We start from the raw sequence: 57023 nt of genomic DNA, 5'->3' as shown, positions 1-57023 counted from the left end.
ATGCACCATGAGTAAAACGTTCAAGCCGGGCCAAGAGGCCCCGCGCTCTGGTCAATATGAAATCATTGGGCCACGCGGTGGGCACACTGGTTCAGAACGCACGGTCACGCGGGGCGAACCAATGCCGCCCACGCCGAAATCGGGCATGAGCTACAAGCTGGTCGATCCAACCAAGCACAAGTGATTTGAAAACGCTGCGGTGCGACACGACCCGGTTAGTTCCTAACTACGGCCAGCTGGCGGTGCTTTCAGCATAAATCCAGACGCTGGAACCAGTTCATATCTGCCGGTATCAAAGATCAAGCCAAAGCTAGGGAAAAGGCGGCACGGAAGTGTCGCCTTTTTTGTGTTCCCCACCGAAAATAGGAGGGGCATGAAGTGCATTTACGACAAGCTTTTGTTTTGCCATGAGGAAGGGGCAGTCCGGTGAGTCCCGGCTGTGGGGCGTCGTAACCCCTATGTCACAAGTCCGGTCGAGTTTCTCGGCCGGGTGGCTGTCGCACATGTCCAAGGCTTTGCCCAAAAGCGGCAGCGCCTTGTGCTTGTGCAGGGTTACGAACGCCCGGCTTTTGCCGGGTATGCCTCCGAACTAAAATGGGGGCATCAATGGATCAGGCTACTACACCTGCTAACAAACCTTCCAAGCTTCTCTATTGGGGCGCTGGCGCTGCCCTTTGGGCCGTAGCAGCGGTGATGATTGTAGGCTCTTACAAGGCCGATAACAGGCCTGCACCCGCCGACCTAGCAGCAGTCGATCAAGCTTTTGCAGAAAAGGCCATGGCTAGCGCGCGGGACGCCATGAAAGACCCGACATCGGTTAAGTTTAAGGACGTTACCGCCAGCGCGAGGGCCAACTGCATGTATGGCCAAATCCTTGGGCGCAACAGCTTTGGGGCATATACCGGTTATACCGGGTTTGTATGGGCCAACGGGAAAACGCTGATCGATCCGGGAAAGGTCCAATCGAATGTCATTATCGATAATGTCGGGGACTTCATCAGCTATTCCAAGGCTCGCAGTGAGTGCATGGCGACGATGCCAATAGGTGATGGATACGCTCCATTGACGATCCCGGCAGCATGAAAATTCGGCGATATATCCTTGCGTCTATCGCGACCATTTGTCTGGCAGTTCCGACTTTCGCTAACGGGCCTTTAGCTGTTCTGGCAGACGGGAAAAAGCATAAGCTTTCCTACCAAGGGGATACCTTCAAAATCCGATGGAAAGGCGACCAGATATCGGTCGATCGGATGGAAAAGTTCGGAAAGAACAACACCAGCCCGCAGGTTCGTGAATCGATGCGCGAGGTTGCCCGGCGGGTGACAGGTTGTGCGCTTAAGGAGGAGTTCTACACATTTATGACCTTCCGATTGGAAGCGACATTGGTGTGCAGCCCCGCCGATCAGCGCACGGATTAACTGATGAATATTCCTATGTTTAGAGATATTTAGGTATATTTAGTCCTGACGTTAATATCCGGGTTAAAATCTGATTGCGCAACGTTAACTGTTATACTCAATTAACACACAAGCTATGCCGGATGCCCGATTTCCCTGCGCTGGTATAGCAAATCAGCAGGTTGGTCGGACTGTTGGATGGGAAAAGCTGCCTCCAAAACTAAATCCTCACCCCGATCGACCATAGAGATTGCATTTTCCTGAGTTATTTGATACAATTTACTCAAATGACGACAATTAACTTGGCTAGATCGTCTAAACTTCCAAGCCAAATGCCACCTGCAAGGCTCATTAGTTGCAGAGCTTCACAGATTGTTAGCAACCTCTCTTGCGAAGGTTAGTAGCGATAATGCTATTAGCTGATGTGCAGTAGGCCTACTGTCTTTGATCCTATTACCCGTAATTCTTGTAGCGGGTAACAAGTTACATTCTTTGGGGAACTTAGAGGCCGTAAGGCTGACCTCCTACCCTCCTGCGAGTAGATATAGCTCAACGGAACAACTCAAACAGTTATGGGCTGATGCTATCGTCCTAGTGCATTCACTAGGGTATCATACACGGTGTGGCTACCGTCCTCTCCTTTCAAGGGAACAGGCAAAAGGCATTTGAGCTATATAGGAATGTGTAAAAGAGATATCGGGTGCAAGAATCCGCGTAACATACTAGCTTATGGTAGATTGGTTATAATTAACCCATAAACCTTTAACTAGTATCACCCTAGCGGAGGATGAGTTGTATCCGCAATTATTATCGGATAGTATGACACGGTAAGATACCATGCCATACCAAGACACCTCTATTTTACGTCAGCAAGCCCTCTCTCAAGCCGCTTCATGGTCCTTCTCATGGTATCCCTTATCTCCATATAATCAAGATCACCCATAAGGTAATCTTTAATAGTGTCTACCGCGTCATCGACGAGGGATATAAGGTGCTCTATCTTCTCGCTACTGTCCATGTGTTCAATTCCTTAAATTCGTTTCGATAATGAGGTCAGTTCCCGGGTGCGCTAACCTCATTCCTGTGTAAGGCTCACCGCTCATTGCATCTATGGGTTGGGTGTCGCCGATATACATGCCGGGGCGGTGAAGCTGTTGAAGGCAATGGAATATTTGCGATCTTGAGCTTCGGGTTGCCGGTCGGAATGCTGTTGCGGGCATGGCATGGCAGAACATGCTCTAATTTGCCCGGAGAGGGGTCGTAGAGTGCGAACGTGACGGTCAGGCTGCTACGTGGCGCGATGGAGTAGAATCGCTTCTGTGGGCTTCTCTATCCAGTAAAAATCTCCCCTTCGTCTTAGGGTCATGCCGGCCAGCATTGCGGCAGTCGTCAACGCCTTTTCGGATGATATGTGTAATACGCTCGAAATCGTTCGTCTTACCGCTCCACCGGGGCGCATAAGCGTAGCAGATTCAAATATCTTGCGCAGAAACGTTGCTTCGGACTGCGGAATTGGTGGGCCGGCATAGGACGACGGCACCATTTTCGGCTTTCTGCTCACTGGCATGTCTCCCCGCGAACGAACGCCTGTAGATCGGCGAGATAATAGAAGCGGCGGCCTGCAACTTTGACGCTGCGCGGGCCTTTGCCGCTCAATCCGTAGTTGGCTAAGGTCTTCGGTGAAATTCCAATGTAAGCGGCAGCATCCAGTCTGGTTAGACGGAAGTCCGGCGTCATCTTTATATCGATATTTTCCAATTTTGACTCCATTTGTGTAGACAGGGAATCGAATCGATGCCCGTCAATGGAGTTGATATGTCGAAAGCATTAGCGGAAAAACCGTTACTGGCGGAGTTTGTTGCATATATTATTAGGAAGCGACTTAATTATGTCTCTTAAATTCTTTATTCTGAACCGTAATGCTATCAAGTCTCTTGGTATAGGTTCTAAGTTGACTGAGCATGGTATTGTTGTTGAGCGGACGCGGGCAGGGGATATCGTGTATCGCATTAACGTGATGGTCGATGGTCAGCGCATTCACCGCGTCATCGGTAGGGAGAGCGATGGAGTCACGCGGACAGATGCGGACGAAGCTATTGCGGCGCTGCGGACTCGCGCAAGGGAAGGGCGGCTGGACCTGCCTAAAGGCAGGAAGACCCATCGTATGTTTAGGGAGGCCGCGCGGGAGTATCTCGCCCTCTTGGAAGAGACAGGCGGCAAGAATCTTGTTCCGAAGCGGAGGCATCTGGCGACCGGCCTTGCAGAGCATTTCGGTAATGTTCGGCTGGATCAGATAACCGAGCTTATGGTCCGCCAATATCAATCGAAGCGGACAAAAGAAGGGGCGGCGGTTGGAACCGTCAACCGTGAGCTTGCGACATTGCGCCACCTTCTAAATTCTTCTGCGCGTTGGGGCTGGATGCCGAAGGGTAGCGTGGCCCAATTTAAGCTCGCGGTGGAGCCGCAACAGCAAATGTTTGTGCTGACCGATGAACAGGCCGCTGCCCTAATGAAAGCTGCTCATGGGGATCAGGATGAGCGTTGCTGGCTCTTTGTCGCATTCGGCCTAGGCACTGCCATGCGTCACCGTGAGATATTGAAGGTTCGATACGATCAGATCGATTTTGATAATCGGCGGATATTCGTTCCAGATGCGAAGGCCGGAGAGAGGGAGCAGCCTATCACAGAGGCGTTGGTTGCGGCGCTCCGTGCGCAGCAGCGAAAAGAGTTGGACCCGGCTGGTTGGGTCTTTCCTACTATGATCCCCAAGCAGGCAAATGCAGGCCATAGAACCAATATGGCAAGGCAGTTCGCTCGTAGCGTAACGCGGGCTGGCCTCGACGTTGACCGCGTTACGCCCCACACGATGAGGCGCACCGCTATCACGAAGTTGGTCAAGGCTGGGGTGGACCTGCCGACCATCCAACGAATCAGTGGGCATAAGACGCTCGCGATGGTGCTGCGATATGTGAATGTCCATGGAGGCCACATAGACCGGGCTATGAGTGTCTTGGATGATGCTGGCGGCATCGCTACACTAAAACTACACAAAGCTCAGATTGCCGCTTAGCATCGATGGCTGACTATTTGTGATTTTATCTAGTAAAATCAACAACTTGTAGTTGGAGGCCCGAGCCGGAATCGAACCGGCGTGCAAGGATTTGCAGTCCTCTGCGTCACCACTCCGCCATCGGGCCTTCCGTGCGGTGGAGGCGGCAAATGTCCGCCTTTGATCGCAAAGTCAAGCGCGGGAAGGCGAACAATCCCAAGAATCTCGCTCTCCATCGTGGAAAGCCGCTTGGCGCGGGGGAAATGCTGATTTAGAGGTCCGGTAATCCCCTAAGTGTATTGCATTGCCAATACAGTTGTGCCAAGCGAGGAACTATCGTGACCGAGCAGAACTTTTCTTCGATGCGGACCGCCATGGTCGAGAGCCAGCTGCGCACCAGCGCCGTGGACGATCAGCGCGTGATCGCCGTGATGGCGAAGGTGCCGCGCGAGGACTATGTCCCCGCCGAGCGCCGGGCCATGACCTATGTCGATCGCCCGATCCCGCTGGACGGCGACCGTGCGCTGAACCCGCCGCTGGTCACTGGCCGTCTGCTCAAGGAAGCCGATGTCCAGGCCGGCGAGAAGGTGCTGCTGATCGGCGCCGCGACCGGCTACAGCGCGGCGCTGCTCGCCGAGCTGGGTGCGCAGGTGACGGCAGTCGAGGTCGAGGGTGGCGCGGAGATCGCGGTGCCCGGCGTGACCGTGGTGCGTGGCCCGCTGGCCGCCGGCGCATCGGCCGGTGCGCCCTATGATGTTCTTTTCATTGACGGCGCGGTGGAGGAAGTCCCCGCTGCGCTCGTCCAGCAGCTAGTCGATGGGGGACGGGTGGTGACGGGCGTCGTCGAACGCGGTGTCGCTCGCCTGTGCAGCGGCCGCGCGGTGGCGGGCGTGCTGGGTCTCGCCAGCCTTACCGACATGGAAATGGTCGTGCTTCCCGGTTTCGCCGCGCCGGAGCAGTTCGTTTTTTGAGACAGGATAGATGACAGCAAAGCGTATGACCCTTCGGCGCCAAGCCGCTACAGCCTTGCTGTTGCTATCCTCCTCCATGGCAGGGGTGGCGCATGCCGAAACCCTGCAGGGCGCGCTGGCCAAGGCCTATCGCACCAACCCGACCCTGACCGGCGCACGCGCCGGTCAGCGGGCGACGGACGAGAATGTCCCGATCCAGAAGGCAGCGGGGCGGCCCACGGCCAATTCGCAGCTCCAGTTCCAGGAACTGGTCATCCGCCCGTCGAACAGCTTCCTGGCGCCGCATCGGTCCGCCAGCGCCAGCGGCAGCATCGATGTGCCCATCTATTCCGGCGGCACCGTGCGCAACAGCGTGAAGGCGGCGGAAACGCGCGTCGAATCGGGCCAGGCGAATCTGCGCGGGACCGAGGCGAGCGTGTTCTCGCAGACGGTCGCCGCCTATATGGATGTGATCCGCGATATCGCGCTGGTGTCGCTCAATGCCGCGAATGTGAAGGTGCTGGAGGTCAATCTCCAGGCGACCAACGACCGGTTCGAGGTCGGCGATGTCACTCGCACCGACGTCGCCCAGTCCGAATCGCGTCTGGAACTGGCCCGCTCCGACCTGCAGCGCGCCGAATCCAACCTGATCACCAGCCGCGAAAATTATATCGCGATGGTGGGCGAGGCGCCGGTCGATCTGGAATCGCCGCCCGCTCTGCCGGGTCTGCCGGCCGATCCCGACAGCGCCGTGCGCGTCGCGCTGGCCGATAATCCCGATATCCTGGCTGCGCAGAAGTCGCGTGAGGCCGCGCGTTATGACGTGAAAGCGGCCAAGGGTGCGACGCTGCCGACCCTGAGCGGTTTCAGCCAGGGCAGCTATACCGACTATATGGACAAGGACATTGCGGCCAACAAGCAGGCGGCCGTCGGTGCGACCCTGACCATTCCCTTCTACCAGGGCGGTCGCCCGGCCGCACAGGTGCGCCAGAACCAGGCGCTCGAGTCGCAGGCGATCGAACGGCAGATCGAGGTCGAGCGCGGCGTGATCTCGCAGGCGCGCGCCGCCTATGCCGCGTTGCAGGCGTCGCTGCGCACGATCCAGTCGAGCCAGAAGGCGGTCGATGCCGCCGAACTGTCGCTGGAAGGCGTGCGGGCGGAAAATTCGGTCGGCAGCCGCACCATCCTCGACATCCTCAATGCCGAGCAGGAATCGCTCAACGCCAAGGTCGAACTGGTGACCGCGCGCCGCAATGCCTATGTCGCCGGCTTCACCCTGCTGGCCGCGATGGGCCATGCCGAGGCCGATGATCTGGGCCTGGAGAGCGGCACCCTCTATGACCCGATGGTCAATTATGACCGGGTCGAGGGCAAGTGGTTCGACTGGGACTATGACGGCAAGCCGCAGGCGGTTTCGACGCGTACCGTTGACACGCCGGCTCAAAACGCCAAAGTCGATGCCGCGCAGCCTTAACCGCTTGTTAACCTGAACAGGTAATCTTGGCGGAATAGGTGCGGAATGAAATTTGGACGGGAATTATCCATGGGTGACATGACCAAGGAACCCTCGATGGAAGAGATACTCTCGTCCATCAAGCGGATCATCGCCGAAGAGGGCGAGGATGCCGTTCAGGCCGCGCCGCAGCGCCGCCAGAAGACCCCGATCGACCTGAGTGCCGCGTCCCATGCGGTGATGTCGGCCGAGGTCGAGGAAGTGCTGGAACTGACCGACGAGATTCCGGTGGAGGAAGTGATGCCCGCGCCCAAGTCGACCCGCGCCGTGAAGGCTGTGGCCCCGTCCGAATCGGACGGCGACTCGATCCTGTCGGTGGAAAGCGAAGTGGCCGCGCGTCATTCGCTCTCGGCCCTGTCCACCATGCTGGTCAGCCCGCGCGAGGGCGAGGACAATACGCTGGAGGCGCTGGTCCGCTCGATGCTGCGGCCGATGCTCAAGGAATGGCTCGACGCGCGCCTGCCCGCGCTGGTCGAGGACATGGTCGCCAAGGAAATCTCCCGCATCACCGGCCGCTGAGGCCGACAGGCCGGCGATCGCGCGCCGGCCTCTTGCCGGGGGCGTAAGGCGCGCCTAGACCACGGATCATCTCATCGACGCGCCCGGCCGTGCATCGCATGCGCCGGCACGCCGTGTTTTCGATCCGAAGGTGATTTTTCCATGAAACATATCCTGCTTGCCGGCCTTGGCGCACTGGCCCTGTCGCCGATGCTGTCGTCTGCGCTGGTGGCGCCGGCGGCTGCCCGTCCCTTCACGCCCAATGACATGGTGTCGCTGGACCGGGTGTCGTCGCCGACCGTGTCGCCGGACGGCAAGTGGATAGCCTATCAGCTGCGCAGCACGGATCTCGCCAATAATCGCGGCCGCACCGACCTGTATCTGCTGGCGATCGACAAGACGGGGCAGGCGCCCCGGTTGATCGCGTCGGTGCCCGACAAGAATGAGGCGTCGCCGGTCTTTTCGGCCGACGGCAGCGCGCTTTATTATGTCTCCAACGCCAGCGGTGACGACCAGTTGTGGCGCGCGCCGATCGCGGGCGGTCAGCCGGTGCAGATCAGCAAGGCGCCCGGCGGCATTTCCGGCTTCCTGCTGAACCCCCAGGGCGACAAGGTGGCGCTGTGGGCCGACCGCCCGGTCGGTGCGCGCACGATCGACGATGTGCAGGCGCCGACCCCGCCGAGCGCGGGCAGCGGCCGGGTCTATGACCAGCTGTTCGTGCGCCACTGGGATACGTGGAGCGACGGCCAGCGTTCGCAGATCTTCGTCATGCCGGTCGCGGGCGGCAAGGCGGTGTCGGTGATGGGCGGCCTGGTCGGCGACAGCCCGTCCAAGCCGTTCGGCGGAGCGGAGGAACTGGCCTGGAGCGCGGATGGCAAGACGCTGTTCTTCACCCTGCGCGAGGCGGGGCGGATCGAGCCGCTGTCGACCAACCTCGACATCTTCAGCGTGCCGGCCGACGGCAGCGCAAAGCCGGTCAACCTGACCGACGCCAATGACGCGACCGACACGATGCCGGTGGTGTCGCCCGACGGCAAATGGCTGGCCTATGCCGCGATGAAGCGGCCGGGCTATGAAGCCGATCGGCTGGTCCTGATGCTGCGCAACATCGCCACCGGCGAGACGCGCGCGCTGACCGAGGGCTGGGATCGATCGGTCGGATCGATCGCCTGGGAAGCGCATGGCAAGGGGCTGCTGGTCACCGCCAATGACGTGCTCGACAATCCGGTGTTCCGGGTCGATGCCGCATCGGGCAAGGTGACGCGCCTCACCGAAAAGGGCCATGCCGGTAGCGTCGTGCCGCTGCCCGATGGCGGTTTCGTCTATGCGCTGGACAGCATCCAGTCGCCGGCCGATTTCTGGAAGATGCCGGCGAAAGGCAAGCCGATGCGCCTGACCAACGTCAACGCGCAGAAGCTGGCCGGGGTGGACGATGTCTCGGTCCAGCGCTTCAGCTTCAAGGGCGCCAATGGCGACACGGTGTGGGGGCAGATCGTGAAGCCCATGGCTGCCAAGGGCAAGCTGCCGGTCGCCTTCCTGGTGCATGGCGGGCCGCAGGGCAGCTTCAACGACAGCTGGTCCTATCGCTGGAACCCCAAGGCCTTTGCCGCCCATGGCTATGCTGCGGTGATCGTCGATTTCCATGGCTCGACCGGCTATGGCCAGGCCTTCACCGACGCGATCAACCAGGATTGGGGTGGCAAGCCACTCGAAGACCTGAAGCTTGGCCTGGCCGCGGCGGCGGCGAAGGACGCCAATGTCGACGCGGGCAATGCTTGCGCGCTCGGCGCCAGCTATGGCGGCTATATGATGAACTGGATCGAGGGGCAGTGGGCCGACGGCTTCAAGTGCATCGTCCAGCATGACGGCGTGTTCGACGCCCGCGCCATGGCCTATGAGACCGAGGAACTGTGGTTCGACGAATGGGAGCATGGCGGCCCTTATTATGAGAAGCCGGAGGAGTTCGAGAAATGGAACCCGGTCAATCATGTCGCCCAGTGGAAGACGCCGATGCTGGTCGTGACCGGCGAGAAGGATTTCCGCATTCCCTATACCCAGGGGCTGGCCGCCTTCACCGCGTTGCAGCGGCGCGAAATTCCGTCGCGCCTGGTCGTCTTCCCGGACGAGAATCACTGGGTGCTGAAACCCAAGAATTCGCTGCAATGGTATGATGAGGCGCTGGGCTGGCTGGACCAGTGGACCGGCGCGGCGAAGGGGAAATGATGGGCTGAACCACGAGGCTCTTTCACTATAGCAGGTCAATTGTTATATCTTGGATATGGCGACGCAGCTGATCGAACTGGTTGATGGCCCTCTGGATACAGGGAAGCCCAGCAAGCCCAAATTTCGGACCGTTCGGAAGGATGGTCAGATCGTGAAGCTGCGTATCGTCGATGCCGATGGCCCAAATTTCAGTGCCGACCTCACCGCGTCGTTCCAGGCGAATATTCGTCGTGCCCGTAAGGAAAATCGCGAGATAGAGAACGATAGTTGATCAACAAGGGAACAGCGCGTCCACGATTATGGATTGTCGCTGGTCCCAACGGGTCAGGCAAGAGTACCGCTTACGGTCGCAATGACCTTGTCGGATTTGACGGCTCGGTATGGATCATCAATCCAGACCTGCTGACTGCCAGGTTGCAGAAAACTGAAAAGCTGCCTTTGCTTGATGCCAATCTCGCAGCGGTTCAGCGCATTGAAACATGGCTGGATGCCTCGATCAGGGTGCATCAGACCATTGGCGTTGAAACCGTATTGTCCAGCGGAAAGTATCGGCGATTGGTCGAACTGGCACGCAGCCATGATTTCGAAATCCACCTGATCTATGTTTTTCTGGATAGCGCCGAGAAGCAATTGAAGCGCATCAAGCAGCGCGTCGCTAAAGGCGGGCATGACGTCCCGGCCGACAAGGTCCGATCGCGACGAGAGCGGTCGTTTGAACAGCTTTCCTGGTTTTTCTACCAGGCAGACAGGGCGTGGGTATATGATAACAGCGGTGCAGAACTCGAATTGGTTGCGCAAAAGGGGGATGGCAAAGTTCGCGTCAAAGCCGATGCCATTCCCGAACTCTTGAAAGCGTTATTGCCGCCCGCAATGTTGGATGACGCCACATAGTTTGGCTCTGACTTCTGGGCGCTCTCTTGCGTGTCGTGCGGCAGGCGTTAAAGCGCGATCATGACCGAACTGCCCAAAACCTTTGACCCCGCCGCCATCGAGACCCGCTGGTACCAGCATTGGGAGGCCAATGGCCTGTTCCGCCCGGACCGTCCGGGCGCCGAACCCTTCACCATCGTCAATCCGCCGCCGAACGTGACCGGCAGCCTGCATGTCGGCCATGCGCTCGACAATACGCTGCAGGACATCGTCGTGCGTTACGAGCGGCTGCGCGGCAAGGATGCGCTGTGGGTGGTCGGCACCGACCATGCCGGCATCGCGACCCAGATGGTGGTCGAGCGGCAGCTGAACGCGGCCGGGCAGAAGCGCACCGATTTCAGCCGTGACGATTTCGTCGCCAAGGTGTGGGAATGGAAGGCGGAAAGCGGCGGCGCGATCACCAGCCAGCTGCGCCGTCTGGGCTGTTCGATGGACTGGGCCAATGAGCGCTTCACCATGGACGAGGGCTTTTCCAAGGCCGTCATCAAGGTGTTCGTGGAGCTGCACCAGCGCGGCCTGCTCTATCGCGACAAGCGTCTGGTCAATTGGGACCCGCATTTCCGCTCGGCCATTTCCGACCTGGAGGTCGAGACCAAGGAAACACAGGGTGGCTTCTGGCGCTTCCGCTATCCGCTGGCGGACGGCGTGACCCTGGCCGATGGCAGCGACCATATCGTCGTCGCCACCACTCGCCCGGAAACCATGCTGGCGGACATGGCGATCGCCGTGCATCCCGACGATGCCCGCTATCAGGCGGTTATCGGCAAGGAGATTCTCCAGCCGATCACCGGCCGCCGTTTCAAGGTGGTCGCCGACGAACATGCCGATCCGGAACTGGGTTCGGGCGCGGTCAAGATCACGCCAGGTCATGACTTCAACGATTTCGAGGTTGGCAAGCGCGCGGGCATGAAGGCCGCGGACATGCTCAACATGTTCGATGCCGACGCCAATGTCGTGCAAACCGCCGACGGCCTGATCCCCGATCGCTTCCTGGGGCTGCATCGCTTCAAGAAGGACGGCGTGGACGGCGCGCGCGAGATCGTCGTCGCCGAAATGAAGACGCTGGGCCTGCTGGTGCCACATGTCACCAAGAACAAGGAAGATGAGGAGGTCGCCGCCGATTTCGAGCCGCGCACGATCCAGACGCCGTTCGGCGACCGGTCTGGCGTGGTGATCGAGCCCTGGCTGACCGACCAGTGGTATGTCGACGCCGGCAAGCTGGCGGTGGCGCCGATGCAGGCGGTGCGCGACGGCCGGATCGAGATCGTCCCCAAGAGCTGGGAAAAGACCTTCTTCAACTGGATGGAGAATATCCAGCCCTGGTGCGTGTCGCGCCAGCTCTGGTGGGGCCACCAGATCCCGGCCTGGTTCGATGACGAAGGCAATGCCTATGTCGCCGAGACCGAGGAAGAGGCGCAGCTGCAGGCCGGCAACAAGAGGCTGGTCCGCGACCCTGACGTTCTCGATACCTGGTTCTCGTCCGCCTTGTGGCCGTTCGGCACGCTGGGCTGGCCGGAACAGAGCGAGACGCTCAGCCGCCATTATCCCAATGACCTGCTGATCTCCGGCTTCGACATCCTGTTCTTCTGGGATGCGCGCATGGCGATGCAGGGCATGGAGTTCATGGGCGATGTACCGTGGAAGAAGCTCTATCTCCATGGTCTGGTGCGCGCAGCCGACGGCCAGAAAATGTCCAAGTCCAAGGGCAATGTGGTCGATCCGCTGGGCCTGATCGACAAGTTCGGCGCGGACGCGTTGCGCTTCTTCATGGCGGCGATGGAAAGCCAGGGCCGTGATGTGAAGATGGATGAGAAGCGGGTCGAGGGCTATCGCAACTTCGCGACCAAGCTGTGGAACGCGGCGCGCTTCCTGCAGGCCAATGGCGTCACCGCCTCGACCAGCCGCGAAGCGCCGCATGCGACACTGCCGGTCAATCGCTGGATCATCGCCGAAACGGTGGCGACGGTGCAGGCGATCGACACCGCCATGGCCGAACTGCGCTTCGACGCGGGCGCCAACGCCATCTATCACTTCGTCTGGGACCAGTATTGCGACTGGTATATCGAACTGACCAAGGGTTCGATGGATGACGAGACGAAGGCGGTCGCCGGCTGGGCGTTCGACCAGATCCTGGTCATGCTGCACCCCTTCATGCCCTTCATCACCGAAGAGCTGTGGCAGCTGACCGGGCAGCGCGCGCAGGAACTGATCGTAGCCGAGTGGCCGGTCGCCCTCTATGAGGTCGACACCGATGCACAGGGCGAGATTGACTGGCTGATCCGTCTGGTGAGCGCGATCCGCACCGCGCGGACCGAACTCAACGTGCCGCCGGGCGCCAAGCTGCGCATGGTCGTGCGCGATGCGTCGGAATTGACGCGCGGTCGGCTGGATCGCCAGGGTGCGGCGCTGGCGCGCCTTGGCCGGATCGAGAGTCTGGCCTTTGGCGAGGATGTCGCTGGCGGTGCGGCGCAGATCGTCGTCGACGAGGCGACCTTCATCCTGCCGCTGGAAGGCGTGATCGACATTGCGGCGGAAAAGACCCGCCTCGAAAAGGCGCTGGCAGCGGCGGCCAAGGAACGGGATTCGCTGGGCGGTCGCCTGTCGAACCCGGCCTTTGTCGAGAAGGCCAAGCCCGAGGCCGTGGCCAAGGCGCGCGAGGACCATGCCGAAAAGACCGCCGAGGCGGAAAGGCTGAAGGCGGCACTGGACCGGCTGGGCTGAGCCGCCTAGCCTGCGCCGCAATCGGGGATAAGGGGTAAGGGCGAATGGCAGCAGGGGCACAAGGGGCGCGGGACCTGACACAGGGGCCGATCGCCTCCACCTTGCTGACATTCGCCATCCCGACGCTGGCGTCCAATATCCTCCAGTCGCTGAACGGATCGATCAACGCGATCTGGGTCGGTCGCTTCCTGGGGCCGCAGGCGCTCGCCGCGACGGCGAACGCCAATATCATCATGTTCCTGATGTTCTCCGTCGTGTTCGGCTTCGGCATGGCGTCGACGGTGATGATCGCGCAGGCGGTCGGCGCGCGCGACATGGATGCGGCGCGGCGGGCCTTCGGCTCGGCGGTCGGCTTCTGCTTCCTGCTGGCCATGGGCGTCGCGGTGGCGGGCTGGTTCGGCGGGCCGGCGCTGCTCCATCTGCTGGCGACGCCGCCCGAGGCGTTCGACATGGCGCTGACCTATCTGCGCGTCATCTTCGTCGCGATGCCGGCCTCGCTGCTGAGCGTCATGATGATGATGGGGCTGCGCGGCACCGGCGACGCGCGCACGCCGTTGATCTTCATGATCCTGTCGGTGGCGATCGACCTGGTGCTCAATCCGGTGCTGATCCTGGGGCTGGGGCCGATCCCGGCGATGGGGATCGGCGGTTCGGCGGCGGCAACGGCGGCGGCGGGTTTCGTCAGCCTGATCGCGCTCGTCATCTATACCTATGCCAAGGATCTGCCGTTGCGGCTTCGCGGCGCGGAGCTTGGCTATCTCAAGCCCGCGATGGACGAGATGCGGGTGCTGTCCACCAAGGGCCTGCCGATGGGCCTGCAGATGATCGTCATGTCGACGTCCGGCCTGGTGATGATTGGCCTGGTCAATCGCGAAGGGTTCCTGGTGACGGCGGCCTATGGCGCGGCGCAGCAGATCTGGACCTATCTGCAGATGCCGGCGATGGCGATGGGCGCGGCGGTCAGCGCCATGGCAGCGCAGAATATCGGGGCGGGTCGATGGGACCGGATCAGCCGGATCACCGGCTATGGCATATCCTATCTGCTGGCCATCACCGGCGCGATGGTGGTCGTCATCCTGATCTTTCATGAAGCGCTGCTGGCGCTGTTCCTGAGCCATAACCAGGCGGTGATCGATGCGGCCTGGAACATGCAGTTGCTGGCGAGCTGGAGCTTCATGCTGTTCGGCTGCACCATGATCCTGTTCGGGGTGATGCGTGCCAATGGCGTGGTGGTGGCGCCACTGCTCATCCTGGTCTTCACCCTCTTCGCGGTGCGGCTGGGCTTCTATTATCTCGCCTATCCCCGGATCGGGGCGGATGCGCTGTGGCTGAGCTTCCCGGTGGGGTCGGCGGTGTCACTGACGCTCGCGGCTCTGGTCTATTGGCAGGGCGGCTGGCGCAAGGCGAAGCTGATGGTGCCGATGCACGAAGAGGAATGCCGCGAGGCGGTGCATAGCGAGACTGAACCTGCCGGTCGGATCGCGCCGACCGGCTGAGGCCGAGGCGTCGATCAGCGCCCCTGGTTGCGCCAGCGGGTGATGGTGCGGGTAAGGATATCGTCCTCGCCGCCGGCCTGGCGCCAGAGCTGGGTGAAGCTGGGATCGCCGGAAGCCGGGCGCCGCGCTTCTTCCAGATTGTCGAGCGCGACGCGGATCGGCACTGCGACACCTTCGCCGCAGATGATCGCCTCGCGGTTGCGCAGGGCAGGGATCGAATCGAGGAAGCCGCGCGCGCCTTCGGGCATCGCCGCCTTCACGAAGGCCTGGTCGCGGTCGTTGTTGAGGCGCATCGAGATGATGGTGCCGCACTGCGACAGCACGCCTTCGGCCAGGTCGGACGGACGCTGGGTGATGAGGCCCAGCGATACGCCATATTTACGGCCTTCCTTGGCGATCCGCTCTAGGATGCGGCGCACCGCCTGACCGCCGCCGGCGGTGCTGGCGGGGATGTAGCGATGGGCTTCCTCGCACACGAGCAGGATAGGGCGCTGCGGTTCGTCGCGCGCCCATAGCGCATAGTCGAACACCAGTCGGGACAGCACCGAGACGACCACCGAGGTGATGTCGGAAGGCATGGAGGACACGTCGATGATCGAGATCGGCTTGCCGCCAGAAGGCAGGCGGAAGACCTTCGCGAGGAAGGCCTGCATCGAATCGGCCACCAGCATGCCGGAGAACATGAAGGAATAGCGCGGGTCGCCCTTGATCTCGTCGACCTTGGACTTGAGGCGCAGATAGGGGAGCGACCCGGTGCCCTTGTCGAGCTTGCCCATCTCGTTCTGCAGGATCGCGGTGAGATCGGACAGGAGATAGGGGACGGGCGAATCCACGGTCAGGCGGCCGATGCTTTCGGCCAGCCGGTTCTTCATCCGCGCGGCGAGCAGGCATTTCGCGAGGATGTCGCAATCCTGGGTGCGCTCGGCGCCTTCGGAGGTGACGAACACCTCGCAATGTTCCTCGAAATTCATCAGCCAATAGGGCAGGGCGAGATTGTTCACGTCGAACACCGCGCCATTCTGCTGGAAGGCCGCGCCATATTCGCCATGCGGGTCGATCATGACGATATGGCCCTGGGGCGACAGGTCGCAGATGCGGTGCAGGATCAGCGCCGCGCTGGTCGACTTGCCGGTGCCGGTCGAGCCGAGCAGTGCAAAATGCTTGCCCAGCATCGAATCGACATAGAGCGCCGCGCGTGTGTCCATCGTCGGATAGACAGTGCCGATCTGGACATGCGGCCGGTCGTCGGCGGCATAGATTTGCTGCATGTCGTAGCTGGACACCGGGTAGATATCGGTGCCGGGCGTGGGATAGCGGGTGACGCCGCGCCGGAATCCGTAGATCCGGCCAGTCAGCTTTTCCTCATCGCCTTCGCCCAGAAAATCGATATCGGCGATGATCGCCCCGCCATCGCGCCGGTCGAGCATCAGCGACCGGATATTGGCGATCAGCCAGCGATCGCCGACCCGCATCTTCACCTGGCTGCCGACCTGGCCGGCCATGGCAAGGCAGGTGTCGGGATCATGGGCCAGCGCCGCGAGGCTGTTGGGATCGACCAGGATCTTCGAACTCGACCCGGCGATCTGGAACACCATGCCCAGCGCCTGGTGCAGGCCGGCAGACGATGCGGCAGCGCCCGTGTCGTGCGAAAATTGATGTGCGCCCGGCATCTGGGTCATGAGCCTCTATTGTCCCCCGCAGCCGGCACGCGTCCGGCAATCGACCAGATTGCTATCGGGGGGAGGTAAATATTGGATTACCCACGGGCCGAAATGCCCCTTGCGGAACGGCCCATGGAGCGCGGAAATCCGCGCTGATGCGTCCCATGATCCCGCTTCCGGCTCGCTCCGTCGCGCGGGAGGGGGAACAGGAGCGGGTTTCGGGCATTGGAAACCTGCCACAATCAGGATTTTTGCTTGCCCGATATCGTCTTGGCCAATGCGACGCGCCGTTCCGACGCGATCGCGATTGCGCGTGTGATCTGCATTCTGGGTGTCGTCTATGTCCATGCCTGGACCGGACGGAATGGCCAGGATCTGGAATTGCTGCGTGGCTCCCCGCAGGAAGGGCTGCGCTGGGTGCTGATGGAGATTTTCGGCCGCAGCGCGGTGCCGCTGCTGGGCCTGATCTCCGGCTGGCTGGTCGGCGGGTCGGCGCGCACGCGCAACTGGTTCGATCATGTCGGACGCAAGGCGCGGACCATCCTGCTGCCGATGCTGTTGTGGAATGCGGTGGCGATCCTGCTGGTGTCGGGCGCGGCCTGGCTGCTGGGTCTGTCGGCGCCGGTGCCGCAGTCGGGCGGCTGGATCGCCGAGGAATTGTTCATCATCAACCGCAATCCGGACATCAATGTCCAGATGCCGTTCCTGCGCGACCTGTTCCTGTGCATGGTCGCGGCGCCCTTGCTGGTGCGGTTGCCCAACTGGATGCTGATGGCGGTCGCGCTGGTGGCGCTGTCATGCCAGATTGCGGGGCTCGGGCCGCCGGTGCTGATGCGCCCGTCGATCCTCTTCTTCTTCACTATCGGCATATTGGCCCGGCGGGAGGGCTGGGCGGACCGGGCCGCGGCTGTGCCGATGCTGGCAGCTTCCCTGCCCTTCGGCCTGCTGATGGGCGCGCAGCTCTATGTCTCGCTCAAGGGCGGGGCGGGGCTGGCGCCGCTGGCCCTGGCGTGCCTCGACATGGCGGTGCGCATGGCGGCATCGCTCTGCTTCTGGCGGCTGGCCTGGGCACTGGCCGAAAGCCCGGCGCGCGGCCTGCTGATGCGGGTCGAGCCCTATGCCTTCTTCCTCTTCTGCGCCCATCTGATCCTGATCTGGCTGGGCGGGCCGCTACTGGGGCAATTGTTCGGTCCGCTCGGATCGCCGCTCTATCCGCTCTATCTGATCGCCCAGCCCATCCTCGTGCTGGCGGTGGTCATCCTGATCGGCAACCTGATGCAGCGCCTGTCGCCGACCATGGCCGGGCTGATGAGTGGCGGCCGGCTGGCCGCCACCTGAGGCATTAGGCCAGTTCGCGGGCGCCGATCGCCTGCGCCGCTGCCATGGCGATTTCATAGCTGCGCTTGCGCGCCGCCGGATCGAAGATCTGGGCGGCAATGATCACCTCGTCCACGCCGGTGCGATCGATGAAGGCGGCCAGGTCGCGCTCGACATCCGCCTGAGTGCCGATGCTGGAGGCGCTCAGGACGTCGGACAGCATCGCCCGCGCCTGCATCGGCAGGCTGTCATAATAGCCCGCCAGCGGCGGTTGCAGCTTGCCGGGCTGGCCGGTGCGCAGCCGCACGAAGGCCTGTTGCATCGAACTGGCGACCAGTTCTGCCTCCACCGCACTGTCGGCGGCGAAGATATTATAGCCGGCCATGGCATAGGGGCGGTCAAGCTGGGCCGAAGGGCGGAAGTCGCGGCGATAGATGGCCAGCGCCTCGTCCAGCGCGGCCGGCGCGAAATGGGAGGCAAAGGCGTAGGGCAGGCCGAGCGCGGCCGCCAGTTGCGCGCCGTAGAGGCTGGAGCCGAGAATCCAGAGCGGGACATTGGCGCCTTCGCCCGGCGTGGCCTGAATGCCCAGTCGATCGTCGCCGGCGAAATAGGCCTGGAGTTCGATCACGTCACGGGGGAACTGGTCGGCCCCGCCGCTGAGGCTGCGGCGGATGGCCTGCGACACTTTCTGGTCGGAACCGGGGGCGCGGCCCAGGCCTAGGTCGATGCGGCCGGGGAACAGCGCATCGAGCGTGCCGAACTGTTCGGCGATCAGCAGCGGCGCGTGGTTGGGCAACATGATGCCGCCCGCGCCGATGCGGATGGATGAAGTCGCTTGGCCGATATGGGCGAGCACGACGGCGGTGGCGGCCGACGCGATGCCGGGCATGCCATGATGTTCGGCCACCCAGAGGCGGTGATAGCCCAATGCTTCGGCATGGGCGGCCAGATCGGCAGCGTCGGCAAGGGCGGCGGATACGTCGCTGCCTTCGCGGACAGGGACGAGATCAAGGACGGAGAAGCGGGTCATGGCCGCCATATGGGGCCATGGTCAGTTTTATTTCAATACCGAATATCAGCCGGCGCGACCAAAGCCCTGCGGTTCGACGCGGCGGCCGAAGGTGGGACGGCGCGCGACCAGCGGATTGGCGTCGCGATCGAGCAGGGCCATGGTCTCGGTAAAGCAGGGGCGCAGCGCCACCACGGTCTCGATCAGTTCGTCCGGGCTCTCGCGAAATTCGACGCAGCGGCGTGCGACCATCTCGATCTCTTCGGCCATGGCACTGAGCCGATGGGCGCCGAACTGAGCCGATTCGCCCTTTAGCGTATGGGCCGGACGGACGAGGGACACGGCATCGCGATCGCGAAAGGCCTGCTCGATGCTGCCGATCGCCTTTTCACCATCTTCGCGGAAATAGCCCAGAATGCGCATGAAAGCCGTACCCAGCTCCGTGCGGGTCCGGGCAAAATCGTTCCAGTCCACCAGTTCGGTAGCGTGTTCGGGCACCTGCGCACTCCTTTCCTGACGCTCGCGAGATTAGCCGGCGGGCGTAAACAGCCGGTTAAGCCGGCACCTTGCTGAGTGCGAAACGCTGCGGGGAAAGAGCGGAAAATTGCCATCCATGCTGCTGCGCCAGCGCTGCCAGTTCACGCGGCGCGATAGCGTCGTCGGCATCGATCGTCACATGATCTGCGTCACGCATCGCTCGGGCGGCGCGCAGGACGGGCCAGGGACATTTCATGCCCCTGGCGTCGACATGAAAGGGGGCGGCATCGGGGCCGCCCGCCTCATTTGGCATAGGGATTCTTGGCGCTACGCAGCGTCAGGCGCACCGGCACGGCGCCAAAGCCCAGTTCCTTGCGGATGCCGTTCACCAGATAGCGGCGATAGCTTTCGGGCAATTCGTCGAGCCGCGTGCCGAACAGCACGAACGTCGGCGGGCGCGTCTTGTTCTGGGTGATGTAGCGCAGCTTGATCCGCTTGCCACCCGGTGCCGGCGGCGGATTGGCCTCCAGCGCGGCTTCGAACCAGCGGTTGAGCACACCGGTCGAAATGCGCTGCGACCAGGCGGTGCGGGTTTCGAACGCGACCTTGATCAGGTCATCGAGGCCCTTTCCGGTGGCCGCCGACACAGTCATGATCGGCACGCCGCGCACCTGCGCCAGGCCGTCGAACAGCGCCTGCTTGATACCCTGATACAGGGCCGAGCCATGTTCCACCGTATCCCATTTGTTGAGGGCGACGATAAGGGCGCGGCCTTCCTCCAGCACCTTGTCGGCGATGCGCAGATCCTGCGCCTCCAGCCCGCGGGTGGCGTCGAGCAGCAGCACCACGACTTCGGCGAAGTTCACGGCATTGAGGCCATCGGACACGGCCAGCTTTTCCAGCTTGTCCTGCACCTTGGCGCGCTTGCGCATGCCGGCGGTGTCGATCAGGCGGACGGGGCGTTCCTCGCCCTCATAGCTGGTCCACATCCAGTCGACGGCGATGCTGTCGCGGGTGATGCCGGCTTCCGGGCCGGTCAGCAGGCGGTTTTCGCCGAGCAGCCGGTTGATAAGGGTCGACTTGCCGGCATTGGGACGGCCAACGATGGCGAGCTTGAGCGGCGCGCTCTCTTCGTCCTCGTAAAATTCCTTCTCATGCTCCTCGCCATCCTCGCGCTCGAGATAGGGGAGCAGCGCCTGGAACAGGTCGGCCAGGCCCTGGCCATGTTCGGCGGAGAAGGGGATGGGTTCGCCCAGGCCCAGTATGAAGGCTTCCATGACGCCGGCTTCGGTCGCCTTGCCCTCGGCCTTGTTGGCGACCAGGATCACCGGGGCATCGCCCTCGCGCAGCCAGCGGGCGATTTCCTCGTCCAGCGGGGTGATGCCGGCGCGGGCATCGACCATGAACAGGGCGACGTCGCAATTCTCGACCGCGGCCTGGGTCTGCATGCGCATGCGGCCGGGCAGGCTGTGGGGATCTTCATCCTCATAGCCGGCGGTGTCGATGATGGTGAAGTCGAGGCCCAGAAGATGAGCCTCGCCCTCGCGCCGGTCGCGGGTGACGCCGGGCTGGTCATCGACCAGCGCCAGCTTCTTGCCGACCAGGCGGTTGAAAAGGGTGGACTTGCCCACATTGGGCCGCCCGACAATGGCAACTGTGGGCAGCATGATGTGGGCCCGTTTCCTTTCTATCGCTGCCCTTAACGCAGCGCCGTCAGCTTGCCGTCATCGGCAAGGATGTAGAGCATGTTGTTGGCGACCACCGGCGAGAGCGACATGGACTTGTTCATGTCCACTGCCTGCTGGATGGTGCCGGTTGCCGGATCGACATAGTTGAGATCACCATGTGTCGATACCAGAATCAGGCGGCCACCGGCAAGGACCGGGCCGGTCCAGCGGATCGCCTTGTCCTTCTTCTTTTCCTTCTGCCAGCGGCGCAGCTGGCTGATCCAGCGGATCTTGCCGGTCGCGCGGGCGACGCAGAGCAGCTTGGCATCGCTGGTGACGGCAAACACCCACTCACCTGCGATCCAGGGGGTGGAGATGCCGGCGATGTTGATTTCCCACAGGCGCTGGCCGCTGGTGAGTTCATAGGAGGCCATGCGGCCGCCCTGGCCGATCGCGAAGACGCGGCCACGGTCGATCACCGGATCGGCGTCGATGTCGGTCAGCGAGGCGACGGCGGTGGAGATGCTGGTGCGCGATAGCGCATCACCCCACAGGGTGCGGCCATTTTCATAGCGATAGGCGTTGATCTCGCCCGAGCTGTAGCCTGCGATCACCGTACCCTGCGCGGCGGCCGGAGCGGCCACGCCGAAAATGCCGGTCACCTGCAGCGTGCCGCTGTCGGTCCACTGGGTCGCGCCGTCGCTCTGGTTGAGGGCGAAGATCTGGTTGTCCTGGCCCATCACATAGACATGGCCATTTTCCAGCGTCGGGGCGCCGCGCAGCGGGCCGCCGGGATGGACCTTCCACCCGATCGAGCCATCGGCGACATTCATCGACACGACGTCGCCGACGCCGGTGCTGGCGAACAGCTTGTCGCCCAGGACGCTGACGCCGCCGCCGAACAGGGCACGACCATTGCCTTCGGCCGGAAGGCTGGTCTGCCACAGCTTTTGGCCGGTGTTGGCATCCATCGCGATGACATGGGCGCCGGCGTCGATCACGAACAGCTTGCCGCCGGACACGACGGGTGCGGAGGCCAGGCGCGCCTGGGGCGTGCTGCCTTCGATCGATGCGGTCCAGGCCTGCTGCGGCGCTGCGCCCAGCGCCAGATGGCCCATCGCCTTGGACGGATCGCCGCCCGGCTGCGACCATTGGTCATTGGCGTAGGATTCGGGCAGGGTGACGGGCACGTCAGCCAGGGTCGGATCGACTTCGATCCCCTGTTCGTTCGACAGGATCGAGGTGCGGTTGCCGACCACCGGGGTCTTGGGGCCGCCCTTCTTGCCGCCGACCACGCCGCAGCCCGCCAGCATCGCAACCAGGGCGACGGTGGTCAGGGTACGGCCCATCGGGCCGAATTTCGTGATGCTGTGCTTAGCCATGCGCTTGCTTATCCCTGTACCGGTTCGGCGGGCGTTTCGACCGCATCAATTCCCAATAGACCCGCCATCTGTCGCGCACGTGAACGGATCGACTGGGGCACATTCTCATCCTTGGCCATGGCCGCGAACATCGGGCCGGCAAGCTCGGGCTTGCGCATCTTCATATAGGCGATAGCAACCAGTTCGCCGGCGCTGCCGAACCAGGGCGCACCCTCGACGGCGAGGGGCTTGAGGCGATCGACTACCTGCTGCGGCTTGAGCGCATCGAATTCGATCGTGGTCTGACGGATCAGGGCCAGGTCGCGATAGGGCTGGTCGAGCGAGCTGTCCGCCGCCATCGCTTTATAGGCTTCGATCGCGGCCTTGTTATCGCCCTTGCGCGCGGCGAGGCCGGCCTTCACCAGCAGGGCGGAGGCACGATAGCCGGGCTGGCTGGCCTTGGCCAGGGCATCGACATCCTTGGCATCGGGTGTGCCGCCGCCGACCGCGGTCGCCAGCATCTTGTCCATCTGTTCGGACACGGCTTCCGACTGGGTCTTGCTGTAATGCTGCCAGTAGAGCCAGCCGCCAAAGGCGGCGAGGCCGACGATCAGCAGGACGGCCAGGGCGCGGCCATAACGCTGCCAGAAGGTCAGGAGCTGGTCCTGGCGGACGGCGTCATCGACCTCCCGCATGAAGGCTTCGCTGTTTTGCGGCGTCAGGGCCACGGGAATCTCCGAAAAATGGTCAGTAGGGGCAGCCGGAAGGCGGGATCATTAGCGGCGTGGCAGAGACACGCAAATCACTTTTTCGGCCGATAGACCTGATCATCGCCCGGAAAGCTGCGATTGCGCACCTCCGCGGCATAGCTTTCTGCCGCCTGGCTGATCGTTTCGGCAAGGTTGGCGTAGCGTTTCACGAAGCGGGCGGTGCGTTCGAACATGCCCAGCATGTCCTCCGCCACCAGCACCTGGCCATCGCAACGGGCCGATGCGCCGATGCCGATCACGGGTATGTCGACGCTGGTCGTGATGATGTCGGCCAGTTCCTCCATCACCCCTTCGACCACCATGCCAAAGGCGCCGGCGGCGGCCACGGCCTTGGCGTCGCCCAGGATCTTGGCATGTTCCTCCTGGCTCTTGCCGCGCGCGCCATAGCCGCCCAGCGCGTTCACCGCCTGCGGCGTCAGGCCGATATGGGCCATCACCGGGATGCCGCGCTGGGTGAGGAAGCGGATCGTTTCCGCCATCGCCTCGCCGCCTTCCAGCTTGACGCCGGCGCAGCCGGTTTCGGCCATGACGCGGCTGGCGCTGGCAAAGGCCTGCTGGGGCGATGCCTCATAGGAGCCGAAGGGCATGTCGACCAGCACGACGCTGTGATAGCTGCCGCGCACCACGGCGGCGCCATGGGCGATCATCATGTCGAGCGTGACCGGCAGGGTGGAGGGCAGGCCATAGATGACCTGGGCCAGCGAATCGCCGACCAGCAGCATGTCGCAATGCGGATCGAGCAGTTGCGCCTGGCGCGCGGTATAGGCGGTCAGCATCACCAGCGGCTCGTCGGTCTTGCCCTCGAACTTGCGGCGCTGGATCTGCGGCACGGTCAGCCGCTTCATCGGCGCGGGCGTGGGATTGGCGCGGCTGGTCGCGGTGTCGAGCGTGAAGGTCGTGGACATGGGGCGCGGTCTAGCCCAGCGCGGGGCGGCGTGCAAATGCCGGACCGGCCGGCGCGGCATGATGCACGCGCCGGCCGGCCGTCCTGTCCGTGTCCGATCGGATCAGAAGGAAAATTTGATCGTGCCGCCCCAGGTCTGGGGATCGCCGACCTGGCCGGCGATCAGGCCGGTATTGCCCGGTGCGACCTGGAGGTTTTCGATATAGTTGACGTCGAAGGCGTTGCGCACCCAGCCGAACACATCGAAGCCTTCGCCGCGGAAGCCGGCGCGGACGTTGGTCAGGGCATAGCCCTTCACTTCGGTGTAGATGGATGGCGAGGCATTGCTGTTCCAGTGCGAACGGTAATTGCCGTCGACGCCCAGATAAAGCTGCCCGTCCTTCGCCAGCAGCGTGACCGGAATGTTATATTCCGCGCCGTAGGAGAAGGCCCATTTCGACACGCCGGGCAGGTTCTGCCCCGAAATGTCGCACTGGCGTGGGCTGAGTGCGCCGGGGACGCCGGGCTGCGAATAATCCGGGGTGGCGCCCGACGGCTGGTAGGTGCCGCCGGACAATTCGGGCGGGCAGGGGGCGTCGACGAACTTCTTGTACTTGGCGTCGGTAAAGGCGCCATTGGCATAGGCGGTGAAGCGGTCGCTGGCGACGATCTTGAAATCCGCCTCGATCCCCTGCGAACGGACCTTGCCGGCATTGGCGAGATAGCCGCGCACCGTGCCGAACTGGCCGCCATTCACGGTCGCCTGGAAATTCTTGATGTCGGTGCGGAAGGCGGTGAGGTTGAAGGTCGCCCGGCGATCCAGGAACTGGGTCTTGAGGCCGATTTCATAATGATTGACCGATTCCGGCTTCACTGTGCTGGCGTCGTAATTGACGGTGTTGTCGGCGTTGAGCGGCAGGCCATTCTGGTTGATGCCCAGCGTCTTGAAGCTCTTCGCATAGGTCGCATAGGCCAGCACGTCCGGCGCGATCTTGTAATTGACGTTGAAGTCATAGGTGAAGTTCCAGGCGCTGTCGGACGGGGAACTGACCTGGGGCTGGTAAACGCCGCACTGCTGCGTCGTTCCCTTGATGGTGCCGGGCTCCGCAACCGTGGTGCAGCTGATGGCCTGGCCCTGCGCGTTGGTGACGACACGCTGGTAGAAGCCGGACTTCTTGTCATAGTTCAGGCGCACGCCGGGCTGGATGGTCAGGGCATCCGTGACCTTCCAGCTGAGCTGACCGAACAGGGCGGCACTGTCGGCCTTGAGCCATTGCGTGTTGCTGGCGGTCAGGCCCGCCAGAGTGGCCGGAATGTTGGCAGGATTGTTCGGGTCGGTCGAGGGGGCAAGGCTCCACTGGGCGGCATCTTCGCCCTGCTGTTCGGTGCCCTGTGTGTCGATCCGCTGCTTGAAGCCGAACAGGCCGACGACGAAGTCGATGTCCTTGCTTTCGTAATTATAGCGGAATTCCTGGCTATACTGGTCCTGCTGCGAGGGGTTCTGCGACTTGGAGACGATCGACAGGCCGGTGAAGTCGCGGTCATTTTCAGGCTTCCAGTCCCAGAAGCGCCACGCGGTGACCGAGGTCAGCGTGCCAGGGCCGACATCCCATTTGATCTTGGCCGACACGCCGCCGATCTTGTTGCCGGCATTGAGGTTGGAATCGAGGTCCGTCAGCCGGTCATAGGGGTTGCGGCTGGGCACGACATAGCCCTGGGCAGCGGCGAGCGCATCATATTGGCGATTGAGCGGACGCTGGGTCTTGCCGACGCGCACGAAGGTGGTGCCGCAGCATTCGGGATCCTGCTTGCTATAGTCGCCCGACAAGGTGAGGCTGAAATCCTCGGTCGGCTGGAACAGCAGCTGGCCGCGAATGCCCAGATTGTCCTGCTCGTTGATCCAGCGCTGGCTGGTCACATTGTAGAGCGTCCCGCGGCGGCTGGTCGCGGCGACGGCGATGCGGGCGGCGATCGTGTCGGTCAGCGGGCCGGAAATGGCGGCCTTCGCCTGCTTGTAGTTCAGATTGCCGACCGTCAATTCGGCGCGCCCCTCGAAGTCGAAGGTCGGCTGGTTGGTCGTGATGTTGATCGCGCCCGCCGTGGTGTTCTTGCCATAGAGCGTGCCCTGCGGACCGCGCAGCACTTCCACCTGATTGACGTCGAGGAAGTCGAAGGTCGCGGCAGCGACGCGGCTATTATAGACATCGTCGACATAGATGCCGACGCCCTGTTCGAAGCCGTCGCTGGTGAGGCCGAACGGCACGCCAAGGCCGCGGATGTTGACCGAGGTGTTGCGTGGATTGGTGGTGTAGACCTGCAGCGTCGGTGCGAGCTGCTGCAGCTTCACGATGTTGAAATTGCCTGTCGCCTCGATGCTGTCGCCCTTCACCACGGAAATGGCCAGGGGCACTTCCTGCGCGGTTTCCTGACGGCGGCGGGCGGTGACGACGATCACGTCGCCGCGCGGGCTGCTGGCCTGCTGGTCATCGGCGGCAGCGGGTTGGGCGGCTTCGGCCGCAAAGGCGGCAGGCGTGACAAATGACGCGCTCGCCACGCTGGCGAGCAACAGAAAACGCGCAATCATGTTCTTCCCCTTGGTTCCGGAGGTCCGGTGAGTTTTGATCGCGGCGTTTCCGGTGGTCCGGTCAAAGCCGTGCTGGGGTCGTTTCTGGTGATGCGGCGTCCCCAGTGCCGCATCGGCATGCCATCCCCGACATGCCCTGATCTATGCGCTTGCCCTCCCTTGATCGGTCAGGCGGTCAGGCGCGTCTTTTCGGTGACGTCGATCTGCACGACGCGGGCGTCGTGGACGGTCAATGTGATGGAGCCGAAGCGCAGCCCTTCCAGCACGTCGCGCACCTTGTCGATGCTGGCGATGATGTCGGGGCGCTGGCCTTCGGCGCGGCTGTGGCGAAGTTCGATGGTTCTATGTTCGGTCATGTTCATCCCTCTGGCCGCGTTTTAACTCAACTGCATTAGTAGACAAAAAAGCAAATATAAGGGGCGCGCAAGATTCTCTTGTCGCGCCCCGGCGATGTCTGGGGCCGATATCAGCTGGTCATGCGCAGCCCGTCGGACGGGCGATCGAGCCGCGCCATCGGCATGGCCGGGCGCATCTGGCGCACGGCGGACGCCTGTTCCTGCGCATTGTCGATCAGCCGTTCCAGCAGCGCCTGGCCAAAGCCCCAGGCGCCCAGCCCCGAATCCGCGTTGATATGGCCGCTATGGCCGGCATCGACGAATTGGCTGCCCCAATTCTTGCCGATGCTGTGGGCGCGTTCGAAGAAGATATAGGGGTCGTTGCGACTGGCGACGAGGATCGACGGGAAGGGCAGCGGGGTGCGCGGCGTAGGGCCGAATCCGCCGATCGTTTCGGGCGTCTCCATCCGGTCGCAATCGGGCGGCGCCACCAGCAGCGCGCCGGTCACCGGCCAGCCATAGGCCTGGCTTTGCAGGGCGCCCCACCAGGCGACGGCCAGGCAGCCCAGGCTGTGCGCCGCCAGGATGACCGGGCCGTCAGCCTGGCGAATGGCGGCGTCGAGCCGCGTGACCCAGGCATTGCGATTGGGGCTGGCCCAGCTGCCCAGATCGACGCGCTGGCAATCGCCGCGTCCGCTGTCCCACAATGTCTGCCAATGATCCGGGCCGCTGTTGTTGAGGCCGGGGATGGTCAGCACGACCGGCTGGCGCGCGTCACCCGAATGTCCGAATCGCTCCATTATCCTTATCCTCGTCCTATATTCTGAGCCTCCCAAAATAATACTATTCATCTGGTAGACAATGGGTGAGCGCCGAAATGTGTCAGAATCTGGGCAACCTGAATGGCAGATAAACGGGCGCGTCGACCCCATGGCCGCGCGCCCGCATCAAGCCCCTGAACGGGCAGGAAAAAGCTACCAGGGGTAGATCAGCCCATAATATTGGTAGACGTTGCGACCATAGGCATCGTCGAAGGCCGGCCGGTCCTCGTCCAGATAGTGGGGCGCCTGTTCCAGCACCTCCTTGGCCAGTTCGATCACATAGCCGCCCTTGTCCGTATCATAGGCCAGCATCGACCAGGGCAGGGGATAATGTTCATTGCCCATGCCCAGGAAACCGCCGAAGGACAGCAGCGCATAGCGCACATGGCCGCTGCGCTTGTCGACCATGAAATGGGAAATCTTGCCAAGCCTGTCGCCCTGGCGGTTGTAGACGGCGGTGCCCTCGACCCGGTCGGACGCGATCAGGTCATGGCGATGCGCGCTCATCATCTCGGCCATTGTCACTCTCCTGCAAAAACATTCTATTCTGATGCAACCATGGGGAACCGCTGGGGTTCCTCCGCTTCACAGCAAGGAGCATCGGCATGAAGATCAATCGCAGCGGTTCGGCGGCCTGGAGCGGCGGCCTGAAGGACGGCAAGGGCACGATCTCGACCCAGAGCGGCGCGCTCGACGCCTATCCCTATGGCTTCGCCACCCGGTTCGAGGGCATGCCGGGCAGCAATCCGGAAGAACTGATCGCGGCGGCCCATGCCTCCTGCTTCACCATGGCATTGTCGCTGATCCTGGGCGAAGCCGGGCTGACGGCGGAAAAGATGGAGACGAGCGCAGTCGTCACATTGGAGCAGCAGGATGGCGGCTTTGCCATCACCGCGAGCAAGCTGACCCTGAAGGCGAAGATCCCCGGCGCCGACGATGCGACCTTCCAGGAACTGGCCGCCAAGGCGAAGGCCGGATGCCCGGTATCGAAACTGCTGAAGGCCGATATCAGCCTAGACGCGGAACTGCTGGCCTAAGCTGCCGCGATACGCCTGTCGTGGCGATGTTCACGCCAGGCGATATAGAGGCCGCTGGCGATGATCAGCGCGGCGCCGACCCAGGTCGTCCACATCGGCCAGTCGCCCCAGATCGCCCAGCCCAGCAGCGTGGTCCACAGGATCGAACTATAATCCATCGGCAGTACCACCGACACCGGCGCCCAGCGCAGCGCGGCGGTGAGGCAAAGCTGCGCGATGCCGCCGAACAGGCCGATCATCAGCAACAGGCCCCAGGTCTGCGCGTCATGCGGCTGGCCATAGAAGAGCATGCCGATGCCGAGCGGTGGGACTGACAGGGCAGTGAACCAGAAGACGACGACTCCTGCGCTCTCGGTGCGGCCAAGCTCGCGCAGCACCAGGCTGACGCTGGCCGTCACCAGCGCGGCGGTGATGGCGACGGCAACGCCCATCGGCGGAAAATGGCCGCCTTCGGGCCGGACCATGATGAGGACGCCCAGAAAGCCGATCAGGACCGCAGCCCAGCGATGGATGCCGGTGGGTTCGCGCAGGATCAGCGCCGACAGGATCGTGCCGAAGATCGGCATGGTGAAGCCGATCGTTGTCGCCTCGGCCGGCGGCAACAGGATGTAGGACAAGAAGTTGAGCGCCATGCCGGTGAGGCCGATGACCATGCGGGTCGCATGGACACTGATCCGCCGGGTGCGGATGGCGCCGATGCCGCTGCTCATCGCCAGCCAGGCGAAGACCACGGGCAGGGCAAGCGCCTGACGGTAGAAGAGGGTTTCGACCAGATGGACGCCATGGGCGTCGGCAACCCGGCCGGTCACGAACATTACCGCCAGGCAGATGACCGCGACCAGGCGCAGGCCGATGGCGAAGAGCGGGCGATGCGGGCGGGACGGGGCGGCGGCGCTGGACACGCCGCTTCCTTAACCCGGTTACGCGATGGCGCAACCGGGCTGGACCGGGTTTCTTACTTGAGCGGCTTACGGAATTTCAGCGTCATGCGGTCGCTTTCGCCGACCGCAACATATTTCGCCCTGTCAACTTCGCCGTTACGCAGCGTGGGCGGCAGGGTCCAGACGCCCTTTTCCCAGTCGGCCGTGTCCTTGGGATTGGCGTTCACTTCCGATGCGCCGACATATTCGAAGCCCGCGCCTTCCGCGATACGGCGAATGGTCGAGACCTTGAGATAGCCGCTGCTCTTTTCCAGCGCCGTGTCGCGATCTTCGGGCAGGCGATGGTCGACGATGCCCAGCGTGCCGCCGGGCTTGAGCATGGCGAAGAAGGCCTTGAAGGTCGCATCCTCGCTGCCGCCCATGACCATGTTGTGGACATTGCGGAAGGTCAGCACGGTGTCGACGCTGTTGGCCGGGATGCTGGCGGCTTCCTCGGGATAGGCGACCAGCTTCACCTTGTCATAGGCCTGCGGCTTTTCGGCCAGGAACTTCTTGTAGCCGTCAAGATAGCGGCCGGTGGGCTGGAGCGCGTAGAAGCTGCCCTTGTCGCGCAGCAGCGGCGCCAGGATTTCCGTGTACCAGCCGCCGCTCGGCGCCCATTCCACCACCGTCTGGGTCGGCGTCACGCCAAAGAAGGCGAGCGTTTCCAGCGGATGGCGATATTTGTCGCGGGCGACATTGGCCGGGGTACGGCTGGACGCGCCGATGGCGGCTGCCACCGGATCGGCGCCATGGCCGGCATGCTGGGCGACGGCCGCGCCCAGCGGCAGGAGGGCAAGGGCAGCGGCAAGCGCGATCGATCGGCGGGGAAAAGCGGACATGGGCAACCTCTCAACGGATCTGGAGCGCAGGGTGTGCCGTGCCCGCATCCCACTGGCAAGGAAATCCGGTGCTTATGGACCGGCCGGTCAGGACCAACTGCCCGCGATCGATTCCGCCGTGGCGTCGATCGCGGCCGGTTCATCCTCGCCAGTCAGCGCATAGGACATGTCGCCGCGCCGCCAATAGGCCACCGACTGGGCGCCCTCTCGCACCGAATCCGGCCGCTCGGGCGCGTCGGTGCGCTGGTGCATGGCATAGATGGACAGGTCGCGCCCTTCGGGCGTGCGTAGCGCGATCAGCAGTGCGGGGGTGCGTTCACCGGGGAAGAGCTGGACATCGGTCACGCGCCAGTCGGCGGGCAGGCCGGGAATGTCGATATGGGTGCTGGCCAATATCTCGCGCGGGTCGAAGCTGGGCGATTCGATCTGTCCCTGCATCCGGGCGCGGATCATGGCGACGCGGTGCGAGGTGGCGGCATCGACGACATAGGCGGGCGGCCCGTCGCGCACCATGAGCAGGGCAACGAAGCTTGCCGCCAGCAGGGCAAGGCCGCCGCCGGCGCCGATCGCAAAGCGACGATGGCGCGCGGCCGGCGGGCTGATCGCGCTCGCCTGTGCCGCCATGGCTTCGGGCAGGGGGGCACGGTCCTGCGCCAACAGGCGCAGCCCGGTGCGGGCGCTGAGGTCGCCCATCACCTGCGCGGCGAGGTCGGGCCGGCGCGACAGGCGGGTTTCCACCGCAAAGCGCCGGCCGGGATCGAGCTGGCCGTCGACATAGGCCATCAGTTCGATCTCCGAAGGATCCTCACTCATCCTGTCCTCCCACGATGCGCAGCCGATCGCGCGGCTGCCTGTCCCTGTCCTGTCGCAATGTCGCCCGCGCGCGGGCAAGGCGCGACATCACCGTGCCGACTGCTATGCCCAGAAGATCGGCGCTTTCCTGATAGCTCAGCCCTTCGACGACGGTCAGGTGCATGACGGCGCGCTGATGGTCGGGCAGGTCGGCAAAGGCGCGGGCGACCTGCATCAGGTCGGCGCGCACTTCCTGGTCAGGATCGGCATGATCGACCTGGATCTGGGCAAAGGCCAGATTGCGGCGCGTTTCCGCCGCCTCGCGCCGCTTGGCCGAGATGAAGACATTGTGGACGATGGCCAGCAGCCAGCGGCGGCGGCTGCGATCGGGCTGGAACTGATCGCGCCGTTCGATCGCGCGCATCACGGCGTCCTGCACCACATCGTCGGCGACGACATGGTCGCGCGACAGGGCGCGGGCATAGCGGCGCATGGCGCGCAGGTCCGCCTCCATTTCCATGTCCGTCCGCTTGCCCGTCATCCACATCATTCCATTGGGGCGCTCGCCAGTTCGCGATAGACGCGCGCCACCGAATCCAGGACATGGTCCCAGCGATAGTCGCCCGCCGTCGCCTCCGCCGCGTGGCCAAGCCGCCGCCTTAGGCCGGTGTCGCGGACGAGGGAAGCCACGCCGCCAGCATAGGCGCCAATGTCGCCCGGCGGCACCAGCAGTCCGTTGACGCCATTATCGATCAGGGCGGATGCGCTGGGGACGTCGGCCGACAGGACGGCAAGGCCGCTGGCCATCGCCTCCAGATTGACGTTGCCGAACGCCTCCGTGACGCTGGGATTGACCAATATGTCGGCGCTGGCGACCAGCGCGCCGAGACGTGCCCCTTCGACATGGCCGGTAAAGCTGGCATTGGGCAGATGGCGGGCGAGGGCATCGCGCGCCGGGCCATCGCCCAGGATCAGCGGGCGCAGCGACACGCCGCTGGCGCGTGCCGCCATGATGGCGTCGGCGAAGATGTCGAGTCCCTTTTCCCGGACCAGCCGGCCGAAGAAGAGCGGCACGACATCGTCGGGCGCATAGCCAAGCTGGGCGCGCAGGCTTTCATCTCGCATTGCCGGATGAAAGACGGATCGATCGACGCCCCGGCTCCAGAGGGCAATGCGCTCGGCGCCATGGATTGCGGCGAGGTCCGCAGCGATCGGCGGGGTCGGGGCAAGGATGCGGTCGCAATCGCCATAGAAGCGATCGAGATAGGCCTCGACCTTTGGGCGCAGGAAGCCGAGGCGGTAATAAGCAAGATAGGTTTCGAACCGGGTGTGCAGGCTGGCGACGGCCGGAACGGCGTTGCACCGCGCCCAGTTCAGCGCCTGCCGACCGAGCAGGTCGGGCGCGGACAGATGCACGATGTCAGGCTGGAACGCCTCCAGATCGGCACGGGCGGCACGGGTCAGGCCGATCGCGAGACGATATTCCGGGCGACCGGGAATGCAGAGCGAGCGCACCGATCGGACATCGCCGGCCGAGGCGAAGGCCGGCGTCGGCGCGGTCGGCGAATAGATGCGCACCTCTGCCCCATGCTGGTCCAGCATATGCCGGACCAGGCGGTTGAGCGCCCGGTTCGCGCCATCTCGCACGCAATCATAATTGCCCGAAAACAGCGCGATCTTCAGCGGCCGGGATGATGCCGGCGCCGCGGCGACCGGCAGGGCGGCATGAATATGGGCGCGAAGGGAAGAGAGCGGGGAATGCAGCGTCATGCCCCGCATACGCTTGTCGGATCGCGCCTATTCCATCGATGGCCAATTAAAATTGACGAATGATGCGCAGGCCGGCGGTGGGACGGAAGACATCGTCGCGCGGCCGTTCCGCGCCAAGCCCCGCCTGCATGGCGAAATTGCCGCCCAGTTGCTGGTGCAATTGCGGCATAAGCAGCAGGCCGCCCTCGCTGCCGCCCTGATAATTGATCTCCAGCCCCAATACCTGCCCTTCGCGACTGTCGTAGAAGGCTGAGTGGTTGAGGATCACGCCATTGCGGCCATGGCCGCCCGATAGCTTGACGTCGGCGAGCCCCGCCATCGTCACGCTGCTCCAGCGGCTATTGTAGCGATGGGCCGCCATATAGGCGAAACTGCTGCGATATTGTTTGGCGCGGCGGTCATAAATGCCGAGATATTGGACGCCATGACCGGTGCGTCCGCCGCCGGTGGTGCCGAAACTCGCCTGCAGGCCTAGCTTCAGTTCGGCGAGCCGGCCGTTGACGAAGGGCAGTTCGCCCTCGATCGCGAAGCCGTCGGCAAAGGCATATTCGATTTCCGGCGCCCAATGGACGGCGTCGTCATCGCCCGACAGCGGAACGGTCGCCAGCGTATTGACCTCCAGTTCGCCGCGCTTGGCGCCCAGCGGCCGCATCATGTCGAAGATCATCGGTTCGGGCACGTCGGGATAGGCGTCTGACGCCAGCGCGACATCGCCCAGAAAGGCGCTCGCCATGGCGGCGAGGCCATGGCGCGAAAGGGATCGAACGGACAAAAAAAGGCTGCTCCCGCGATGAGGATGTGACGATTCACATCCCCATCTACGCGGGAGCGGGCGCCCTTATTCCCTGAGGATCAGAGGCAGGCTTCCAGGAAGGGCTGGTCGAAGCCGAACATGCGGGCCTTGTCGAGCGTATAGGGGCGCAGGCCCATCGAGCGATATTCGCCGATGATCTTACCGCTGTCATCCTCGTCATGATATTCGAACTTGAACAGTTCCTGGGTGACGATGACGTCGCCTTCCATGCCGATCACCTCGGTCACATTGGTGACGCGGCGCGAACCGTCGCGCAGACGCTTCACCTGGACGATCAGGTCGACCGAGTCGGCGATCTGCTTGGAAATGGCTTCCTTCGGGATCTTGATGTCGCCCATCAGGATCATGTTCTCCATACGACCCAGGCATTCGCGCGGGCTATTGCTGTGGAGCGTACACATGGAGCCGTCATGGCCGGTGTTCATCGCGGCGAGCAGGTCGAAACATTCCGCGCCACGAATTTCGCCCAGGATGATGCGATCAGGACGCATACGCAGGGCGTTCTTGACGAGGTCGCCGATGGTGATCGCGCCCTGGCCTTCCAGGTTGGGCGGGCGGGTTTCGAGCGGCAGCCAGTGTGGCTGCTGCAGGCGCAGTTCGGCCGCGTCCTCGATGGTCAGCACGCGCTCGCCCGGATCGATCATCTTCGACAGCGCGTTGAGCATCGTCGTCTTGCCCGAACCGGTACCGCCCGAAATGACGATGTTGAAACGGCAGGCACCGGCGATCTTGAGTGCGGTCGCCATCTTCTGGTTCATCGCGCCCCATTGGGCGAGCATGTCGATGGTGATCGGCTTGGCCGAGAATTTACGGATCGAGATGGCCGTGCCCTTGAGGCTGAGCGGCGGCACGATCACGTTGACACGCGAACCGTCGGGCAGGCGGGCGTCGGCCAGCGGCGTGGTCTGGTCGACGCGGCGGCCGACCTTGTTCACGATGCGCTGGGCGATCTGGAACAGATGCTCTTCATCGCGGAACTTGATCGGCGCGATCTGGAGCTTGCCCTTCTTTTCGACATAGGTCTGCTCGGGGCCGTTGACCATGATATCGCTGATGTCCGGGTCGGCCAGCAGCTCTTCGAGCGGGCCGAGGCCCAGAAGCTCGTCGACCAGAACCTTTTCCAGCGCGAACTGCTCGCGCCGGTTGAGCGTCAGCTTCAGCTCGGCCAGAACTTCCATGATGATCGGCCGGAATTCTTCCGCCAGTTCATCCTTGGTCAGGGTCGCGGCCGCTTCGGGATCGACGCGTTCGAGCAGGCGGGGAAGCACCTGTTCCTTGATCTTGTGAACTGACGCCTCGAACCCTTGCGGGCCGGCATCGGCGACATGTTCGGCATTGGCGCGTTCGGACAGGCGCGACATGGCGTCCGCATTGCGCTGCATCTGGCTGGTCGGCGCCGACAGCGGGTCGAGCGGAATTTCGCCCGGCAGGGCGGCCAGGTCGAGCGGCGGGAACTGCTCGCCGCCGCGCGGGGCCTCCTCGCGCGCCGCGCCGCCGCTGTGCATCGGTCGGGCGACGCCGAAACCCGGCTTGATGCCGGCAGGTCCATTTTTCCGTCCAAATGCGCTCATAACTCTCCGCCGGAATTCTGCGATCGGGCCAGCCACCCCAAAATGGGCCGATTCACCATGGCTGGAGAAGGTGAATAAGCTGGAAACTTTGACAAATGGCTAATGGGCGTTTGACGGTGGTGGAGGCGTAACGAACCGCGGGTCTGCGCCAAACCAGCCGCCGATCAGGCGTCCGCCAGACAACAGGCGGCGCCCTTGTGGCGTGATATGAATTCGACCGTGTTCTACGCGGATATTGCCGGACATGGTCTGTTCCTCGACCCGTCGATCAATCTGCCGCATCTCGCCCAGATATTCCCGCGTGTAGACGTCTTCCAACGCGCGTGCGTCGAGTTGACCATCCTGTCGTTCGATACGGGCCAGCAGGAACATGGTGATCGAACGGTCGAAGGTGACCGGAAAAGTGATGAGGAAGCAGATGTTGAAAGCCAGGGACAAGGCGATGGCGCCGATTAGGGTTGGCACCGGCGGCCGCCACCGTCTGAGCATCAGTCCGCCAACCAGCATGATGGCTGCAGTCAGTCCGGCAATCATGACGCCCCTGTAGAACAGGATCGATAGAGAACCGAGCAAGGGGCTGCGGATAAGGCCGACATAGAGAGCGAGCCCGAATGCAAGCGTTGCGCCATAAGCGAAGGCTAGGCCAAACCACATTTTTACGGACATCTTCATGGCCGGCCTTCGGAAGGAACAGCTAGGACGCAGATTAGGGGCGTGCGATATAGGCAGGGTGTCGTCGTCGGAGGCGCATGATGCGCGCGCCAGACCGGGTCACGCTGAGTGAAGAGCAGATAGTCGATCTGGGCGGCGCGCGCGCGCGCCATCATCTCGCTGGTTGCAAGCGATTGATTGAAGATCGGCGCGACCACCGCCAGCCGGTCGTCGACCAGCTTCTGGCTGGCGCCGAACAGATTGGCCTGGAAATCTGCGATCGAGGGCCAATTATGGCCATAAAGCCCGAAATCGATGCCGCGCGCGGTGATGGTCGGATTATATTGGAGCACGGCGTCGGCGGGCAGATGGCGATCCGCCCATCCATATGCGTCCCGCAGCGCATGGCTGATTGGGGGCGCATTGTTGAGTTCGATCGGTCGTACGGGGAACAAGGGTGACCGAATGATCCGCAGGCCGATAATGTCCCATGTCGTGCCGGCAAGGCCAAGGACCAGCAAGGTCATCGCCAATGGGCGCAGTTTCCGGAGAGAGGGGATGCTCTGCGCATATCGCAATGTCCAGATGATCGTTGCCATGACGGTGAACAGGATCACGCGCCAGCCAAGGTCATTGTAGATGATCGTCGACCGCAGGAAGCTGGCCACGAACAGCGTAACAAGCGTACTCCAGAAGAGCAGGGCGCGCGTTGGTGCTCCCCGATCGCTGCGCCCCTTGCGGTGGCTCCAATAATAATATGCGCCGATCGCACATAGGCCCAGTTCCAGCCCGTAATTGAGTGGCAGCAGGGGAATGCGGAGCAATTGCTGCCCGATGCTGTCATCTTCCAGGAATGGCGTGAAACTGCGAACGCCGATGCCAAGAGGGAAGCTGCCGTCCGTCCGGGCGTCCAATATGTCGTGAAATTGCGGGATCGATAGGACAAGCGCGGTCAGGCCTGCAACCAGAAGGCGGATGTTGCGCCGCCACAGGGTCAGGCAGGCCCAACCGACGAGGAACGGGGCGATGCCGATGGCGATCCAGGTAGAGAGGCCGAACATTGTGGCAAAGGCAGTGCCTGCCATTAGGGCAAGGCAAATGGGCTGCCATGCGCCGCCGTTTTTCCGCTCCGGGTGAACGAGCAGCAACATGCCCGTCCAAGCCGCGACCATGGCAGAAACGTGATGCGGGACCCAGATCAGGGAGGTGCCGAGCGTGCGGACTTCCGAATTCCAAGTGTCAAGTTGCGGCTCGATCCGATGGGTGACCAGGAAACGGAACAACATGAACAGCAGGTCTGCACCGGACATGAAGCAGAAGAGGATCGCCAACATGAGCAGGCGATAATCTCTGCTGGGCCGGATGAATGCTGCATCCGCCATGATCCGCCATATCAACGCGATTACGGCAAAGCCTGCCCAATAGGCCGTGGCGACGAAGGCCATGCGCGCGCTGATCAGGTCACCACCGATCCAGCGGATTGCGGCGGGCCAGACGTAGAAATAATGATAGTAACCGGCCACGCCATCGCGTGCGTAGAAGGGGTCGGAGAAGGGAATGCCTTCCCGCACTATCTGTTCGGTTACGGCGGCGTGCTTGACCAGATCGAGGATGGTGAAGCTCTGGTAGAGCGAGCCGTTAATATCGATATCGACATAGCTCCAGGCGCAGATCAGCCACCAGAGCATTGCCGCGACGAGGAGAGGGAATATGGCACGCCAATGCCTAATGCTAACGCCCCGCAATCTGGCACCCCATAGTGCCAGCAACCCGTTGAGCAGCAGCATGGCGGGAATGCCCCCGAACCTTATCATCAAGGTGTCCAACACGGGAAGGACGGAAAGGCCGAGCAGCATGGCCCACCCGATGCGCTCCCACGAGCCCTCGACAGCTACGCCGCAGCGAGGCAGCAGTCGCACCAGTCCCAAACCCGGCAAATAGAGGATGAGTGGTGCAAGAATGGTGGCGAGGACCAGGGCGAACAGGTCCTGAAACAGATAAGGCATGGATGCTCCTCAACTGAGCATCGCGATAAAGAGGCTAGGTTAAGGAGTGGATAACCAAGAAAGGCCGCGCTCCGATGAGGAGCGCGGCCTTTCTTGGTCACAGACTAGTGATGGAGGAAAGTGCCTCAGCCCGCCTTTTCGGCGAGAACCGTCAGGCCCTTTTCATTCACTTCGGCAAAGCCGCCCTCGACCGGGATGATTTCCGGTGCGGCGCCAGCCGATGCGAAGATCTGGATCGCGCCATCGCGCACGGTCGACATGAAGGGCGCATGGCCCTCCAGCACGCCGAAGTCGCCATCGGTGCCGGGAACGACGACCTGATAGACCTCTTCCGAGCGGACGAGCTTTTCAGGGGTCACGAGTTCGAAATGCAGTGCCATTTTTATGTCCTATGCCCCCTCCCCGAACCGGGGAGGGGTATATGAGGTTAGAGCTTAGGCTGCTTCGGCAGCCAGCTTCTTCGCCTTTTCGATGGCTTCGTCGATGCCGCCGACCATGTAGAAGGCGTTTTCGGGCAGATGGTCATATTCACCATCGACCACGGCCTTGAACGACTTCACCGTGTCTTCGATCTGGACGAACTTGCCCGAGATGCCGGTGAAGACTTCGGCGACGTGGAACGGCTGCGACAGGAACTTCTGGATCTTGCGCGCGCGGGCGACGGTGATCTTGTCCTCTTCCGACAGTTCGTCCATGCCCAGGATCGCGATGATGTCCTGCAGCGACTTGTACTTCTGCAGGATCGACTGGACGGCACGGGCGGTGTCGTAATGTTCCTGGCCGACGACGCGGGGTTCCAGAACGCGGCTGGTCGAGTCCAGCGGATCGACCGCCGGATAGATGCCCAGTTCCGAAATGGCGCGGTTGAGAACGGTGGTGGCGTCAAGATGCGCGAACGAGGTCGCCGGCGCCGGGTCGGTCAAGTCGTCCGCGGGGACGTAGACGGCCTGGACCGAGGTGATCGAACCCTTGTTGGTCGAGGTGATGCGTTCCTGCAGCTGACCCATGTCGGTCGCCAGGGTCGGCTGATAGCCCACGGCCGAAGGAATACGGCCGAGCAGAGCCGACACTTCCGCGCCCGCCTGGGTGAAGCGGAAGATGTTGTCGACGAAGAACAGCACGTCCTGGTTCTCGACGTCGCGGAAATATTCGGCGATCGTCAGGCCCGACAGGGCGACGCGGGCACGGGCGCCCGGCGGTTCGTTCATCTGGCCATAAACCAGAGCCACCTTCGAACCTTCGCTGATCGCGTTGCCGTCGGCATCCTTGGCGATCACGTTGGCGTCGAGGAATTCATGGTACAGATCGTTACCTTCACGGGTGCGTTCGCCGACGCCCGCGAAGACCGAAGTGCCGCCATGGCCCTTGGCGATGTTGTTGATCAGTTCCTGGATGAGCACGGTCTTGCCGACGCCAGCGCCGCCGAACAGGCCGATCTTGCCGCCCTTGGCATAGGGGGCCAGAAGGTCGATGACCTTGATGCCGGTGACCAGGATCGACGCGTCGGTCGACTGGTCGACGAATTCGGGGGCCTTGGCATGGATCGGCGAACGCAGTTCGGTGGCAACCGGGCCGCGCTCGTCGATCGGCTCGCCGACGACGTTCAGGATGCGGCCGAGGGTGGCCGGGCCGACCGGAACCGAGATCTGCGCGCCGGTGTCGGTGACTTCCTGGCCGCGGGTCAGACCGTCGGTCGAGTCCATCGCGATGGTGCGGACGGTGTTCTCACCCAGATGCTGGGCGACTTCCAGCACCAGGCGCTGGCCGTTGTTGCTGGTTTCCAGCGCCGAAAGGATCGCCGGAAGCGCATCGGGGAAGGTCACGTCGACGACGGCGCCGATGACCTGCGAGATGCGGCCTACATTGTTGGTGGTTGCCATGACTATGTCCTTGCCTGCTTGTCCTTAGAGGGCTTCGGCGCCCGAGATGATTTCGACGAGTTCGGTGGTGATCGCGGCCTGGCGGCTGCGGTTATACTGGATCGTCAGCTTGTTGATGAGATCGCCGGCATTGCGGGTCGCATTGTCCATCGCGGTCATCGACGCACCCTGTTCGGACGCGTTGTTTTCCAGCAGCGCCTTGAAGATCTGCACCGTGACGTTGCGCGGCAGCAGGTCGTCGAGGATCGCTTCCTCGCTCGGCTCATATTCCACCGTGGCGGCGATCGCGTTGCGGTCGGCGTCGGCGGGGATCTTCACCGGGATGATCTGCTGTTCGGTCGGGATCTGCGCGAGCGCCGACTTGAAGCGCGAGTAGAAGAGATGGGCGACGTCGAACTTGCCGTCGAGGAACATCTGGCTGAGTTCCTGCGCCACCGCCTGGGCCTGGGCAAAGCCCGGTTCCTTGGCACCGGTGGTGTCGTAATTGGCGACGATCTTGCCCGGATAGGTGCGGTTGATCACCGGACGGCCCTTGCGGCCGATCAGGTAGAACAGCACCTTCTTGCCATCCAGCTCCAGCGCGCGGGCCTTGGCCAGCGCGGCCTTCACGATATTGGCGTTGAACGCGCCGGCAAGGCCGCGATCGCTATTGGCGACGACCAGCAGATGGACTTCGTCCTTGCCGGTGCCGGCGAGCAGCGGCGAAGCGCCTTCGCCCGAGCCGCCGGCGATCTTGGTCGCCAGGCTCGCGACGACCGCTTCCAGTCGCTCGCTATAGGGGCGCGCAGCTTCGGCAGCGGCCTGCGCCTTGCGCAGCTTGGCCGCGGCGACCATCTGCTTCGCCTTGGTGATCTTCTGGGTCGACTTCACCGACCCGATGCGCAGCTTCAGTTCCTTGAGGCTAGCCATAGTTCAAATATTCCGAGCAAGGGCCAGACGGCCCGCGAGACCAAAGAAACCGACGCCCATGGCGCCTTCGAACCAGCGCATCGCGCTGCTCTGCCCCACTTTGCGGCCCGCCTTGGTGGCGAGCAGCGCAAGCAGGGCGCACCACAGGAAACCGAGCCCATAGACGATCGCGATCAGCAGCATGCCCTGCCACGGCGCATCCGGGCCGGTGCCCACGAACTGCGGCAGCGCGGCGAGGAAGAAGATCGCGACCTTGGGGTTCAGCACGGTGCTGACCAGGCCCTGGGCGAAGGGCGATCCGCCGATCCGGACCCTGGGCGTTTCGCTTGCCGGTGCCGGCTTGATCGCGCCGCGCAGCAGGCCAAAGCCCATCCAGGCCAGATAGAGGGCACCGGCGATCTTAACGCCCAAGAACAGCCCCGGCACCGCATTCAGCACGCTGAGGAAGCCGAAGCCGCACAACAGCATGTAGAACAGGCCGCCGAGCTGGATGCCGCCGATCGCCGCCATTCCCGCCTTGAAGCCGCGGCGCGCCGCGTGGCCGGCCACCAACATGGTGTCCGGCCCCGGCAGCAGCACCAGACCGATCGACATCACGGTCCAGGCAAGAAGGGAATGGGCGGTCAGCACAGCGTCTTAAGCGAAGGTCTTGCCGAACGAGTCCAGCGCAGCCTTCAGCTTGCCCTTGGCGTCGTCGCCCAGATCCTTGCTGTCGCGGATCGCGGTCAGCACTTCGGGGTGGTCGTGACGCAGATAGGCGAGCATCAGCTCTTCATAACGGGTCACGTCCTTGACCGGGATGCCGTCCAGATAGCCGTTGGTGCCGGCGAAGATCGACGCGGTCTGCTCTTCGAACGGCAGCGGCGAGAACTGGCCCTGCTTGAGCAGTTCGGTCAGGCGCGCGCCGCGGTTCAGCAGCTTCTGGGTCGAGGCGTCGAGGTCCGAGCCGAACTGGGCGAAGGCCGCCATTTCGCGATACTGGGCCAGCTCCAGCTTGATCGAGCCCGAAACCTTCTTCATCGCCTTGGTCTGCGCGGCCGAGCCGACGCGCGACACCGACAGGCCGACGTTGATGGCCGGACGGATGCCCTGGTAGAAGAGGTTGGTTTCGAGGAAGATCTGGCCGTCGGTGATCGAGATCACGTTGGTCGGGATGTAGGCCGACACGTCGCCTGCCTGGGTCTCGATGATCGGCAGCGCGGTCAGCGAGCCATTGCCATTGGCGTCGTTCATCTTCGCAGCGCGTTCCAGCAGGCGGCTGTGCAGATAGAAGACGTCGCCCGGATAGGCTTCGCGGCCCGGAGGACGACGCAGCAGCAGCGACATCTGGCGATAGGCGACGGCCTGCTTGGAAAGGTCGTCATACACGATCACGGCGTGCATCCCGTTGTCGCGGAAGAATTCGCCCATGGTGACGCCGGTATAGGGCGCCAGATACTGGAGCGGAGCGGGTTCCGAAGCGGTCGCGGCGACGACGATCGAATATTCCATCGCGCCATTTTCTTCGAGCTGCTTGACGATCTGCGCGACGGTCGAGCGCTTCTGGCCGACGGCGACGTAGATGCAGTAGAGCTTCTTGCTCTCGTCGTCGCCCGCGTTGATGCCCTTCTGGTTGATGAAGGTATCGATCGCGACGGCGGTCTTGCCGGTCTGGCGGTCACCGATGATCAGCTCGCGCTGGCCACGGCCGACGGGGACGAGGGCGTCGATCGCCTTCAGGCCGGTCTGCACGGGTTCGTGCACCGACTTGCGGGGGATGATGCCCGGCGCCTTGACTTCGACGCGCTTGCGCTCGGTATATTCGATCGGGCCCTTGCCATCGATCGGGTTGCCGAGGCCGTCGACGACGCGGCCCAGCAGACCCTTGCCGACGGGGACGTCGACGATGGTGCCGGTGCGCTTGACGGTGTCGCCTTCCTTGATCTCGGCGTCCGAGCCGAAGATCACGATGCCGACATTGTCGGCTTCGAGGTTGAGTGCCATGCCCTGAACGCCATTGGCGAACTCGACCATTTCGCCCGCCTGGACGTTGTCGAGGCCATGGACGCGGGCAATGCCGTCACCCACGGTCAGAACGGAACCGACTTCGCTGACCTGCGCTTCGGTGCCGAAATTGGCGATCTGGTCCTTGATGACCTTCGAAATTTCTGCGGCGTTGATATCCATGTTCAGCCTTTCATCGCCAGGGCGAGACTATTCAAACGGGTGCGGATGGAGGAATCGATCATCTGGCTGCCGATCTTGACGACCAGCCCACCCAGGATCGCGGGATCGACCTTGGCCTCGACGGCGACGTCGCGGCCGACACGCGCCTTGAGGCCCTTGGCCAGCGCGGTCAGTTGAGTCTTGGTGAGCGGATGCGCGCTCGTCACTTCGGCGCGGGCCTCGCCCTTGTGATTCGACAGCAGCGTCTCATAGGCGCGGATGACCGCGGGAAGCTGCGAGAGGCGACGGTTCTGGGCGAGCACGCCCAGGAAATTCGTCGTCAGCGGATCGATCGACATGGCGGATGCAACCGCCGCGATCGTCTTACCCGCTGCGTCGCGGCTGAGAACGGGACTGTTGATCAGGCCCTTGAAATCAGACGATTCTGCGATCGCCGCCTTGATTGCCGCGAGGCTCGCTGCGACGGTGTCGAGCGTCTTGCCGTCGCGGGCCAGATCGAACAGCGCCACCGCATAGCGGCCGCTGAGGCTGGCCTGAATACCGCCGGTAGTCTCCACGCGCTTACCGTCCTCCAACTTGATTTGCCGGTCATGCAAAAAGAGGGGGAGCAGTAATAACCGTCCCCTGTTGTCGGGCCGGTTAGCAGTGCCAATATGACTATGCAAGTCATGTGACACGATTCCATCGCATCGACGAAATCAAGCCAATTTGACTGAGTTTTTCGGGAAAACGAACAGGCTAGGGAGCGGGGTCTGCGGGGGCAAGCCGTCCTTTTTGGCAATGATAGACCAGCCGCTCGTTCGGCTGGGGCGGCAGCAGCGCGGCGAGGTCCGACTGGAGCGTCGCGATCCGGGTCAACATCGTGGAATCGCTGCTGCATCCCTTGATCGGGCCATCCTTCAGCAGGGCGCGGGCCTTGTCCATCGTGTCGCCGTCGGGCAGCCAGCGCTGCACCCGCAACAGGCCGGTGGCCGGGTCGAATTCGCTGCGGCTGACATAATTGCCCTCGTCGGGCACATGGGCGCGCTGCCAAGTCGTGCCGGTCGCCTGATATTGGGTGTCGCCGTTGACGCAGCCGCCCTCGGCCCAGTTCAGGCCGACATCATTGGGCTGCGACACGGTCAGTCGGCTGCGGTTGAGGTCGATCCGGCAGATATTGTCGCCGGCCCAGGCAAAGGCCTTGTTGCTGACCACGCTCTGGTCCTCGGGCAGCTTCACCCGCTCGTCGATGCTGGCAAAGCTGGGCTTGAAGACGAACAGGCCAAGCGCGCCCATCAACAGGATGCCGCCACCAGCGATGAACCAGGTGGCGCGCTTTTCACGGCCCTGGCTGTAGAAGAGGCCGCCAGCGCCCAGGCCCAGCACCGCAAGGGCCAGCAGCACGGCGGCACCCGCCATCGCATTTTCGCGGCCGGAAATGACATCGCGCTCGGCGGTGTCGCGGGCCTGCTGCAGCGCCTGCTCGCGCTTGTCGGCGGCCGCGCGGTCATTCTGTTCGGTCAACTGCGATTCGCGCTGGGTGATCGATGCTTCGGCCGCGTCGGCTTCGGCCATGGTGCGGCAGGCGACGACGGTGTGGAGCGAGGACACGCCGGCCTGACGCAGGAAGGAAGCGACTTCGCGCCAGGATACGGCAAAGCCGAATTCGGCATCATTGCCGTCCGAGATCGAGCCGAAGCTGTTGACGCCCAGCACCCGGCCGCAATCGTCGACCAGCGGGCCGCCGCTGTTGCCGGCGGCAAGCGGGGCGGTGTGCAGGATGGTGTCGAAGCTCTGGCTGGAGCGGCCGGACGAGATACTGCCGCTGGTCTTCACCGTGCCGAGCGGTTCGACCAGTTGCTTGAGGCTGAGGCCCTGGGCGCGATCGACGGTGCCGGGATAGCCGATAGCGGTGACATGCTGGCCGTCATCGACCGCCCCGGCATAGAAGGTGGCGACCGGCAGGCTGCCTTCCTCCAGCTGGATCAGGGCCAGGTCGTTGCCCGGCGAATAGGCGATGATCCGCCCGCCATAGCTTTTCTTGCCCTCCGACGGGATCACGCCGATGACGAGATCCTTCTCCTCGCGCGCCAGTTCGACGACATGGGCGTTGGTCAGCACCTTGTCCGGGGCGATCGCGATGCCGCTGCCATGGCCCACGAAATAGGCGTCCGCGCCATTGGTCGCGACCAGGGCGACGCGCACCACGCTGCGCGCGGCGGCGGTGATATCCTGCTGTTCGGCCCGTGCGGGGCTGAGCAGGACGAGGGACGCGACAAGCGCGGCGATCGGGCGAAGGCGACGGAAAAGGGCGACCATAGGAGGCGCATACATATGCGAAGGCCCGCTTTAGGCAATCGGGAAAAAGCGGATGCGACGGGCCGTGTGCTTTTGACCGCAAGCGACGGGAAGCCTCGCCAAGCCGTCTGGATTACCCCATATCCATGAACCAGATGACACGCCTCGAACCCGTCCCGGCCGCCATGCCCGATGCCGAAGACTGCTGGGCCGCCTTTCTCGCACGCGATCGGCGGCAGGATGGCTGCTTCGTCGGGGCGGTGCTGACCACCGGCATTTATTGCAAGCCGAGCTGCCCGGCCCGGCACCCGAAGCGGGAGAATATGATCTTCCTGCCTGATGGTGCGGCGGCCCGTGCGGCGGGCTTTCGCGCCTGCCTGCGCTGCCGGCCGGATGAGGTCGGGCGCGACCAGCAGGCGGTGGAAGCGGCGATCCGCCTGATCCGCGCCGCCGAAACGCCGCCCCGGCTGGAGGAGATGGCCGACCATGTCGGCTATGCGCCGCATCATTTCCATCGCTTGTTCAAGCGGATCACCGGCCTGACCCCGGCCGCCTATGCCCGCGATCTGCGCGCCGAGCGGCTGAAGGCGGCACTGGCGACGCCCGGCAGCGTGACCGATGCGATCTATGAGGCCGGCTATAACGCGCCGAGCCGCGCCTATGCTGATGCCGAACGGCATCTGGGCATGACGCCCAGCGCCTGGCGCGAGGGCGGGCGCGGCGTCGATATCCGCCATGTCGTGATCGGGACGAGCCTGGGCGCGCTGCTGGTCGCGGCGACCGAGCGCGGCCTGTGCCGCATCGCCTTCGAGGAAGGGGAGGCAGAGCTGCGCCGCCGATATCCCAACGCGACTCTGTTGCCCTCGGACGCCGCGCTGGATCGCTGGGCGGCGGCAGTGGCGGCGCTGGTCGACAATCCGGGCGCCGACGCGGACCTGCCGACCGATGTCGGCGGCACCGCCTTTCAGCAGGCGGTCTGGGCCGCCTTGCGGGCGATCCCGGCGGGCGAGACGCGCAGCTATGGAGAAATCGCCGCGGCGATCGGCCGGCCGGGCGCCGTGCGCGCAGCGGGGACCGCCTGCGGCGACAATGGCCTGGCAATATTGGTGCCGTGTCATCGTGTGCTGCGCAGCGACGGAAGCCTGGGCGGCTATGCCTATGGAGTCGACCGCAAGCGGAGCCTGCTGGAGGCGGAGCGTCGCGCGAAGATGACAGCGAAGGCGACAGGTGAATGATCCTTGCTCGATCCGCTTGCGTCACAATATTCTCGTAATTTAACTTTTGATTAACTATAGGCTCGCGCCTTCTTCAAAGGGGGCGGGTGGGCTTGCGTAGTCTGTTGTTCTGGCTGTTGCTGATGACGCCGACCATGACAGTGGCATTGCCGCTGGCGCGGCCGGTGGCGATGCCGATCGGTCCCGGTCCCGACCGGATGGCCGCCGGCGTTGCGCGCATGGTCGGATCCATCCTGGAATTTACCCGCTGGCCAACCGCGCGGCCGGTCGTGCGCATGTGCATGGCCGGTGTCGTCGCCCATGGCGACCAGTTGGATGAGATCAGCCTGACGAACGGGGCGCGGATCGCCACGGTGGCGCTGGCCGCCGATGAGGCCGCGCCGGCCGCGCGGTGCGATGCGCTTTATCTCGGAAGCCTGGACGCGGTGGTGCGCCAGCGTTTGATCGCCGCCATGCGCGGCAATGCGGTGGTGACGATCGCGGAGGATGATCGCGACTGTGCGGGCGGGGCGATGTTCTGCCTGTTGTTTGCGCCGCAGACGCTGTCCTTCCAGCTCAACATCGATGCGGTGTCCCGATCCACGGTGCGGATCGATCCGCGTGTGCTGCGCGTGGCGAAGGGGGGCTATTGACCATGGCCGAACAAAGCCTGACCGCAATGCCGACGTTGCGCCATTTGCTGGCGCGAGCGCATCTGCGCCTGATCCTGTTCGCCGTGTTGATGGCGGGCCTGACGCTGACGGTGACAGGTGTCACCGTCATTCGCGGCTATGCCGCGCGCAACCTGACGCTGATCGCGCAGACCGTCGCCTATACGGTCGAGCCGGCGCTGCTGTTCGAGGATGTCGATGCGGCGCGGCGCGGGATCGCCACGGTGGCGGCATCCGAAAGCGTGCGATCGGTCGAGCTGCATGATCGTGATGGACGGCTGATCGCGGCCTGGAACCGGCCCGATCGCGGCATGGCCGGCAACCTGTCCCGGATCGTGGACGCGCTGTTCTGGCCCAGCCCGGTGCGGGTGCCGGTCCATCATGGGCCGGTCGTCGTCGCCGAAGTGCAGGTGTTCGGCGATGCCGGAGGGCTGGGGCGCTATATCCTGTCGGGGGTGGCCACTGCGCTCGCCTGCCTGGGGCTGACCATCGTCGCGACCCAGTTGCTGGCGCGGCGGTTGCAGCGCGACGTGACGGGACCATTGGCCCATATTGCGCAAGTCGCCCATGCAGTTCGCACTGACCGCCAGTTCGATCAGCGCGTGCCGGTCGCCGGCATTCATGAGGTCGATCAGTTCGCGCGCGATTTCAATGCGCTGCTGGATGAACTGGACGAATGGCACACCGGCATTTTGAACGAGAATCGTATCCTGGAGCGCCAGGCGACGCGCGATCCGCTGACCGGCCTTGGCAATCGTGCGATGTTCGAGCGAGAGCTGGCGGCGACCATGGCGCAGGCCGATGCAGGCGACACATCCTTCGCGGTCATCTATGTCGATGTGAACCGGTTCAAGCAGGTCAATGACAGCCATGGCCATGATGCCGGCGATGTCATGCTGATCGTCATCGCCGCGCGGCTGCGGATGGCCTTGAGGCCGGGCGACATGGCCTTCCGTCTGGGCGGCGACGAATTTGCGCTGATCCTGGCGGCCGGGGCGACCCGATCCGAGGCCGATCAGATGTCGGCCCAGATCGGGGCCGGCATGACCCAGCCGATCATGTTGCCGAGCGGCGTCAGCATCCGATCCTCGCTGAGCATCGGCAGCGCTCTCTATCCACAGGACAGTGTCGATCCGCGCGCACTGCTGCGCCATGCCGACGCGGCCATGTATGCGGCCAAGGCGCGGAGCGACGGCCGGAATTGATGATGAGGAACAACATGCGAAAGCTTCTTTCCCTCCTGGCGCTGACTTTGCTGGCAGCCTGTCAGACGGTGCAGCCGAGTGATGGCTTCACCGAAGCACAGAAGACGGTGCTGCGTGCCAATGGCTTTCAGCCGGTCGGCAGCAACTGGGAATTCGGCATGGCCGACCGGCTGTTGTTCTCGACCGACCAGAGCGTGCTGATCCCGGCGCAGCACGACGTGATCAGCCGGATCGCGAGCGCGCTGGTCGCCGTCGAAGTGCGCGGCGCCAAGGTGGAGGGGCATACCGACAATACCGGCACGGCCGCCTATAATGAGCAATTGTCGCAGAAGCGGGCGCAGGCCGTTGCCGACGCACTGGCGGCGGGCGGCATGGCACCGGCGGCTCTGCATCCGGTGGGCATGGGGTTGCGGGTGCCGGTGGCGAGCAATGACAGCGAGGTCGGCCGTCAGGAAAACCGCCGCGTGGTCATCATCGTCGCACCGAACGACGCCATGTCGCTTTAACGGCGGATTGGCTCGAAATCCTTCACCCGCGCCATGACGGCGGCGCGCTGGGCTTCGGTCATGCTGCGCCAGTGGACGATTTCGTCGAGGGTGCGGCCACAGCCGGTGCAGCCCTTGCGCTCGGCATCAAGCGAACAGAGATTGCGGCAGGGGCTCTCGATCGGCGCGGCCATCACATGAAGCTGTAGGGATCGACGTCCACCGCGACGCGGGTGGTCGATTTCCACACCAGATTGCCGAGCCATTCGCGGATCACCGACTGGATGTCGACCTGGCGCGTGGCATGGATCAGCAGCCGGTGGCGATGCCGGCCGCGCAGCACGGAAAGGGGGGCTGGGGCGGGGCCATAGACCCGCATCCCCTCCACCTGCGGCGCCGACTTGCCGATCAGCCGCGCGGTCTGTGCGGCTTCGTCGCTATCCTCGCTGGAAATGATGATCGCGGCGAAACGGCCGAAGGGCGGGGCATTGGCGCGGCGGCGATTTTCGGTCTCGATCAGATAGAAGCGCTCGCTGTCGCCGGCGATCAGCGCCTGGATCACTTCTGCATCGGGCATGCGGGTCTGGATGAAGACATGGCCCGGCTTTTCGCCGCGCCCGGCGCGCCCGGCGACCTGCATGATCTGCTGGAAGGTGCGTTCGGATGCGCGCAGATCGCCGCCCTCCAGCCCCAGGTCCGCGTCGATCACGCCGACCAGGGTCAGGTTGGGGAAATGATAGCCCTTGGTGATGAGCTGGGTGCCGACGATGATGTCGATGTCGCCGGCCTCGACCGACTTCACGAAATCGGCGGCGCGGGCGGGCGAGTGCAGCGTGTCGGACGTGGCGATGGCCACCCGTGCCTGTGGCCACAGCGCCTTCACTTCGTCGGCGATGCGCTCGACGCCGGGGCCGCAGGCGACCAGGCTGTCCTCTTCCTTGCATTCGGGGCAGAAGCGCGGCGCCGGGATGACATGGCCGCAATGATGGCAGGCCAGCCGCTTGGTCAGCCGATGCTCGACCATCCAGCTGGTGCAATTGGGGCATTGGAAGCGATAGCCGCAATGGCGGCACAGCGTCAGCGGGGCATAGCCGCGCCGGTTGAGGAAGAGCAGGCTCTGCTCGCCCTTGGCCAGCACTTCCTCCATCGCCACGACCAGCGGCGGCGCGATCCAGCGGCCACGCTCGGGCGGATCGGTCAGCAGGTTGATGCCCTCGATATCGGGCATCTGTGCGCCGCCGAAACGGGCCGGCAGCTTGATCTCGCGATAGCGGCCAAGGTCGACCTGGTGCCGTGTCTCGATCGCGGGAGTGGCGGAGGCCAGCACGACCGGGAAATGTTCGATAAGGCCCCGCATCACGGCGACGTCGCGGGCATGATAATGGACGCCTTCTTCCTGCTTGAAGCTTGCCTCATGCGCCTCGTCGACGACGATCAGGCCCAGATTGGGGTAGGGCAGGAACAAAGCGGAGCGGGCACCGACGACGACCCGCGCCTCGCCTGCCGCGATCGCGCGCCAGGCGCGGCGGCGTTCGCTCTGGCGCAGGCCGCTATGCCAGTTGACCGGGACCGTGCCGAAGCGTTTCTCGAACCGCTCCAGAAAGGGTTCGGTCAGGGCGATTTCGGGCAGCAGCACCAAGGTCTGCTTGCCGGCGCGGATGGCCGCGGCGATCGCCTCGAAATAGACCTCGGTCTTGCCCGATCCTGTGACGCCGTCGAGCAGGAAGGGAGCGAATTCATGGGCACGCACCGCGTCCGCCATGTCGGTCGCGGCCGCCATCTGCTGGTCGGACAGGGCCGGCGGCGCGTGGGCCGGGTCGGGCTCGGGGAAGGGGGTGTCGACGCTGACCTCGACCGGCTCGAACGCGCTGGCCTTCACCAGACCGCGGATCACCGTGTCGCTGACCCCGCCGATCATCGCCAGTTCGCGCACCAGCCCCTGCCGGTCGCCGATCCGCTCCATCGCCTGGGTTCGCTGTTCGGTCATGCGATCGGGAAGCTGGCCGGTGGCACGATATTCGATGACGGTGCGCGTGCCCTCCAACGCCGACATCGACGCCAGCGCCATGCGCAGCACGGCGGCCGGCGGGGCGAGATAATAGTCGGCGGTCCATTCGATCAGCCGGCGCAGCGTTTCAGGCAGCGGCGGCGCGTCCAGCACTTCCAGCAGGTTGCGCAGCCGGTTGTCGCCGACCGTCTCGACATCCGGAAAGGACTCCTCGTCCCAGACCACACCGACCAGCTGGCGCGGGCCCAGCGGGGCGACCACGATGCTGCCCGGCCTGGCCGTCATGCCATGGGGGATGCGATAGTCGAGCGGGCCGAGGGCGGCATTGAGCAGGAGGACACGGGCGCGGGCCATTGAGCGTCCTTAACCGCTCTTGCCGTTCTGGCAAATCGTCAGAGCCGCCAGGCGATCGCCAGCCAGGGGACATGGACGACCTCATCGGGTCGGTTATCGGGGAAACTATGCTGGCGCATATAGCTCAGCTGGATGCCGAGCCGCGGCGTCAGCACATGGCGCAGGCCGATCAGCTGTCGCGTGGTGACAAGTTCGCTGTCCTGGACCGCGCTTGGCTTGTGCAGTTCGAAGAAAAATTCGGCGGAGGTCAGGAGGAACCATTTCCGCTGCTTTTCCAGCGGGATGTCGAGCTGGATGCGTTCGCGCAGGCGCCAGGCCGGGCGGGCGGCGCTGTCGATATAGCGCTGTTCAAGCCGGGTGCGGCTCTGCAGCACGCCCAGATCCACGATCAACTGCTGGTGGAAGCGCATCTCCTTCTGCATCCGGCTGGTGACGAAGGCGAAGCCGCCGCCCAGTTGCACCCCGTCGGCAATCCGGTGGTCCAGGGTGATCCGTTGCAGCAACTGGTCGTCGGCCGGCCGCAGGCGATAGCTTGTTTCGATGCCGATGCGATCATTGTCGTCAATCTGCGCGACGCCGCCAGCGCTGATCCAGGTCTGGGCCTCCTGATCCGCAGCGCGGGCGGAAAAGGGCAGGACGAGCATGGCGAGGGCAGTCAGGCAAATATATGCGCGCATCGCAAACATCATGGCCGCTCCCCTGTCGCGGAAGAGGTAGAAGGCGGCGGGGGCCAAGGCAATCGCCGTTCGCCCCGATGGCCAATCCATCGGCCAGCCGCTAAAGGGAGCCGATTCGCGAATCCTGCCCCGGAGCATCCCATGAAATTCTTCGTCGACACCGCCGACATTGCCGAAATCCGTGACCTAGCCGCCACCGGCCTGCTGGACGGCGTCACCACCAACCCGTCGCTGATCCACAAGTCGGGCCGCAAGTTCCTGGAAGTGATCGAGGAAATCTGCGGCGTCGTCGACGGCCCGGTGTCGGCCGAGGTCGTCGCGCTCGACCATGAGACGATGATGAAGGAAGCCGCGGTCCTGCGGAAGATTGCCCCCAATGTCTGCATCAAGGTGCCGCTGACCATCGACGGCCTCAAGACCTGCAAGGCGCTGACCGACGATGGCGTGATGGTGAACGTCACCCTCTGCTTCTCGGCCAACCAGGCACTGCTCGCGGCCAAGGCTGGCGCCAGCTTCATCTCGCCCTTCGTCGGCCGTCATGACGATAATGGCTTCGACGGCATGCAGCTGATCGAAGACATCCGCCTGATCTACGACAACTATGCTTTCGACACCGAAATCCTGGTCGCGTCGGTCCGTCACCCGATCCACGTGCTCGACAGCGCCAAGATCGGCGCCGATGTGATGACCGCGCCGCCGGCCGTCATCAAGGCCCTGTTCAACCATGTGCTGACCGACAAGGGCATTGCCGGCTTCATGGCCGACTGGGCCAAGACCGGCCAGTCGATCCTCTAAGCGACATTGCCGGCGGGCGGGGGGGCCGCCCGCCCGGCCATTGTCTCCGCACGAGGAGGTGGCCATGTTCGTTGCGGTCTATTGGTGGCGCGTCCACCCCGGCAAGGAAGAGCAGTTCCGCGCAGCCTGGCGTCGCGGCACCGACCTCATCCGTGAAAAATATGGCAGCTGTGGATCGCGCCTGCACCGCGATGCGGACGGGCGGTTCGTGCGCTATGCCGAATGGCCGGACGAGGCGACCTGGCGCGCGGCGTTCGACGCGAAGATGGTCTATGACGATCCGACAACCCGCGCCGCCTTTGTCGACGCGATCGCCGAAGTGCCGGTGGATGCCGACCCGATCTTTACCATGACGGTCACCGACGACCTGCTGATGCGTGCGACGAGCTGAGCCGGGCGGGAACCTTTTGTTCAGCATATTCGGCTAGATAGCACGCTCCTTTCCCCGATGAACCTGTCCATGCCGATCGACGCCGTCACCATGCTGCTCATGACCCAGGCCATCGCCCTTGTTGCGGCGCTGGTGCTGGCTGCCGAATGGCGTCTGGCAAAGGTGCGCTCGCTCGCCTGGTGGAGCGCGGGATTCGCGACCATCGTGGTGGGCAGCGGGATGTCGGTGCTGCGCACGGTGGACAGCTTCCTTCTCTATGTCTGGCTGGCCAATGGCCTGCTGGTGGTGGCGCATCTGTTGTTCGCCAAGGGCGCGGCGGCCTTTGCCGGGCGACGCCTTCCCGGCATCTGGCTCGGCGTGCTGCTGGTCTGGGTGGCGCTGCTGGGCACCGATCCGGCAAGTGATCGCACCGCCCTGTTCGGCCTCGTCAATTCGGCGCTGGTCGCAATCCTGTCGCTCAAGGCCGCGTCCCTCCTGCTTTCGCTCCGCCGCACCAGCGAAGTGCGCGATGCGGTGCGGCTGGGGCACATCTTCCTTGGCCATGGCATATTCTACCTCGCCAAGTCGGGGCTGATCTTCATGCCGGGCCTGTTCGTCAGCCTGGTCGGCTTCAAGGGGCTGCTGATCAAGGCCTCGCTCTATGAGGGCATATTGGTTGAGGTGTCGTTGGCGCTGCTGATGCTGGCGGCGGTGCGGCACCGGCGCGAACGGCAGATCACGGCGCTGGCGGAGCGGGATTCGCTGACCGGCGCCTATAATCGCCGCGCGTTCGAGGCGAAGGCGGCCGCCGGCATGGCGCTGGCACTGCGGTCCGGCCAGCCGGTGGCCCTGCTGCTGTGCGACGTCGATCATTTAAGGGGGGTAAGGGCGGGCTCCGCCCACCCCCCGGGCGGTGGGCTGGGGGGGGGGCGGGCGGGGATTTTGAGGGATTGCGTACCCGCCGATGCACTGGTGGCGCGGCTGGGCGGCGATGAGTTCGCCGTTCTGCTCTTTGGCCTCCCACCCGAAAATCTGCCGGCGCTCGGTCGCCGCATCTGCCATCGTTTTGCGCAGAGCGGGGCGGGTGCCGCCGGGGCGAGTCTGCAAGTGTCTACCAGCATCGGCGCGGCGACCAGTATCACGGGCACGGAGGAGCTGCCGCATCTGTTCGATCGGGCGGACCGCGCGCTCTATGACGCCAAGCGCAAGGGGCGCGATCGCATGTCGGTTGAATCGGGCGTGGACCTGAGCGTGGCGATTCCGCCGCTGCGCCTCGCCAAAGTGGCACGTCGCGCCTGATTGGCGACCCCGAGTTATCTTTTCGTGTCGGTTGTCAGGAAGTCTGCTCCTGACCCCCTAGAGTTTCCGGTGCTTTTGTCATCAGAGGATCACGGCTGATTTTCAACTTCTGCTCCTCTGGAGGGGGAGTAATGTCAACTTCTGCTCCGATCCCTATTTATCGGCGATTCAGATGAACCTTTCATCGCGTCGAGAAGATTCCTAGCCGAAGCCCAGAGCATGATATCTGCGCTAAATCTGCGACACCTTGCTTATCGCTCGCTCGTGCTTCAAAGTTTTGCGTAACAGTCGGACGTCCCAAGGATTGGTCATGTCCGTCACGGTTTTGGACGTTGGGGGGATTATTGGTGACCGAGATAATTGCGCTTGCGATTCATGACCTGAATCGTAGCGATGCTGGCTATTCTGTCGCACTCTCCAAGAAGTTGCTTGACGTGACCGACACGACGCTTCGCGTCATCTCCACGGTCTATGAACTTTACAACAGCCGGACTTCCAAGTCTCACGGTCGGTTCACAACGGCAGAAGGTTCTCCCACCGAGGGGCAAATCCGTGCCTATGTTGAGGCCAAGGAGAAGGACTTCCTCGGTCTTACCGGCAAGATGATGGATAATCTGGCACGGGAAGCGGGAAAGAAATCTGCTTCAGTCGGCGGGCATGTGTTTTTTGCCCACTTCCGACGGGATGGTTCAGATTTCATGCTCGTCACGGTGGTCACCGACAAGCTGAGCGCGGCCCTGACCAAAAATCATGGAATGGAGGACGTCGAGCACCTCGATCTCGATGGTTTCCGCTTCGCCGGCCGCATTAATCTTACTGCTTGGGCGGACAAGCAGGACCGCTACCTGAGCTTCTTGAAAGGCAAGGGTTCGATATCCGATTATTTTCGTGATTTCCTTGGCTGCGATTCGGCGGTTCTGGAGCGTAAGGACACTCAGAGCCTCGTGGATGCACTGAAGGAATTTACGCTCACTGAAAAGATGGTCGACACCGAGGCGACGGCGTTCCTGTCCGATGCCTTAGATTATCTTGGCAAGGCGAATAAGGCGAAGGAGCCGGTGGATTTCGAAGCTATGGCAAATCGCCTGATGCCGAAGGAACCCGGCAGGCTATCGAAATTTCTGGCCAATACCGATCGTCAGCTGAATGAAGGCTATGTTCCGAACGCCAGCGCATTGAAAGCCCTCGTGAAAGTGACCGCCAAAACGAAGATGTGGTCGGTCGAATTCACGCGTGAAGCAATCGACCAGAGCAAAGTCGTGTTCGACAAGGACAAGAAATCCCTTACGTTGATGGATGTGCCAGACGAGCTGATCAATCAGATGCGCGCCGAAGGGATGATCAGTGATTGATGTTACGTTTGCCGATCTTGTCGAGATATACCGCGCTACGCGGTTCGATGATGAGAACGGCGACGTTCTGACGATCAAGAGCGACCATATGGTGGCAGTTTTAACCGCCATCATGGAGATCGATACGCATTACAACGATGCCCAGATTTCGGTCGAGGACGGCTATGATCTGGCCGTCGGGGCAGAAGTGCCGGTAACGATTGGTCGGCCCAATGTGGCGAAGATGGGCCTGTTGGTTTCCACTTTGGATGATCTGTTCAAGGCGCCTGGCGCCGTGCTCGCGGAGCCTCAGCGGTATTACATCAAGAAAGAACATTACGCGTCGGGTGATAACCCTGTCCCGCCAAAACTGCTTGCGTATCGTGCAGTCTTGGACGTGCTCAAGATACTTCGCGATAGCGCGTCGCTGGTTGATGAAACGATGCGTCAGCTCATTTTCATCGGCAAAGAGAAGGTCGTCGTGCCGATCCAGTTTGGTTCAATGGACCTTCGCGGCGACGTGGTGGGTCAGGCTGTGCGGCTGACGAAGCTGTTCGAAGACGAATTGCACTTGGATGAGAAGCGGACGATTCTTCAGACCACCCTCATCGAAATGGTGCGTTCGCTACGCGACAAGGATCGGTTCGGTTTCCTAATTCGGAATCTAGATCGCCTCGCGAATGAGGTCGAGAAGGGATATCGACTCTTCACCTCGAGCTTCTCGTACTCGAAGATCCGCAATGAGGTTGAAACGGCGCGACTGGATTTCGTGGGCAAGATCCACAAGACCATCGTCGATATCCAAGGCCAGCTCCTTGGCATTCCTGTTGCAACGATCGTCGTGGTTTCCCAACTCAAGAAGGTGCCGGCGTCGTGCGGCCTCGAGTTCTGGACGAACCTTGGCGTGCTTATAGGAGCAATCGTCTTCGCGGTGATGTTGGGGATTGCCGGGCTGAACCAGTGGAAGACGCTCAATGTTATCGCGAAAGAGGTGAAGCGGCAAAGCACCCGCTGATCTGCCCCCACCGAGTGGACCGATTGGTTTGTTAGTGCATTAAGCTCATCGCCGCCATATCCGGACGGAGGTGGAGCGAAGCGGAACCGGAGGCCGGATATGGCGGTGTCGCCGTTTCTGGTGCCGGTGGCCGATAGCCAAGACTGCTGTGCGGGCGGACGGTGTTGTAATGCCGGGGACTGTCAGGATTTCCGTGTGCGGCCGGGCGGTTGATCATCAGGCCGCCATGGCTCTGATGAAACGTTCGCCGAAGATCACGGCAAATTGCGCCTTCGCCATGGTCCACTCACGTGGTGGCATCT

Annotated in this window: 56 protein-coding genes, 1 tRNA gene and 1 pseudogene; 23 read left to right on the top strand and 35 right to left on the bottom strand. The window is 63.3% G+C overall.

The genetic code is table 11. The features are described from left to right. The first annotated feature begins 7 nt into the window (after nucleotides 1–7). The 3 genes from CG471_RS30125 to CG471_RS10595 all read left to right on the top strand — a co-directional run bounded on the left by CG471_RS30125 (nucleotide 8) and on the right by CG471_RS10595 (nucleotide 1418). The gene (locus CG471_RS30125) at nucleotides 8–184 is read left to right on the top strand and encodes a YjzC family protein (protein WP_143560180.1); all 177 of its coding nucleotides are present in this window, start codon (nucleotides 8–10) and stop codon (nucleotides 182–184) included. A gap of 422 nt (nucleotides 185–606) precedes the next feature. Continuing rightward, nucleotides 607–1083: a hypothetical protein gene (locus CG471_RS10600; RefSeq protein WP_099231844.1), complete on the top strand. Its 477-nt coding sequence runs from the start codon at nucleotides 607–609 to the stop codon at nucleotides 1081–1083. Continuing rightward, on the top strand, nucleotides 1080–1418 hold the full coding sequence (locus CG471_RS10595) for a hypothetical protein (RefSeq protein ID WP_099231843.1): 339 nt from the start codon (nucleotides 1080–1082) through the stop codon (nucleotides 1416–1418). Before CG471_RS10600 ends, CG471_RS10595 begins: the two co-directional genes overlap by 4 nt. A gap of 835 nt (nucleotides 1419–2253) precedes the next feature. Here the strand turns inward: CG471_RS10595 and CG471_RS30955 are convergent. Both CG471_RS30955 and CG471_RS10590 read right to left on the bottom strand, forming a co-directional pair. After that, a complete protein-coding gene (locus tag CG471_RS30955) occupies nucleotides 2254–2415 on the bottom strand; it encodes a hypothetical protein (RefSeq protein ID WP_218964246.1) in 162 nt (53 codons plus the stop codon). A gap of 539 nt (nucleotides 2416–2954) precedes the next feature. Beyond that, nucleotides 2955–3155: a hypothetical protein gene (locus CG471_RS10590; RefSeq protein ID WP_099231860.1), complete on the bottom strand. Its 201-nt coding sequence runs from the start codon at nucleotides 3153–3155 to the stop codon at nucleotides 2955–2957. A 130-nt stretch (nucleotides 3156–3285) separates the two neighbouring features. Here CG471_RS10590 and CG471_RS10585 point away from each other — a divergent pair, with 130 nt between their 5' ends. Beyond that, nucleotides 3286–4467, top strand: coding sequence for a site-specific integrase (locus tag CG471_RS10585; RefSeq protein ID WP_099231842.1), 1182 nt, complete (start codon nucleotides 3286–3288; stop codon nucleotides 4465–4467). Between the two features lie 53 nt (nucleotides 4468–4520). On the opposite strand, the gene CG471_RS10580 is transcribed toward CG471_RS10585, so the two are convergent. Then, a tRNA-Cys gene (locus CG471_RS10580) sits at nucleotides 4521–4594 on the bottom strand. Between the two features lie 190 nt (nucleotides 4595–4784). Between CG471_RS10580 and CG471_RS10575 the strand changes: the two genes are divergently transcribed. From CG471_RS10575 to CG471_RS10540, 8 genes are all read left to right on the top strand, one after another. Continuing rightward, a complete protein-coding gene (locus CG471_RS10575; protein WP_004210712.1) occupies nucleotides 4785–5417 on the top strand; it encodes a protein-L-isoaspartate O-methyltransferase in 633 nt (210 codons plus the stop codon). Between the two features lie 10 nt (nucleotides 5418–5427). Further along, a complete protein-coding gene (locus CG471_RS10570) occupies nucleotides 5428–6870 on the top strand; it encodes a TolC family outer membrane protein (RefSeq protein WP_063976333.1) in 1443 nt (480 codons plus the stop codon). Between the two features lie 69 nt (nucleotides 6871–6939). Beyond that, entirely contained in the window at nucleotides 6940–7428 is a 489-nt protein-coding gene (locus tag CG471_RS10565) for a DUF2497 domain-containing protein (protein ID WP_004210714.1), read from the top strand. 141 nt (nucleotides 7429–7569) lie between these two features. After that, entirely contained in the window at nucleotides 7570–9630 is a 2061-nt protein-coding gene (locus tag CG471_RS10560; RefSeq protein ID WP_099231841.1) for a S9 family peptidase, read from the top strand. A gap of 55 nt (nucleotides 9631–9685) precedes the next feature. Beyond that, entirely contained in the window at nucleotides 9686–9901 is a 216-nt protein-coding gene (locus tag CG471_RS10555) for a hypothetical protein (protein ID WP_007709553.1), read from the top strand. Further along, on the top strand, nucleotides 9898–10521 hold the full coding sequence (locus tag CG471_RS10550; protein WP_099231840.1) for an AAA family ATPase: 624 nt from the start codon (nucleotides 9898–9900) through the stop codon (nucleotides 10519–10521). The genes CG471_RS10555 and CG471_RS10550 overlap by 4 nt, the downstream gene beginning before the upstream one ends. A 60-nt stretch (nucleotides 10522–10581) precedes the next feature. Continuing rightward, nucleotides 10582–13281 (top strand): valine--tRNA ligase, encoded by a 2700-nt coding sequence (locus CG471_RS10545; RefSeq protein WP_099231839.1) that lies wholly within the window; start codon nucleotides 10582–10584, stop codon nucleotides 13279–13281. 44 nt (nucleotides 13282–13325) lie between these two features. Beyond that, nucleotides 13326–14777, top strand: coding sequence for an MATE family efflux transporter (locus CG471_RS10540; RefSeq protein WP_099231838.1), 1452 nt, complete (start codon nucleotides 13326–13328; stop codon nucleotides 14775–14777). A 14-nt stretch (nucleotides 14778–14791) separates the two neighbouring features. On the opposite strand, the gene CG471_RS10535 is transcribed toward CG471_RS10540, so the two are convergent. Then, nucleotides 14792–16456 carry an ATP-binding protein gene (locus CG471_RS10535; RefSeq protein WP_037491025.1) on the bottom strand — a complete coding sequence of 555 codons (1665 nt, stop codon included), beginning with the start codon at nucleotides 16454–16456 and terminating at the stop codon, nucleotides 14792–14794. 237 nt (nucleotides 16457–16693) lie between these two features. On the opposite strand from CG471_RS10535, the gene CG471_RS10530 reads away from it, so the two are divergent. After that, nucleotides 16694–17776, top strand: coding sequence for an acyltransferase (locus CG471_RS10530; RefSeq protein WP_099231859.1), 1083 nt, complete (start codon nucleotides 16694–16696; stop codon nucleotides 17774–17776). Nucleotides 17777–17780: 4 nt separating this feature from the next. On the opposite strand, the gene CG471_RS10525 is transcribed toward CG471_RS10530, so the two are convergent. The 11 genes from CG471_RS10525 to CG471_RS10475 form a co-directional block, all read right to left on the bottom strand. Further along, a complete protein-coding gene (locus CG471_RS10525; RefSeq protein WP_180275666.1) occupies nucleotides 17781–18785 on the bottom strand; it encodes an LLM class flavin-dependent oxidoreductase in 1005 nt (334 codons plus the stop codon). Between the two features lie 45 nt (nucleotides 18786–18830). Next, nucleotides 18831–19262 carry an Hpt domain-containing protein gene (locus tag CG471_RS10520; protein ID WP_010338559.1) on the bottom strand — a complete coding sequence of 144 codons (432 nt, stop codon included), beginning with the start codon at nucleotides 19260–19262 and terminating at the stop codon, nucleotides 18831–18833. Nucleotides 19263–19317: 55 nt separating this feature from the next. Continuing rightward, a complete protein-coding gene (locus CG471_RS10515) occupies nucleotides 19318–19554 on the bottom strand; it encodes a sulfurtransferase TusA family protein (RefSeq protein WP_026109037.1) in 237 nt (78 codons plus the stop codon). Then, a complete protein-coding gene (gene der / locus CG471_RS10510) occupies nucleotides 19544–20908 on the bottom strand; it encodes a ribosome biogenesis GTPase Der (protein WP_010338561.1) in 1365 nt (454 codons plus the stop codon). The genes CG471_RS10515 and der overlap by 11 nt, the downstream gene beginning before the upstream one ends. A gap of 32 nt (nucleotides 20909–20940) precedes the next feature. Further along, nucleotides 20941–22290 carry a PQQ-binding-like beta-propeller repeat protein gene (locus tag CG471_RS10505; protein WP_004210733.1) on the bottom strand — a complete coding sequence of 450 codons (1350 nt, stop codon included), beginning with the start codon at nucleotides 22288–22290 and terminating at the stop codon, nucleotides 20941–20943. An 8-nt stretch (nucleotides 22291–22298) separates the two neighbouring features. Next, on the bottom strand, nucleotides 22299–22997 hold the full coding sequence (locus tag CG471_RS10500; RefSeq protein WP_004210734.1) for a tetratricopeptide repeat protein: 699 nt from the start codon (nucleotides 22995–22997) through the stop codon (nucleotides 22299–22301). Between the two features lie 74 nt (nucleotides 22998–23071). Then, a complete protein-coding gene (gene panB / locus CG471_RS10495; RefSeq protein WP_004210735.1) occupies nucleotides 23072–23944 on the bottom strand; it encodes a 3-methyl-2-oxobutanoate hydroxymethyltransferase in 873 nt (290 codons plus the stop codon). Nucleotides 23945–24046: 102 nt separating this feature from the next. Beyond that, nucleotides 24047–26506 (bottom strand): TonB-dependent receptor, encoded by a 2460-nt coding sequence (locus CG471_RS10490; protein WP_010338564.1) that lies wholly within the window; start codon nucleotides 26504–26506, stop codon nucleotides 24047–24049. Nucleotides 26507–26673: 167 nt separating this feature from the next. Beyond that, on the bottom strand, nucleotides 26674–26862 hold the full coding sequence (locus tag CG471_RS10485; RefSeq protein WP_004210739.1) for a YezD family protein: 189 nt from the start codon (nucleotides 26860–26862) through the stop codon (nucleotides 26674–26676). Between the two features lie 110 nt (nucleotides 26863–26972). Further along, nucleotides 26973–27641: an alpha/beta hydrolase gene (locus CG471_RS10480; protein ID WP_010338566.1), complete on the bottom strand. Its 669-nt coding sequence runs from the start codon at nucleotides 27639–27641 to the stop codon at nucleotides 26973–26975. Nucleotides 27642–27815: 174 nt separating this feature from the next. Continuing rightward, on the bottom strand, nucleotides 27816–28181 hold the full coding sequence (locus CG471_RS10475; RefSeq protein WP_037511472.1) for a PRC-barrel domain-containing protein: 366 nt from the start codon (nucleotides 28179–28181) through the stop codon (nucleotides 27816–27818). A gap of 86 nt (nucleotides 28182–28267) precedes the next feature. Here CG471_RS10475 and CG471_RS10470 point away from each other — a divergent pair, with 86 nt between their 5' ends. Continuing rightward, nucleotides 28268–28699 carry an OsmC family protein gene (locus CG471_RS10470; protein WP_099231836.1) on the top strand — a complete coding sequence of 144 codons (432 nt, stop codon included), beginning with the start codon at nucleotides 28268–28270 and terminating at the stop codon, nucleotides 28697–28699. Here CG471_RS10470 and CG471_RS10465 read toward each other — a convergent pair. From CG471_RS10465 to CG471_RS10390, 16 genes are all read right to left on the bottom strand, one after another. Beyond that, nucleotides 28696–29601 (bottom strand): DMT family transporter, encoded by a 906-nt coding sequence (locus CG471_RS10465; protein ID WP_099231835.1) that lies wholly within the window; start codon nucleotides 29599–29601, stop codon nucleotides 28696–28698. The two genes, CG471_RS10470 and CG471_RS10465, sit on opposite strands and share 4 nt — an antisense overlap. A 53-nt stretch (nucleotides 29602–29654) precedes the next feature. After that, nucleotides 29655–30461 carry a class I SAM-dependent methyltransferase gene (locus tag CG471_RS10460; protein ID WP_099231834.1) on the bottom strand — a complete coding sequence of 269 codons (807 nt, stop codon included), beginning with the start codon at nucleotides 30459–30461 and terminating at the stop codon, nucleotides 29655–29657. 87 nt (nucleotides 30462–30548) lie between these two features. Then, entirely contained in the window at nucleotides 30549–31274 is a 726-nt protein-coding gene (locus CG471_RS10455) for an anti-sigma factor (protein ID WP_099231833.1), read from the bottom strand. After that, nucleotides 31267–31794, bottom strand: coding sequence for a sigma-70 family RNA polymerase sigma factor (locus CG471_RS10450; RefSeq protein WP_038292604.1), 528 nt, complete (start codon nucleotides 31792–31794; stop codon nucleotides 31267–31269). The genes CG471_RS10455 and CG471_RS10450 overlap by 8 nt, the downstream gene beginning before the upstream one ends. Before the next feature lie 5 nt (nucleotides 31795–31799). Continuing rightward, on the bottom strand, nucleotides 31800–33023 hold the full coding sequence (locus CG471_RS10445) for a glycosyltransferase family 1 protein (RefSeq protein ID WP_099231858.1): 1224 nt from the start codon (nucleotides 33021–33023) through the stop codon (nucleotides 31800–31802). A gap of 46 nt (nucleotides 33024–33069) precedes the next feature. Continuing rightward, nucleotides 33070–33795: a hypothetical protein gene (locus CG471_RS10440; RefSeq protein ID WP_257211498.1), complete on the bottom strand. Its 726-nt coding sequence runs from the start codon at nucleotides 33793–33795 to the stop codon at nucleotides 33070–33072. A gap of 80 nt (nucleotides 33796–33875) precedes the next feature. After that, nucleotides 33876–35408, bottom strand: coding sequence for a CpaF family protein (locus CG471_RS10435; RefSeq protein WP_004210759.1), 1533 nt, complete (start codon nucleotides 35406–35408; stop codon nucleotides 33876–33878). 99 nt (nucleotides 35409–35507) lie between these two features. After that, a complete protein-coding gene (locus tag CG471_RS10430; RefSeq protein ID WP_257211497.1) occupies nucleotides 35508–36080 on the bottom strand; it encodes a hypothetical protein in 573 nt (190 codons plus the stop codon). Next, on the bottom strand, nucleotides 36077–38065 hold the full coding sequence (locus CG471_RS10425; RefSeq protein ID WP_099231830.1) for a hypothetical protein: 1989 nt from the start codon (nucleotides 38063–38065) through the stop codon (nucleotides 36077–36079). The genes CG471_RS10430 and CG471_RS10425 overlap by 4 nt, the downstream gene beginning before the upstream one ends. 125 nt (nucleotides 38066–38190) lie before the next feature. After that, nucleotides 38191–38445, bottom strand: a complete 255-nt coding sequence (locus CG471_RS10420; RefSeq protein ID WP_004210764.1) for an ATP synthase F1 subunit epsilon — start codon at nucleotides 38443–38445, stop codon at nucleotides 38191–38193. A 54-nt stretch (nucleotides 38446–38499) separates the two neighbouring features. Continuing rightward, complete coding sequence (gene atpD, locus CG471_RS10415; protein WP_004210765.1) at nucleotides 38500–39945, bottom strand: F0F1 ATP synthase subunit beta; 1446 nt, start codon at nucleotides 39943–39945, stop codon at nucleotides 38500–38502. A 24-nt stretch (nucleotides 39946–39969) separates the two neighbouring features. Further along, complete coding sequence (locus CG471_RS10410; RefSeq protein WP_097382327.1) at nucleotides 39970–40854, bottom strand: F0F1 ATP synthase subunit gamma; 885 nt, start codon at nucleotides 40852–40854, stop codon at nucleotides 39970–39972. A gap of 3 nt (nucleotides 40855–40857) precedes the next feature. Next, nucleotides 40858–41448 (bottom strand): LysE family translocator, encoded by a 591-nt coding sequence (locus CG471_RS10405; RefSeq protein WP_017500519.1) that lies wholly within the window; start codon nucleotides 41446–41448, stop codon nucleotides 40858–40860. A gap of 42 nt (nucleotides 41449–41490) precedes the next feature. Further along, nucleotides 41491–43020 carry a F0F1 ATP synthase subunit alpha gene (atpA, locus tag CG471_RS10400; RefSeq protein WP_004210768.1) on the bottom strand — a complete coding sequence of 510 codons (1530 nt, stop codon included), beginning with the start codon at nucleotides 43018–43020 and terminating at the stop codon, nucleotides 41491–41493. A 2-nt stretch (nucleotides 43021–43022) separates the two neighbouring features. Continuing rightward, nucleotides 43023–43577: a F0F1 ATP synthase subunit delta gene (locus CG471_RS10395; protein ID WP_004210769.1), complete on the bottom strand. Its 555-nt coding sequence runs from the start codon at nucleotides 43575–43577 to the stop codon at nucleotides 43023–43025. Nucleotides 43578–43758: 181 nt separating this feature from the next. Further along, nucleotides 43759–45318: a S1C family serine protease gene (locus CG471_RS10390; protein ID WP_010338580.1), complete on the bottom strand. Its 1560-nt coding sequence runs from the start codon at nucleotides 45316–45318 to the stop codon at nucleotides 43759–43761. A 125-nt stretch (nucleotides 45319–45443) separates the two neighbouring features. Between CG471_RS10390 and ada the strand changes: the two genes are divergently transcribed. From ada to CG471_RS10370, 4 genes are all read left to right on the top strand, one after another. Next, a complete protein-coding gene (gene ada, locus CG471_RS10385) occupies nucleotides 45444–46532 on the top strand; it encodes a bifunctional DNA-binding transcriptional regulator/O6-methylguanine-DNA methyltransferase Ada (protein ID WP_099231829.1) in 1089 nt (362 codons plus the stop codon). A gap of 86 nt (nucleotides 46533–46618) precedes the next feature. Further along, nucleotides 46619–47164, top strand: a complete 546-nt coding sequence (locus CG471_RS10380) for a YfiR family protein (protein ID WP_257211496.1) — start codon at nucleotides 46619–46621, stop codon at nucleotides 47162–47164. 2 nt (nucleotides 47165–47166) lie between these two features. Further along, the gene (locus CG471_RS10375; RefSeq protein WP_099231828.1) at nucleotides 47167–48387 is read left to right on the top strand and encodes a diguanylate cyclase domain-containing protein; all 1221 of its coding nucleotides are present in this window, start codon (nucleotides 47167–47169) and stop codon (nucleotides 48385–48387) included. Between the two features lie 14 nt (nucleotides 48388–48401). Then, complete coding sequence (locus tag CG471_RS10370; protein WP_099231827.1) at nucleotides 48402–48893, top strand: OmpA family protein; 492 nt, start codon at nucleotides 48402–48404, stop codon at nucleotides 48891–48893. On the opposite strand, the gene CG471_RS10365 is transcribed toward CG471_RS10370, so the two are convergent. From CG471_RS10365 to CG471_RS10355, 3 genes are read right to left on the bottom strand one after another with little or no spacing between them, the layout of a single operon-like run. Then, on the bottom strand, nucleotides 48890–49066 hold the full coding sequence (locus CG471_RS10365; protein ID WP_099231826.1) for a DUF1289 domain-containing protein: 177 nt from the start codon (nucleotides 49064–49066) through the stop codon (nucleotides 48890–48892). The genes CG471_RS10370 and CG471_RS10365 overlap by 4 nt on opposite strands. Beyond that, a complete protein-coding gene (locus tag CG471_RS10360) occupies nucleotides 49066–51234 on the bottom strand; it encodes a primosomal protein N' (RefSeq protein ID WP_099231825.1) in 2169 nt (722 codons plus the stop codon). Before CG471_RS10360 ends, CG471_RS10365 begins: the two co-directional genes overlap by 1 nt. A 38-nt stretch (nucleotides 51235–51272) precedes the next feature. Beyond that, nucleotides 51273–51911, bottom strand: a complete 639-nt coding sequence (locus CG471_RS10355; RefSeq protein ID WP_257211495.1) for a DUF2490 domain-containing protein — start codon at nucleotides 51909–51911, stop codon at nucleotides 51273–51275. 141 nt (nucleotides 51912–52052) lie between these two features. Here CG471_RS10355 and fsa point away from each other — a divergent pair, with 141 nt between their 5' ends. The 5 genes from fsa (at nucleotide 52053) to CG471_RS10330 (ending at nucleotide 56721) form a co-directional block, all read left to right on the top strand. Beyond that, a complete protein-coding gene (fsa, locus tag CG471_RS10350) occupies nucleotides 52053–52706 on the top strand; it encodes a fructose-6-phosphate aldolase (RefSeq protein ID WP_099231823.1) in 654 nt (217 codons plus the stop codon). 64 nt (nucleotides 52707–52770) lie between these two features. Beyond that, a complete protein-coding gene (locus CG471_RS10345; protein WP_099231822.1) occupies nucleotides 52771–53097 on the top strand; it encodes an antibiotic biosynthesis monooxygenase in 327 nt (108 codons plus the stop codon). 69 nt (nucleotides 53098–53166) lie between these two features. Further along, a complete protein-coding gene (locus CG471_RS10340) occupies nucleotides 53167–54375 on the top strand; it encodes a GGDEF domain-containing protein (protein ID WP_257211494.1) in 1209 nt (402 codons plus the stop codon). A gap of 347 nt (nucleotides 54376–54722) precedes the next feature. Next, nucleotides 54723–55727 carry a nucleoid-associated protein gene (locus CG471_RS10335; RefSeq protein ID WP_228221999.1) on the top strand — a complete coding sequence of 335 codons (1005 nt, stop codon included), beginning with the start codon at nucleotides 54723–54725 and terminating at the stop codon, nucleotides 55725–55727. Beyond that, nucleotides 55720–56721, top strand: coding sequence for a hypothetical protein (locus CG471_RS10330; RefSeq protein ID WP_010336940.1), 1002 nt, complete (start codon nucleotides 55720–55722; stop codon nucleotides 56719–56721). The genes CG471_RS10335 and CG471_RS10330 overlap by 8 nt, the downstream gene beginning before the upstream one ends. Before the next feature lie 31 nt (nucleotides 56722–56752). Here the strand turns inward: CG471_RS10330 and CG471_RS10325 are convergent. Then, nucleotides 56753–56896, bottom strand: a pseudogene (locus CG471_RS10325) (integrase core domain-containing protein); the annotation flags it as partial. Between the last annotated feature and the right edge of the window lie 127 nt (nucleotides 56897–57023).

It is taken from the genome of Sphingobium sp. IP1 (assembly GCF_002708645.1).
Classification (GTDB): Bacteria; Pseudomonadota; Alphaproteobacteria; order Sphingomonadales; family Sphingomonadaceae; genus Sphingobium; species Sphingobium yanoikuyae.
Note: the sequence above shows the minus strand (reverse complement) of the source record. Positions and strands in the feature narration are given on the sequence as shown.

Coding starts and splice junctions, on each gene's coding strand:
- CG471_RS30125 (WP_143560180.1), top strand. CDS start 8: ATGAGTAAAACGTTCAAGCCGGGCCAAGAGGCCCCGCGCTCTGGTCAA.
- CG471_RS10600 (WP_099231844.1), top strand. CDS start 607: ATGGATCAGGCTACTACACCTGCTAACAAACCTTCCAAGCTTCTCTAT.
- CG471_RS10595 (WP_099231843.1), top strand. CDS start 1,080: ATGAAAATTCGGCGATATATCCTTGCGTCTATCGCGACCATTTGTCTG.
- CG471_RS30955 (WP_218964246.1), bottom strand. CDS start 2,415: ATGGACAGTAGCGAGAAGATAGAGCACCTTATATCCCTCGTCGATGAC.
- CG471_RS10585 (WP_099231842.1), top strand. CDS start 3,286: ATGTCTCTTAAATTCTTTATTCTGAACCGTAATGCTATCAAGTCTCTT.
- CG471_RS10570 (WP_063976333.1), top strand. CDS start 5,428: ATGACAGCAAAGCGTATGACCCTTCGGCGCCAAGCCGCTACAGCCTTG.
- CG471_RS10565 (WP_004210714.1), top strand. CDS start 6,940: ATGGGTGACATGACCAAGGAACCCTCGATGGAAGAGATACTCTCGTCC.
- CG471_RS10560 (WP_099231841.1), top strand. CDS start 7,570: ATGAAACATATCCTGCTTGCCGGCCTTGGCGCACTGGCCCTGTCGCCG.
- CG471_RS10555 (WP_007709553.1), top strand. CDS start 9,686: ATGGCGACGCAGCTGATCGAACTGGTTGATGGCCCTCTGGATACAGGG.
- CG471_RS10545 (WP_099231839.1), top strand. CDS start 10,582: ATGACCGAACTGCCCAAAACCTTTGACCCCGCCGCCATCGAGACCCGC.
- CG471_RS10540 (WP_099231838.1), top strand. CDS start 13,326: ATGGCAGCAGGGGCACAAGGGGCGCGGGACCTGACACAGGGGCCGATC.
- CG471_RS10535 (WP_037491025.1), bottom strand. CDS start 16,456: ATGACCCAGATGCCGGGCGCACATCAATTTTCGCACGACACGGGCGCT.
- CG471_RS10525 (WP_180275666.1), bottom strand. CDS start 18,785: ATGACCCGCTTCTCCGTCCTTGATCTCGTCCCTGTCCGCGAAGGCAGC.
- CG471_RS10515 (WP_026109037.1), bottom strand. CDS start 19,554: ATGCCAAATGAGGCGGGCGGCCCCGATGCCGCCCCCTTTCATGTCGAC.
- der (WP_010338561.1), bottom strand. CDS start 20,908: ATGCTGCCCACAGTTGCCATTGTCGGGCGGCCCAATGTGGGCAAGTCC.
- CG471_RS10505 (WP_004210733.1), bottom strand. CDS start 22,290: ATGGCTAAGCACAGCATCACGAAATTCGGCCCGATGGGCCGTACCCTG.
- panB (WP_004210735.1), bottom strand. CDS start 23,944: ATGTCCACGACCTTCACGCTCGACACCGCGACCAGCCGCGCCAATCCC.
- CG471_RS10490 (WP_010338564.1), bottom strand. CDS start 26,506: ATGATTGCGCGTTTTCTGTTGCTCGCCAGCGTGGCGAGCGCGTCATTT.
- CG471_RS10485 (WP_004210739.1), bottom strand. CDS start 26,862: ATGACCGAACATAGAACCATCGAACTTCGCCACAGCCGCGCCGAAGGC.
- CG471_RS10480 (WP_010338566.1), bottom strand. CDS start 27,641: ATGGAGCGATTCGGACATTCGGGTGACGCGCGCCAGCCGGTCGTGCTG.
- CG471_RS10475 (WP_037511472.1), bottom strand. CDS start 28,181: ATGGCCGAGATGATGAGCGCGCATCGCCATGACCTGATCGCGTCCGAC.
- CG471_RS10470 (WP_099231836.1), top strand. CDS start 28,268: ATGAAGATCAATCGCAGCGGTTCGGCGGCCTGGAGCGGCGGCCTGAAG.
- CG471_RS10460 (WP_099231834.1), bottom strand. CDS start 30,461: ATGTCCGCTTTTCCCCGCCGATCGATCGCGCTTGCCGCTGCCCTTGCC.
- CG471_RS10455 (WP_099231833.1), bottom strand. CDS start 31,274: ATGAGTGAGGATCCTTCGGAGATCGAACTGATGGCCTATGTCGACGGC.
- CG471_RS10450 (WP_038292604.1), bottom strand. CDS start 31,794: ATGACGGGCAAGCGGACGGACATGGAAATGGAGGCGGACCTGCGCGCC.
- CG471_RS10445 (WP_099231858.1), bottom strand. CDS start 33,023: ATGACGCTGCATTCCCCGCTCTCTTCCCTTCGCGCCCATATTCATGCC.
- CG471_RS10435 (WP_004210759.1), bottom strand. CDS start 35,408: ATGAGCGCATTTGGACGGAAAAATGGACCTGCCGGCATCAAGCCGGGT.
- CG471_RS10430 (WP_257211497.1), bottom strand. CDS start 36,080: ATGAAGATGTCCGTAAAAATGTGGTTTGGCCTAGCCTTCGCTTATGGC.
- CG471_RS10425 (WP_099231830.1), bottom strand. CDS start 38,065: ATGCCTTATCTGTTTCAGGACCTGTTCGCCCTGGTCCTCGCCACCATT.
- CG471_RS10420 (WP_004210764.1), bottom strand. CDS start 38,445: ATGGCACTGCATTTCGAACTCGTGACCCCTGAAAAGCTCGTCCGCTCG.
- atpD (WP_004210765.1), bottom strand. CDS start 39,945: ATGGCAACCACCAACAATGTAGGCCGCATCTCGCAGGTCATCGGCGCC.
- CG471_RS10410 (WP_097382327.1), bottom strand. CDS start 40,854: ATGGCTAGCCTCAAGGAACTGAAGCTGCGCATCGGGTCGGTGAAGTCG.
- CG471_RS10405 (WP_017500519.1), bottom strand. CDS start 41,448: ATGTCGATCGGTCTGGTGCTGCTGCCGGGGCCGGACACCATGTTGGTG.
- atpA (WP_004210768.1), bottom strand. CDS start 43,020: ATGGATATCAACGCCGCAGAAATTTCGAAGGTCATCAAGGACCAGATC.
- CG471_RS10390 (WP_010338580.1), bottom strand. CDS start 45,318: ATGGTCGCCCTTTTCCGTCGCCTTCGCCCGATCGCCGCGCTTGTCGCG.
- ada (WP_099231829.1), top strand. CDS start 45,444: ATGAACCAGATGACACGCCTCGAACCCGTCCCGGCCGCCATGCCCGAT.
- CG471_RS10375 (WP_099231828.1), top strand. CDS start 47,167: ATGGCCGAACAAAGCCTGACCGCAATGCCGACGTTGCGCCATTTGCTG.
- CG471_RS10370 (WP_099231827.1), top strand. CDS start 48,402: ATGCGAAAGCTTCTTTCCCTCCTGGCGCTGACTTTGCTGGCAGCCTGT.
- CG471_RS10365 (WP_099231826.1), bottom strand. CDS start 49,066: ATGGCCGCGCCGATCGAGAGCCCCTGCCGCAATCTCTGTTCGCTTGAT.
- CG471_RS10360 (WP_099231825.1), bottom strand. CDS start 51,234: ATGGCCCGCGCCCGTGTCCTCCTGCTCAATGCCGCCCTCGGCCCGCTC.
- CG471_RS10355 (WP_257211495.1), bottom strand. CDS start 51,911: ATGCGCGCATATATTTGCCTGACTGCCCTCGCCATGCTCGTCCTGCCC.
- fsa (WP_099231823.1), top strand. CDS start 52,053: ATGAAATTCTTCGTCGACACCGCCGACATTGCCGAAATCCGTGACCTA.
- CG471_RS10345 (WP_099231822.1), top strand. CDS start 52,771: ATGTTCGTTGCGGTCTATTGGTGGCGCGTCCACCCCGGCAAGGAAGAG.
- CG471_RS10340 (WP_257211494.1), top strand. CDS start 53,167: ATGCCGATCGACGCCGTCACCATGCTGCTCATGACCCAGGCCATCGCC.